The organism is Mesorhizobium sp. M1027 (assembly GCF_040318745.1).
In the GTDB taxonomy this organism is placed as follows: domain Bacteria; phylum Pseudomonadota; class Alphaproteobacteria; order Rhizobiales; family Rhizobiaceae; genus Mesorhizobium.
Genome location: NZ_JAMYMW010000010.1, coordinates 1 through 55,307 on the forward strand (window position 1 = coordinate 1; position 55,307 = coordinate 55,307).

General features: G+C 63.5%; 57 protein-coding genes, 1 tRNA gene and 1 pseudogene (1 of these 59 running past the window's edge). 31 read left to right on the plus strand and 28 right to left on the minus strand.

Features of this window, described 5'->3' with window-relative positions:
- Positions 1–605: pseudogene (locus tag NKH50_RS19590) on the minus strand (helix-turn-helix domain-containing protein); the annotation flags it as partial.
- 180 nt (positions 606–785) lie between these two features.
- Here NKH50_RS19590 and NKH50_RS19595 point away from each other — a divergent pair.
- Positions 786–1,586 (plus strand): SDR family NAD(P)-dependent oxidoreductase, encoded by an 801-nt coding sequence (locus NKH50_RS19595; RefSeq protein ID WP_352691002.1) that lies wholly within the window; start codon positions 786–788, stop codon positions 1,584–1,586.
- 107 nt (positions 1,587–1,693) lie between these two features.
- On the opposite strand, the gene NKH50_RS19600 is transcribed toward NKH50_RS19595, so the two are convergent.
- The 4 genes from NKH50_RS19600 to NKH50_RS19615 are packed head-to-tail and all read right to left on the minus strand — an operon-like array spanning position 1,694 to position 4,118.
- Positions 1,694–2,119 carry a DUF1178 family protein gene (locus NKH50_RS19600; RefSeq protein ID WP_352691004.1) on the minus strand — a complete coding sequence of 142 codons (426 nt, stop codon included), beginning with the start codon at positions 2,117–2,119 and terminating at the stop codon, positions 1,694–1,696.
- A complete protein-coding gene (locus NKH50_RS19605) occupies positions 2,116–3,000 on the minus strand; it encodes a carbon-nitrogen hydrolase family protein (protein ID WP_352649345.1) in 885 nt (294 codons plus the stop codon). Before NKH50_RS19605 ends, NKH50_RS19600 begins: the two co-directional genes overlap by 4 nt.
- A 10-nt stretch (positions 3,001–3,010) precedes the next feature.
- Complete coding sequence (grxC, locus tag NKH50_RS19610) at positions 3,011–3,280, minus strand: glutaredoxin 3 (RefSeq protein ID WP_254816699.1); 270 nt, start codon at positions 3,278–3,280, stop codon at positions 3,011–3,013.
- A gap of 37 nt (positions 3,281–3,317) precedes the next feature.
- On the minus strand, positions 3,318–4,118 hold the full coding sequence (locus NKH50_RS19615; protein ID WP_352880543.1) for a ComF family protein: 801 nt from the start codon (positions 4,116–4,118) through the stop codon (positions 3,318–3,320).
- A gap of 54 nt (positions 4,119–4,172) precedes the next feature.
- On the opposite strand from NKH50_RS19615, the gene NKH50_RS19620 reads away from it, so the two are divergent.
- A complete protein-coding gene (locus NKH50_RS19620; RefSeq protein ID WP_352880545.1) occupies positions 4,173–5,045 on the plus strand; it encodes a methyltransferase domain-containing protein in 873 nt (290 codons plus the stop codon).
- A 50-nt stretch (positions 5,046–5,095) separates the two neighbouring features.
- Here the strand turns inward: NKH50_RS19620 and NKH50_RS19625 are convergent, their stop codons facing one another.
- The 5 genes from NKH50_RS19625 to argJ all read right to left on the minus strand — a co-directional run bounded on the left by NKH50_RS19625 (position 5,096) and on the right by argJ (position 8,273).
- A complete protein-coding gene (locus NKH50_RS19625) occupies positions 5,096–5,275 on the minus strand; it encodes a Flp family type IVb pilin (RefSeq protein ID WP_352453066.1) in 180 nt (59 codons plus the stop codon).
- A 125-nt stretch (positions 5,276–5,400) separates the two neighbouring features.
- Entirely contained in the window at positions 5,401–5,706 is a 306-nt protein-coding gene (locus NKH50_RS19630) for a hypothetical protein (RefSeq protein ID WP_023677980.1), read from the minus strand.
- A 127-nt stretch (positions 5,707–5,833) separates the two neighbouring features.
- On the minus strand, positions 5,834–6,256 hold the full coding sequence (locus NKH50_RS19635; RefSeq protein ID WP_352491816.1) for a (deoxy)nucleoside triphosphate pyrophosphohydrolase: 423 nt from the start codon (positions 6,254–6,256) through the stop codon (positions 5,834–5,836).
- Positions 6,253–7,032, minus strand: a complete 780-nt coding sequence (locus NKH50_RS19640; RefSeq protein ID WP_352704419.1) for a GNAT family N-acetyltransferase — start codon at positions 7,030–7,032, stop codon at positions 6,253–6,255. The genes NKH50_RS19635 and NKH50_RS19640 overlap by 4 nt, the downstream gene beginning before the upstream one ends.
- Entirely contained in the window at positions 7,032–8,273 is a 1,242-nt protein-coding gene (argJ, locus tag NKH50_RS19645) for a bifunctional glutamate N-acetyltransferase/amino-acid acetyltransferase ArgJ (RefSeq protein WP_352880548.1), read from the minus strand. Before argJ ends, NKH50_RS19640 begins: the two co-directional genes overlap by 1 nt.
- A 179-nt stretch (positions 8,274–8,452) precedes the next feature.
- On the opposite strand from argJ, the gene NKH50_RS19650 reads away from it, so the two are divergent.
- Positions 8,453–9,679 (plus strand): caspase family protein, encoded by a 1,227-nt coding sequence (locus tag NKH50_RS19650; RefSeq protein WP_352880550.1) that lies wholly within the window; start codon positions 8,453–8,455, stop codon positions 9,677–9,679.
- A 3-nt stretch (positions 9,680–9,682) separates the two neighbouring features.
- Here the strand turns inward: NKH50_RS19650 and NKH50_RS19655 are convergent, their stop codons facing one another.
- The gene (locus NKH50_RS19655) at positions 9,683–9,919 is read right to left on the minus strand and encodes a putative antibiotic biosynthesis monooxygenase (protein ID WP_352737898.1); all 237 of its coding nucleotides are present in this window, start codon (positions 9,917–9,919) and stop codon (positions 9,683–9,685) included.
- Positions 9,920–10,028: 109 nt separating this feature from the next.
- Between NKH50_RS19655 and NKH50_RS19660 the strand changes: the two genes are divergently transcribed.
- Positions 10,029–10,685, plus strand: coding sequence for a TetR/AcrR family transcriptional regulator (locus tag NKH50_RS19660; RefSeq protein ID WP_352880552.1), 657 nt, complete (start codon positions 10,029–10,031; stop codon positions 10,683–10,685).
- A gap of 43 nt (positions 10,686–10,728) precedes the next feature.
- Here NKH50_RS19660 and NKH50_RS19665 read toward each other — a convergent pair whose 3' ends face one another.
- The gene (locus NKH50_RS19665) at positions 10,729–11,646 is read right to left on the minus strand and encodes a peptidylprolyl isomerase (protein WP_352880554.1); all 918 of its coding nucleotides are present in this window, start codon (positions 11,644–11,646) and stop codon (positions 10,729–10,731) included.
- 252 nt (positions 11,647–11,898) lie between these two features.
- Between NKH50_RS19665 and secA the strand changes: the two genes are divergently transcribed.
- The gene (gene secA, locus NKH50_RS19670) at positions 11,899–14,631 is read left to right on the plus strand and encodes a preprotein translocase subunit SecA (protein WP_352880556.1); all 2,733 of its coding nucleotides are present in this window, start codon (positions 11,899–11,901) and stop codon (positions 14,629–14,631) included.
- Between the two features lie 322 nt (positions 14,632–14,953).
- Here secA and NKH50_RS19675 read toward each other — a convergent pair whose 3' ends face one another.
- A complete protein-coding gene (locus tag NKH50_RS19675) occupies positions 14,954–15,160 on the minus strand; it encodes a hypothetical protein (RefSeq protein ID WP_352880558.1) in 207 nt (68 codons plus the stop codon).
- Positions 15,161–15,432: 272 nt separating this feature from the next.
- Here NKH50_RS19675 and NKH50_RS19680 point away from each other — a divergent pair, with 272 nt between their 5' ends.
- From NKH50_RS19680 to NKH50_RS19700, 5 genes are all read left to right on the plus strand, one after another.
- On the plus strand, positions 15,433–16,833 hold the full coding sequence (locus NKH50_RS19680; RefSeq protein WP_352880560.1) for a lipopolysaccharide biosynthesis protein: 1,401 nt from the start codon (positions 15,433–15,435) through the stop codon (positions 16,831–16,833).
- Complete coding sequence (locus tag NKH50_RS19685) at positions 16,833–18,113, plus strand: GNAT family N-acetyltransferase (protein ID WP_352880562.1); 1,281 nt, start codon at positions 16,833–16,835, stop codon at positions 18,111–18,113. Before NKH50_RS19680 ends, NKH50_RS19685 begins: the two co-directional genes overlap by 1 nt.
- A gap of 213 nt (positions 18,114–18,326) precedes the next feature.
- Positions 18,327–18,932: a hypothetical protein gene (locus NKH50_RS19690; protein WP_502897562.1), complete on the plus strand. Its 606-nt coding sequence runs from the start codon at positions 18,327–18,329 to the stop codon at positions 18,930–18,932.
- 210 nt (positions 18,933–19,142) lie between these two features.
- Positions 19,143–19,619 carry a hypothetical protein gene (locus NKH50_RS19695; protein WP_352880564.1) on the plus strand — a complete coding sequence of 159 codons (477 nt, stop codon included), beginning with the start codon at positions 19,143–19,145 and terminating at the stop codon, positions 19,617–19,619.
- Positions 19,620–19,801: 182 nt separating this feature from the next.
- Positions 19,802–20,008, plus strand: a complete 207-nt coding sequence (locus NKH50_RS19700; RefSeq protein ID WP_352880566.1) for a sugar phosphorylase — start codon at positions 19,802–19,804, stop codon at positions 20,006–20,008.
- A 94-nt stretch (positions 20,009–20,102) separates the two neighbouring features.
- Here the strand turns inward: NKH50_RS19700 and NKH50_RS19705 are convergent, their stop codons facing one another.
- Together NKH50_RS19705 and NKH50_RS19710 are read right to left on the minus strand one after the other, a co-directional pair.
- Positions 20,103–20,840, minus strand: a complete 738-nt coding sequence (locus tag NKH50_RS19705; protein WP_352880568.1) for an SDR family NAD(P)-dependent oxidoreductase — start codon at positions 20,838–20,840, stop codon at positions 20,103–20,105.
- Between the two features lie 150 nt (positions 20,841–20,990).
- Positions 20,991–21,809, minus strand: coding sequence for an antibiotic biosynthesis monooxygenase (locus NKH50_RS19710; protein ID WP_352880570.1), 819 nt, complete (start codon positions 21,807–21,809; stop codon positions 20,991–20,993).
- A gap of 150 nt (positions 21,810–21,959) precedes the next feature.
- Between NKH50_RS19710 and NKH50_RS19715 the strand changes: the two genes are divergently transcribed.
- Complete coding sequence (locus NKH50_RS19715) at positions 21,960–22,391, plus strand: winged helix-turn-helix transcriptional regulator (protein WP_352880572.1); 432 nt, start codon at positions 21,960–21,962, stop codon at positions 22,389–22,391.
- A gap of 526 nt (positions 22,392–22,917) precedes the next feature.
- Here NKH50_RS19715 and NKH50_RS19720 read toward each other — a convergent pair.
- Positions 22,918–23,002, minus strand: a tRNA-Leu gene (locus NKH50_RS19720).
- A gap of 273 nt (positions 23,003–23,275) precedes the next feature.
- Here NKH50_RS19720 and NKH50_RS19725 point away from each other — a divergent pair.
- Positions 23,276–23,863 carry a YqaA family protein gene (locus NKH50_RS19725; protein WP_023677958.1) on the plus strand — a complete coding sequence of 196 codons (588 nt, stop codon included), beginning with the start codon at positions 23,276–23,278 and terminating at the stop codon, positions 23,861–23,863.
- Between the two features lie 29 nt (positions 23,864–23,892).
- Positions 23,893–24,411, plus strand: coding sequence for a disulfide bond formation protein B (locus NKH50_RS19730; protein ID WP_352880574.1), 519 nt, complete (start codon positions 23,893–23,895; stop codon positions 24,409–24,411).
- 220 nt (positions 24,412–24,631) lie between these two features.
- Here the strand turns inward: NKH50_RS19730 and NKH50_RS19735 are convergent, their stop codons facing one another.
- On the minus strand, positions 24,632–25,189 hold the full coding sequence (locus NKH50_RS19735) for an HNH endonuclease (protein ID WP_254816681.1): 558 nt from the start codon (positions 25,187–25,189) through the stop codon (positions 24,632–24,634).
- 129 nt (positions 25,190–25,318) lie between these two features.
- Positions 25,319–25,960, minus strand: a complete 642-nt coding sequence (locus tag NKH50_RS19740) for a DNA-3-methyladenine glycosylase family protein (protein WP_352880576.1) — start codon at positions 25,958–25,960, stop codon at positions 25,319–25,321.
- 123 nt (positions 25,961–26,083) lie between these two features.
- Here NKH50_RS19740 and gluQRS point away from each other — a divergent pair, with 123 nt between their 5' ends.
- Positions 26,084–26,959: a tRNA glutamyl-Q(34) synthetase GluQRS gene (gene gluQRS / locus NKH50_RS19745; protein WP_352476297.1), complete on the plus strand. Its 876-nt coding sequence runs from the start codon at positions 26,084–26,086 to the stop codon at positions 26,957–26,959.
- Between the two features lie 149 nt (positions 26,960–27,108).
- Positions 27,109–27,984: a DMT family transporter gene (locus NKH50_RS19750; RefSeq protein WP_352880578.1), complete on the plus strand. Its 876-nt coding sequence runs from the start codon at positions 27,109–27,111 to the stop codon at positions 27,982–27,984.
- 44 nt (positions 27,985–28,028) lie between these two features.
- On the opposite strand, the gene NKH50_RS19755 is transcribed toward NKH50_RS19750, so the two are convergent.
- Positions 28,029–28,880: a YihY/virulence factor BrkB family protein gene (locus tag NKH50_RS19755; RefSeq protein ID WP_254816677.1), complete on the minus strand. Its 852-nt coding sequence runs from the start codon at positions 28,878–28,880 to the stop codon at positions 28,029–28,031.
- Between the two features lie 57 nt (positions 28,881–28,937).
- Between NKH50_RS19755 and NKH50_RS19760 the strand changes: the two genes are divergently transcribed.
- The 7 genes from NKH50_RS19760 (at position 28,938) to NKH50_RS19790 (ending at position 34,488) form a co-directional block, all read left to right on the plus strand.
- On the plus strand, positions 28,938–29,804 hold the full coding sequence (locus NKH50_RS19760) for an SDR family oxidoreductase (protein WP_352777809.1): 867 nt from the start codon (positions 28,938–28,940) through the stop codon (positions 29,802–29,804).
- Positions 29,805–29,827: 23 nt separating this feature from the next.
- The gene (locus NKH50_RS19765; RefSeq protein ID WP_352505113.1) at positions 29,828–30,019 is read left to right on the plus strand and encodes a twin transmembrane helix small protein; all 192 of its coding nucleotides are present in this window, start codon (positions 29,828–29,830) and stop codon (positions 30,017–30,019) included.
- 25 nt (positions 30,020–30,044) lie between these two features.
- Entirely contained in the window at positions 30,045–30,626 is a 582-nt protein-coding gene (locus NKH50_RS19770; RefSeq protein WP_352777810.1) for a cob(I)yrinic acid a,c-diamide adenosyltransferase, read from the plus strand.
- Between the two features lie 22 nt (positions 30,627–30,648).
- A complete protein-coding gene (locus NKH50_RS19775; protein WP_352880581.1) occupies positions 30,649–31,452 on the plus strand; it encodes a rhomboid family intramembrane serine protease in 804 nt (267 codons plus the stop codon).
- A 208-nt stretch (positions 31,453–31,660) separates the two neighbouring features.
- Entirely contained in the window at positions 31,661–32,410 is a 750-nt protein-coding gene (locus NKH50_RS19780; protein WP_352880583.1) for an electron transfer flavoprotein subunit beta/FixA family protein, read from the plus strand.
- Positions 32,411–32,565: 155 nt separating this feature from the next.
- Positions 32,566–33,495, plus strand: coding sequence for an electron transfer flavoprotein subunit alpha/FixB family protein (locus NKH50_RS19785; RefSeq protein WP_352880585.1), 930 nt, complete (start codon positions 32,566–32,568; stop codon positions 33,493–33,495).
- 114 nt (positions 33,496–33,609) lie between these two features.
- Complete coding sequence (locus tag NKH50_RS19790) at positions 33,610–34,488, plus strand: 3-hydroxybutyryl-CoA dehydrogenase (RefSeq protein WP_352476291.1); 879 nt, start codon at positions 33,610–33,612, stop codon at positions 34,486–34,488.
- Between the two features lie 9 nt (positions 34,489–34,497).
- On the opposite strand, the gene NKH50_RS19795 is transcribed toward NKH50_RS19790, so the two are convergent.
- Positions 34,498–35,136, minus strand: coding sequence for an NrsF family protein (locus NKH50_RS19795; protein WP_352880587.1), 639 nt, complete (start codon positions 35,134–35,136; stop codon positions 34,498–34,500).
- A gap of 2 nt (positions 35,137–35,138) precedes the next feature.
- Entirely contained in the window at positions 35,139–35,681 is a 543-nt protein-coding gene (locus tag NKH50_RS19800) for a sigma-70 family RNA polymerase sigma factor (RefSeq protein WP_254816670.1), read from the minus strand.
- 201 nt (positions 35,682–35,882) lie between these two features.
- On the opposite strand from NKH50_RS19800, the gene NKH50_RS19805 reads away from it, so the two are divergent.
- The 3 genes from NKH50_RS19805 (at position 35,883) to NKH50_RS19815 (ending at position 39,719) form a co-directional block, all read left to right on the plus strand.
- Positions 35,883–36,890: an iron ABC transporter substrate-binding protein gene (locus tag NKH50_RS19805; protein ID WP_352880589.1), complete on the plus strand. Its 1,008-nt coding sequence runs from the start codon at positions 35,883–35,885 to the stop codon at positions 36,888–36,890.
- 166 nt (positions 36,891–37,056) lie between these two features.
- Positions 37,057–38,640: an ABC transporter permease gene (locus NKH50_RS19810; protein WP_352737905.1), complete on the plus strand. Its 1,584-nt coding sequence runs from the start codon at positions 37,057–37,059 to the stop codon at positions 38,638–38,640.
- Positions 38,637–39,719, plus strand: coding sequence for an ABC transporter ATP-binding protein (locus NKH50_RS19815; RefSeq protein ID WP_352801928.1), 1,083 nt, complete (start codon positions 38,637–38,639; stop codon positions 39,717–39,719). Before NKH50_RS19810 ends, NKH50_RS19815 begins: the two co-directional genes overlap by 4 nt.
- 22 nt (positions 39,720–39,741) lie before the next feature.
- Here NKH50_RS19815 and ugpC read toward each other — a convergent pair whose 3' ends face one another.
- From ugpC to ugpB, 4 genes are all read right to left on the minus strand, one after another.
- The gene (gene ugpC, locus NKH50_RS19820) at positions 39,742–40,809 is read right to left on the minus strand and encodes a sn-glycerol-3-phosphate ABC transporter ATP-binding protein UgpC (protein WP_352737908.1); all 1,068 of its coding nucleotides are present in this window, start codon (positions 40,807–40,809) and stop codon (positions 39,742–39,744) included.
- A gap of 7 nt (positions 40,810–40,816) precedes the next feature.
- Positions 40,817–41,665: a sn-glycerol-3-phosphate ABC transporter permease UgpE gene (gene ugpE, locus NKH50_RS19825; RefSeq protein ID WP_352476283.1), complete on the minus strand. Its 849-nt coding sequence runs from the start codon at positions 41,663–41,665 to the stop codon at positions 40,817–40,819.
- 8 nt (positions 41,666–41,673) lie between these two features.
- Positions 41,674–42,558: a sn-glycerol-3-phosphate ABC transporter permease UgpA gene (ugpA, locus tag NKH50_RS19830; RefSeq protein ID WP_352880765.1), complete on the minus strand. Its 885-nt coding sequence runs from the start codon at positions 42,556–42,558 to the stop codon at positions 41,674–41,676.
- Between the two features lie 81 nt (positions 42,559–42,639).
- Positions 42,640–43,950 carry a sn-glycerol-3-phosphate ABC transporter substrate-binding protein UgpB gene (gene ugpB, locus NKH50_RS19835; RefSeq protein ID WP_352880592.1) on the minus strand — a complete coding sequence of 437 codons (1,311 nt, stop codon included), beginning with the start codon at positions 43,948–43,950 and terminating at the stop codon, positions 42,640–42,642.
- Positions 43,951–44,244: 294 nt separating this feature from the next.
- Between ugpB and NKH50_RS19840 the strand changes: the two genes are divergently transcribed.
- Entirely contained in the window at positions 44,245–46,677 is a 2,433-nt protein-coding gene (locus tag NKH50_RS19840) for a bifunctional diguanylate cyclase/phosphodiesterase (protein WP_352880594.1), read from the plus strand.
- Positions 46,678–46,679: 2 nt separating this feature from the next.
- Here the strand turns inward: NKH50_RS19840 and tlpA are convergent, their stop codons facing one another.
- Entirely contained in the window at positions 46,680–47,363 is a 684-nt protein-coding gene (gene tlpA, locus NKH50_RS19845; protein ID WP_352737912.1) for a thiol:disulfide interchange protein TlpA, read from the minus strand.
- Between the two features lie 35 nt (positions 47,364–47,398).
- Between tlpA and argH the strand changes: the two genes are divergently transcribed.
- The 3 genes from argH (at position 47,399) to lysA (ending at position 50,366) form a co-directional block, all read left to right on the plus strand.
- On the plus strand, positions 47,399–48,799 hold the full coding sequence (gene argH, locus NKH50_RS19850; protein WP_352880597.1) for an argininosuccinate lyase: 1,401 nt from the start codon (positions 47,399–47,401) through the stop codon (positions 48,797–48,799).
- Between the two features lie 71 nt (positions 48,800–48,870).
- Positions 48,871–49,077: a hypothetical protein gene (locus tag NKH50_RS19855; RefSeq protein ID WP_023677931.1), complete on the plus strand. Its 207-nt coding sequence runs from the start codon at positions 48,871–48,873 to the stop codon at positions 49,075–49,077.
- A gap of 17 nt (positions 49,078–49,094) precedes the next feature.
- On the plus strand, positions 49,095–50,366 hold the full coding sequence (gene lysA, locus NKH50_RS19860; protein WP_352737914.1) for a diaminopimelate decarboxylase: 1,272 nt from the start codon (positions 49,095–49,097) through the stop codon (positions 50,364–50,366).
- Between the two features lie 10 nt (positions 50,367–50,376).
- Here the strand turns inward: lysA and NKH50_RS19865 are convergent, their stop codons facing one another.
- A complete protein-coding gene (locus NKH50_RS19865) occupies positions 50,377–50,679 on the minus strand; it encodes an ArsR/SmtB family transcription factor (RefSeq protein ID WP_352880599.1) in 303 nt (100 codons plus the stop codon).
- 63 nt (positions 50,680–50,742) lie between these two features.
- On the opposite strand from NKH50_RS19865, the gene NKH50_RS19870 reads away from it, so the two are divergent.
- Both NKH50_RS19870 and NKH50_RS19875 read left to right on the plus strand, forming a co-directional pair.
- Positions 50,743–51,684: a threonine/serine dehydratase gene (locus tag NKH50_RS19870; RefSeq protein WP_352880601.1), complete on the plus strand. Its 942-nt coding sequence runs from the start codon at positions 50,743–50,745 to the stop codon at positions 51,682–51,684.
- 212 nt (positions 51,685–51,896) lie between these two features.
- The gene (locus NKH50_RS19875) at positions 51,897–54,512 is read left to right on the plus strand and encodes a TIGR02302 family protein (protein WP_352801916.1); all 2,616 of its coding nucleotides are present in this window, start codon (positions 51,897–51,899) and stop codon (positions 54,510–54,512) included.
- 71 nt (positions 54,513–54,583) lie between these two features.
- Here the strand turns inward: NKH50_RS19875 and NKH50_RS19880 are convergent, their stop codons facing one another.
- Positions 54,584–55,307: the 3' portion of a LysR family transcriptional regulator gene (locus NKH50_RS19880; protein ID WP_352649318.1), read on the minus strand. Its footprint extends 134 nt past the window's final position; only the last 724 of its 858 coding nucleotides appear in the window; its start codon lies beyond the right edge, outside the window; the stop codon is at positions 54,584–54,586.

The following is a 55,307-nucleotide window of genomic DNA, read 5'->3' on the forward strand; positions in this document are numbered from 1 at the left end:
CCCCCCCGCCCCCCCGCCCCCCCCCCCCCCCGCCCGCCCCCCCCCCGCCCCCCCCGGGGGGGTGCCCCGCCCCCCCCGCCCCCCGGCCCCCCCGGCCGGGGGGGGGCCCGCCCAGGACCGGTCCGCAAGCGGCGGATGGCGATGCCGGCGACAGCCAGCTCGTGGGCGGCCCGCGATGCCGGCGGCAGCGGCGAGGGATCGAAGCCGTCCAGCCTGCGCTCGGCTTCGTCGAGATGGCCGATCAGCAGCAAGCGCCGGACTTCGAGGTTGCGCGCATGTGCGGCATTGACGCGGTCGCCATGCCTTTCAAGCGTCGCCCGCGCGGCGTCGAGTGTCTTGGCCGGCCAGGCGAGGTCCCGCGAGACGAGCGCGATCTCGGCCTCGGCGACTATACACCTCGCGCGGGCCACGGCCTCCCTCGGGCTGAATGCGTGTGCCGCCCTTTTTAGAAGAACCTTCGCCCGAACCAGGTCGCCAAGCTGCGCCATTGCGATACCGCGCAACGCCAGTGCCGGCGCATCGTCGCGCAGCGCAACCCGCTTCAAGGCGCCGAGCGGATCGCCCGCCGCAAGCGCATGCGCCGCGGCCGTGATCAGCGAGTCCATCGGAATCCCGTCACACTTGTCACTCCCATGGCTTCGACATCCGGCGCTAAGTCCATCTCACCAACCAGTCGTATCGACAACGGCGACTGTAGCCAACCTGAGTTGCGGCGCGCCAACCTTGAGTCGCGGCTAGATTGTGCACTGGGCTCGAACGCAACGATAAGCACTAGGAGAGACGCAGTGAAGATCGAAGGTACAGCCATCCTGGTGACTGGCGCCAATCGGGGCATCGGTCGGGCACTGGTCGAGGAAGCCCTGAGCAGAGGCGTAAAGCGCGTCTATGCCGCAACTCGCCAATCCATGGCCCACCCGGACCGGCGTGTGACGTCCCTGACCATGGATGTGACCGACGTTGCGCAGATCCGGGAGGCCGTCGAGAAGATCGATGCTCTCGATATCCTCATCAACAACGCCGGCGTATCGCCCTTCGATGACCTCAGCGACCGTCGTGTGCTCGAACAACAGCTCGCCGTAAACCTCTTCGGCTCGTACGACGTTACCCAGGCTCTGCTGCCGTTGCTGGCCCGGTCGCGGGGAGCCATCGTCAACATTCTGTCGCTGGCCTCGATTGCCGCCGTGCCGTTCAGTCCGGCTTACTCGATCTCCAAGGCGGCCTCGTTCTCGCTGTCGCAGTCGTTGCGCACGCTCCTGGCCGGACGGGGTGTCAGCGTCCACAGGGTCCTTCCCGGCCCGGTGGACACGGACATGACACGGGGCCTGGACATCGCGAAGGCTTCTCCGGAGTCTGTCGCGCGGGCGATCCTGGACGGCGTGGAGAATGGCGAGGAAGAGATCTTCCCCGATCCCATGTCGGAATCCGTGGCGGAGGGCTGGCGCAGCAGTGCGGTCAAGGCGCTTGAGCGCCAGTTTGCAGCCTATGCGGAAGCAAGTCCGTCAAGTGAAGCAAGCCCGTCAGGCAGTGGGCATGAAAGAAGCAGCGAAACGATTGCCCGCGAGCCCCATCCTTGCTGCTCGGCCTGAAACTGCGGACGCTTATGCAGGGGTCGCGGCATCGCCGCCCCTCGGCGCCGCCCCGACCCCTCACGGCGCGCAGAGATGCCTCCTGATGTCCGGAGCAAGTTGACCGATCAGTTGCGGTCGTCGGGGAAACTTGGAATAGGCAAGAATTCGACGCCATCCTCGGCGAGGCTCTTGGCCTCCTCCAGCGTCGCCTCGCCATAAATGCCGCGCGGATCGCTCTCGCCAAAATGGATCTTGCGCGCTTCCTCGGCAAATTTGTCGCCAACATAATCGGCGTTCTCGCGCACCTTCTCGGCAAGCGCCTTGAGCTGCGCCAGCGCCTGCTTTTGTGCCTCGCCCATGGCCAGCGCGATCTTCTCCTGGCCGCGCCCGGTCGAGACGGCAGGCGCCATCAGCGCCTTCTCGACCTTGTGCGAGCCGCAGGCCGGGCAATCGATGAAACCGCGCCTCTTCTGTGTGTCGAAATCGTCGTTGCTGCGGAACCAGGCCTCGAATTCGTGCTCGTGTTCGCAGATCAGGGAAAAGCGGATCAAGAGGCGGCACCCCTGAGCGGCATTGCCTCCGCCGAACCGGCGTTTACGGCAAAATCGCGTGCGTTTTTGAGATTCGGTATCTTCTTGCGCGCGGCGACTGACTGCACCGGGTCGATCTCGGCGACAATCACCGCCGGCTCGTCATGCGCCGCCTCGGCGACGATGCGGCCCCAGGGATCGACGATCAGCGAATGGCCATAGGTTTCGCGGCCGTCCTCGTGCACGCCGCCTTGCGCCGCGGCAACCACATAGGCGCCGTTCTCGATGGCGCGCGCCCTGAGCAGCACATGCCAATGCGCTTCGCCGGTCTGGCGGGTGAAGGCGGCGGGCACCGAAAGCAGATTGGCGCCGGCCAGCGCCTCGGCACGGAACAGCTGCGGAAAGCGTAGATCGTAGCAGACGGCAAAGCCGAGCTTCACGCCATTGATTTCGGCGACGACGGCCTCGGTGCCAGGCTCATAGGCGGCGGATTCGCGCCAGCTCTCGCCATTGTCGAGATCGACATCGAACATGTGGATCTTGTCGTAGGTGGCAATCGTGGCACCGTCCGGCCCGAACAGAAGGGCGCGGTTGGCAAGCTTGCCGTCGGCGCGCAGAATGGCGGTCGAGCCGATATGCAGGAAGATGCCGAGCTCCTTGGCCAGCCTCCGCGACGTCGAGACGACGATGTCCTTGTCTTCGGAGGTGAAGGAAGCGGCCCGCGCTTGGCTGTCGCGGATCAGCGCGCCGGTCATTTCCGGCGTCTGGACATAGGACGCGCCAAGACCTGCCGCCTCGCGGACCAGCCGTTCCAGATCGACCGCATTGCGCTCCGGACTGGTTCCCGAACGCATCTGGATCGCCGCTGCCTTGAAAGCACCCCCGGTCTTGAAAGCACCCATCGTCATGTCCTTACCTGGTCGAGCCGTTGGCGAGCAATCCGTCCAGCCGTCCTTCCGCCTCCAATTCGTGGAGATCGTCAGAGCCGCCGACATGCGTGTCGCCGATGAATATCTGCGGAAAAGTGGAACGGCCATGGGCCCGGGAAATCATTTCCTGGCGCAGTTCCGGCGAGAAGGAGGCGTCGTGCTCGGTATAGGCGACGCCCTTCCTGTCGAGCAGCCGTTTGGCCGCGGTGCAATAGCCGCACATCATCCGCGTGTAGATCGTCACATCGACCATCGGTCAGCAATCCTGCCTCGTTCTGCTGTCATATAGGCTATATAGGCGCCGATTCGTCGGCCCGAAAGTCCCCCGGCAGCACGCGCGCGAAGGTCAGTACGTCGACCGCGCCGGCACCGCCCTTCGTCAATGCCCTGGCAACCGCGCGGACGGTGGCGCCGGTGGTGTAGACATCGTCGATCAGCAGCACCCGGCGGCCGGCGATTTCGATCTCCGCCTCATCAGGCACTTTGAATGCGGCGCGAACATTTTCCTCGCGTTCCCGCCGCTCCAGCCCGACTTGCTGGCGCGTGAGTTTGACGCGCTTGATGGCTGATGGCGCGAAAGGCCGCTCCCCGAGCTGCGCCACCGCCCGCGCCAGTTCCGAGGACTGGTTGAACTGCCGTCGGAAGAAACGCCGCCAGTGCAGCGGCACCGGCACGACCACGTCGGCCTCGGCGATGAGCTCGGCACCGGCGCGAAGCATCCAGCGCGCCATCCACGGCGCCAGATCGGTGCGGTCCTGGTATTTCAGCCCTTGCACCATCTGGCGGGCAACGCCGGAATAGGCAACCGCCGCCCGCGCGCGTTCGAACGGCGGCGGGTCGGCTATCGCCTCCGCCGACAGGAAACCCTCACCCATACTGTGGGTGAACGGCGTGCCCATCACCGGGCACCACGGCCGTTCCAGCAGCCTGAGTTTCGGCCAGCAGGCGCCGCACAACACGCCGGGCTGCGAGACATGGCGGCGGCAGCCGGCGCAGACCGGCGGGAACAAGAGGCGCGCTGGCCAGCCCAATGCCTTGCGGGCAATGCTCTTGATCGCAATACGCTTGATCTCTGGCATGGGATCGGCCACGTGGTTGGTCCTTCGCATCACTATATCAGAGAGCGAAGCACAAGGACCTGCCCATTGCAGCCTGTAATCGACACCTCGCTCTGGCTGGCGCGCAAGCGCCGGGCACTGGCCCGTCCCATCGCCGGCGCGGATTTCCTCATGCGGCGGGCGGCCGAGGATCTTGCCGACCGGCTCGACGCCGTCGAACGCAGGTTCGGCAAGACGGCCTCATTGTTTTGCCAGACGCCGGCAGCAGCAGAGGTGCTCGCTGAAAGCGGCAAGGTGACGGAAAACGTGCGCGTCGAGGCCGACGCCGCTTTCCTGGCCGGCCAGCCAGGAGTGGTAGCGCCGTTGGAAACCGTGCCATTCGAACCGGAAAGCCTCGACCTCGCAGTCTCGCTGCTGTCGCTGCAGGCGATGAACGACATTCCCGGCATGCTGGTGCAGATCCGCCGGGCGCTGAAGCCGGACGGGCTTTTCCTCGGCGCCTTCGCCGGCACAGGCACGCTCTCCGAACTGCGCGAAAGCCTGCTTGCCGCCGAGACCGAACTCTATGGCGGCGCCAGCCCGCGTGTGATCCCGTTCACCGACGTCCGCGACGCCGGCGCGCTGCTGCAGCGCGCCGGCCTGGCACTGCCGGTTGCCGACGTCGAGACGATCACGGTGCGCTACGATTCCCTGTTTGGCCTGGTCGCCGACCTGCGCGCCATGGGCGAGACCAGCGCGCTTGTCGACCGCAGCAGGCGGCCGGGCACTCGAGCGCTGTTCGCGCGCGCCGCCGAAATCTATGCGGAGCGGTTTTCGGATGCCGATGGCCGCGTCAGGGCGAGTTTCTCGGTGGTCTGGATGTCAGGCTGGGCGCCCGATGCCTCTCAGCAAAAGCCGCTGAAGCCGGGCTCCGCAAAAATATCGCTGAAGACAATCCTGGAAAACCCCGGCGGCCCCTGAGCGGATCCTTGCGCAAAAGCTAAGCGTATCCCACGCAAAAGCTAAGCGGGTCACTGTGCAAAAGCGTTGGCAAGCTTGCTGCTATTGTCGCTGAACAACCACTGGATGGCGCCGGCAGCCTGGCCAATACCAGCGACAATGGCAAGCGACAGCACGGCGACGATCAAACCATATTCGATAGCCGTCGCACCCCTCTCGTCTTCTAAAAATCGTTGCAGCAAGATTTTCATGGGCGCCATCCCTCTTGCCCGAACCTAGCGCCGACCCGTTAAGAAAGGTTAATGCGACAGGCTTAACGCGCGGTGAACCGGCTGCATTCTAGGAAACAGCCGAATCCTGGAGATCTGTTGAGGAGTCAGCAGTCGCCGCTGCTTCTGCCATCGGCCCGTATAACGCAGACCGAACTGGGCAGCGGCTGCAGCACGCTCTTGCGTAGCGTATAGCTATCGCGCTGGCCGATCGAGCCGGTGCTCATCGTATCAAGCCCGTCGCGGGCAAATTGCGAGCGGGTCCGGCTGTCGAGGTAGGGCGTCGCGATCAAGGCCAGAGCCACCGCGGCCGAGCCGAACAAGAGGGCGATGCGCAATATTCCCATGCCGGCATTGGCGGCGCCAGGAAGGCGGTCGGGCCAAGGCGAGTCCCAGTCCTTTTCAAGGCTCATGCAAATCGCTCCCCAGCGGTGGAATCGGCGAAACCGCCTAGCGTCAATTTTTCACGGTCAGATAAATCTTTCATTAACGCTGCTGCCGGCGCGTTGCGGCGCTGCCCGATTTACGGCAGGTCGGCCGTTACAGCAGATCGATGAGGAACTGGATCAGCGGGGCATCGGCCGGCGGCATTGGAAAATCGCGCATCTGGCGCGGCCGCACCCATTTCAGCACCTGGCCTTCCTTCGGCTGGGCAATGCCGCGGAATCGACGGCAGACGAACAGCGGCATCAGCAGGTGAAAATCATCGTAGGAATGGCTGGCGAAGGTGAGTGGCGCCAGGCAAGGGATGTCGGTTTCGATGCCGATCTCCTCGTACAATTCGCGGATCAGGCATTGTTCCGGCGTCTCACCGGGCTCGACCTTGCCGCCCGGAAACTCCCACAGGCCGGCGAGTTGCTTGCCTTCGGGCCGCTGCGCCAAAAGCACGCGCCCGTCGGCATCGACCAGCGCGCAGGCCGCGACCAGGAGCAGGCGTTTGCCGACCGTATCCAAGCCGCTCATGCGCCGGGTGGCCGGCGATAGCGATAGCGATAGACTTCGTCGAATCCGAGCGAACGGTAGAGCGCCAGCGCCGGCGCGTTGTCCGCCTCGACCTGCAGCCAGGCTTCCCGCGCCCCGCGCAGCCGCGCCCATTTCAGCGCCGACCGGATGAGATGGCGGCCATGGCCCTGGTTGCGCACCGACCTGTCGGTGGCGATCTCGAACAGGCCGGCAAGGTCGCCGTCATGCACGCAGATCAACGTTGCCAGCGGCTCGCTGCCGGCCTCCAGCGCAAACAGCCCGGCCTCCGGCTGGATGGCGCCGATGATCTCCGACAGGCCGGGCCGCAGCGACACATCCGAACCGCTCACCTTGAGCGCCGCGCCGATGAAACGGCTGATGTCCCTCAACGGAATCTGGTCCATGGCGTCGTCGAGCATAGCGTCCGCCAGCGGCAGCCGCATGACCAGCGACTCCGCGAATATGCTCCAGCCCTCGCCGTCGAGGTACTTTGAGAGATCCGGCCCCGACAGCGGCGAGATGCGAAAGGTCAGCGGCCTGCCATAGGCGTCGAACCGACGGCTGGCGCGACCGATGCGCTCGGCAATGTGCTGGATGTCGCCCGGATCGAGCGGATTGACCGAATTCAGCCGCTTGGCCGGATGGCCGGCCGTCAGCCGCACCACCCAGGTGCCGTCATAATGGACGGCGGCCGCCGGCCAGGCGCGAAAGCCGGCCGCCTCATAGCGGCGCACGATCGCCAACACGCTTGCCGGATGTCTGGAAGCCAACGCCATCAGCTCCGATAATCGCCGTTTATGGCGACATATTCCTTGGTGAGATCGCAGGTCCACACCGTCGCCTTGCCGCGGCCGATGCCGATATCGGCGCGGATGCGGATCTCGTCGCGCTTCATATACGCCGAAGTCGCCTCCTCGGAATAGGCGGCGTCGCGCTCGCCCTGATAGGCCAGGCGGTTGTCGCCGAACCAGATCGACAGAAGGTCGCGGTCGGCCGGTTCGCCGGCCTTGCCGACGGCCATGACGACGCGGCCCCAATTGGCGTCCTCGCCGGCGACTGCCGTCTTGACCAGCGGCGAATTGGCGATCGACAGCGCGATGCGCTTGGCCGAGCGGGCCGATTTGGCCCCGGTGACGGTGACCTCGACCTGCTTGCGGGCGCCCTCGCCGTCGCGCACCACCTGCAGTGCCAGCGATTTCAGCACCTTGCCGAGGGCACGGCGAAAGGCGCCGAGGCGCGCATCCTTGGGGTCGGAAATTGCCGGCGCGCCGCGCCTGGCGGCAGCACCCGTGGCGAACATCAGCAGCGTGTCGCTGGTCGAGGTGTCACTATCGACGGTAACCGCGTTGAAGGTCTTGGCCGTACCGCGCGACAGGAGGTCCTGCAGCACGGGTGCTGCGATCGGCGCATCGGTGGCGATGAAGGAAAGCATCGTCGCCATGTCGGGCGCGATCATCCCGGCGCCCTTGGCGATACCGTTGATGGTGACGTCGGCATCGCCGAGCTTGACCGTCGCGGTCGCCAGTTTGGGATAGGTGTCGGTGGTCATGATCGCCTTGGCGGCTTCGGTCCACAATTCCGGCTTGCCGTCCTTGACCAGACCGGCCAGCAGATGGCTGAACTTGCCGGCGTCGAGCGGCTCGCCGATCACGCCGGTCGAGGCCAGGAACACCTCGCCCGCTGTGCAGTCGGCCGCTTTCGCCGCCACCTCGCCCGTGAGTGCCGTCGAGGCGCGGCCCTTCTGGCCGGTAAAGGCATTGGCATTGCCGGAATTGACCACCAGCACGCGTGCCTTGCCAGCCACGAGGTTCTGCCGGCAGAAATCGACCGGCGCCGAAGGGCATTTCGACCTGGTGAACACGCCGGCGACGGTGGTGCCGGCGTCGAACACCATGGCCAGCAAGTCGGTGCGGTTCTTGTATTTTATGCCGGCCTCGGCGGTGGCGATGCGCGCGCCCTCGATCACCGGCATCTTGGGATATTTCTTCGGCGCGAGCGGCGAAACCTGTGTGGACATGGAAGACCCCGGGCGGGAAAAATCGCGAAAGGAACGCCGGTTTGCCCGATAGCACGCGCTGGCGCAAGGCGTTTCACAGCCGTTACGGGTGCCGGAAGCCTGACACCGCCTCATGCAGCAAGCAGGCTGTTGCAAATTTGTTGGCGTCGCTGCGACCGATAGCGCTATGATCCTGCCCCATGGGCAGGCTTGTGGTCTTGGCACTGGCGTTTCTGGGCTTTCTGCTGCTGCGCGCCGATGCGCAGACGGCGCGGCGCGTCGCGCTTGTGGTCGGCAACGGCAGCTACGCCGAAGCCGGCACGCTGGCCAATCCCGTCAACGATGCGCTCGACATCGCCGACAAGCTGCGCGCCATCGGTTTCGAGGTGATCGAAGGCAACGATCTCGGCAAGCGCGAGCTCGAACGCAAGATCGGCGAATTCTCCGATGCGCTGCAAGGTGCCGGTGCCGGGTTGTTCTACTATGCCGGCCACGGCCTGCAGGTCGACGGGCGCAACTTCATCGTGCCGGTCGACGCCAGGCTGGACATACCGGTCAAGCTGCAACTCGAGGCGGTGCCGATCGACGAGGTTCTCGACATCATGGAGCAGCAGACCAAGGTCAGCCTGGTCTTCCTCGATGCCTGCCGCAAAAACCCGTTTGCCCGAAGTCTCAGCCGCAGCGCCACGACGCGCTCGGCGACGGCTCTCGCCGGCCTTGCCCAGTTCGAGTCGACACGCGGCTCCTTCATCGCCTTCTCGACGGCGCCTGGCGCCGTCGCAATGGACGGGACGGGGCGCAACTCGCCCTTCGCCGCGGCGCTTTTGCGGCACATGGCCGAGCCCGGACAAAGCATCAACGACATGATGATCGCGGTGCGCCGCGACGTCGTTTCCGCAACGCGCGAGGCGCAGCGTCCCTGGGAGCAGGGGTCGCTGCTCGAGCGTTTCGAATTCGTTCCGGGCGGAGACACTGCCCAGCAACCGAAACCGGCCGTCAGCCCGGCTCCCGCGTCGCAGGTGGCTGCGCTCGGACGCTCCGTCGGCGACGAGGGTGCCATCGAAAAATTCTTGCGCGAAAACTATCTGGCGCCTGATGCCAGGAGAATGCGCGAAACCGTCAAGCGGCTTTACGGTTCGTCGGCCACCATCTACGGCACGCGTTACGACAGCGAGGCCATCGTCAAGGTCAAGACCGACTGGTTCGCGCAATGGGCGTCGTGGTCGTTCGGTCTCGAGCCCGGCAGCCTCGAGGTGACGCCGCACGGCAAGGATCGTGCCGACGTGGTTTTCGCCATGAACTACGACTATGTGCCGAAAAACAAATCGGCGCAGCGCCTGACCGGCAAGGCGCGGGTGACGCTGGAACTCGTTCTGGCCGACGGCGAATGGCGCGTTGCGTCGGAAACGTCGCAAGCGCTGGAATGACCGTCACCGGACGGTCGGGTTGAGGAAGCCACGAAACATCCGCTGCACGCCCGGAATCAGTCCCCAGATCATGATCGAGACCATCAGCGGCGCGATGACCAGCGTACGCTGCCAGATCTGCCATTCCTGTGTCAGCAGAAAAACCACGTACAAAATGGCAGTGATCAGCGGATAGACGCCGAGCAGCACCAGCAGGGCGAAGCGCAGGCGCGAAAAACGTGTGGCGACGGCCGAAGTCATTGCTGTTCTCTTATCGTTACGGAACGTTTCGTTTCGTATAAAACGGATCGTTCCGTTTCGTCAAGAGTTGTATATGATGGCTGCTGAAATCGGGGGTAAGGACAAAGAAATGGGCGAAATCACCGATCCCGGACGCAGGTCAGCCGGCGCACGGCGCAGCCCCGAAAGCGCCGATGCCATTCTCGATGCCGCCGAGGCGGTGCTGGTCGAAGCCGGCTATTCCGGCTTCTCGATCGAGGCGGTGGCGCGCCGCGCACGCGCCGGAAAACCGACGATCTATCGCTGGTGGCCAAGCAAGGCCGCCTTGCTGCTCGACGTTTACCAGCGGCAAAAGCGCGTCGACAATCCCGATACGGGGAGCCTTGCGGAGGATCTCGTCGGCTTCCTGAAGAGCTTGTTCGCGCACTGGCGCGACACATCGTCGGGCAGCGTGTTCAGATCGCTGATCGCCGAGGCGCAGTCGGACGAAAAAGCCGCCGCCGCCCTTGCCGAATACGCGAGAGGGCGTCGCATCCACACAGGCCAGATGGTCGAACGCGCCAAGGCAAGGGGAGAGGTGGCAGCCGATGTCGATGCCACTGTCGTCGCCGACCTGGTCGCGTCGTTTGCCTGGGCGCACCTTCTGACAGACCGCCTGGACGAGGACGAGGCGATCTTACGCAGGGCGGTCGGCTATATCTTGAAGGGCATCGTCGCTGAGGATGCCGGCGACGCCACGGCGGTCCGGCGGCGGCGTCGACGCATCCTCGCTCGCCCTACCAAATAGAAGCGACAGGGCGGCAGCGCGCCCTGTCGTAGCCCAATCTGGCTTATTTGGCGCTTTCCAACGCGTCGACCGTCTTCTTCAGGTTCGCATCGGGGATGTCGATCTTGGCGTTGGCACGCAGCGACTTGACCAGCGCGAAATACTTGTCGCGGATGACCGCCTGGCGCGCCTGGTCCTTGACCTGGTCGAACGCCGGCGGCTGCTTGGTGCGCTTGTCCTCAACCTTGATGACATGCCAGCCGAACTGCGACTGCACCGGCTGCTCGGTGTATTTGCCGACCGCCAGCGCAAACGCCGCCTTGTCGAACTCCGGCACCATCTGGCCAGGTCCGAACCAGCCGAGATCGCCGCCGCTGGTCTTGCCGCTCGGATCGCTGGTGTGCTCGTTGGCGAGTTTCTGGAAGTCGGCGCCGCCGTCGAGCTGCTTGATGATGGCGTCGGCCTCTTCCTTCGTCTTCACGAGGATGTGACGGGCGTGCACCTCGTTGGTGGGCGGCGTGTTGGCGATTTCCTGGTCGTAGCGGGCGCGGACCTCGGCATCGGTAACCTTGTCGATGACGCCCTTCTCGACCATTTCGCCATGCAGCGCGCGCTGCTGCAGGAAGGCCATGCGGCGCTGGAAGTCGGGATCCTTGTCGAGGCCGGTGGTCACCGCCTGAGCCGCCATGACGCGGATTTCAATCGCCGCCGACAGTGCCGCGGCGCGGCGCTGCTCGGGCGGAAGCTGCGCGAACTGCTGCGACAGTTCGCCCTCGGCAAGCCCAAGGTCTGCCTCGGTCAGCGTCTGGCCGTTGATGGTGGCGACCACGGCGTTCGGATCGACCGGCTTGGCCGCCGGGGCGGGTGCTGCCGGCTGGGCAGGGGCGGCTTCCTGTGCCATCAGCGGCGACAGCGAGAGGGCCGACAGGCCGAATGCCAGACCAAGGCTGGCGAGCGACGCACGGCGGAACAACAAGGACATTACGATTATCTCCAAAGCGGGGTAGCTAGAGCGGAATGGCTTCCAGACCAGCAGGATTGTGGCGGAATTTGGCGCGGTCGACAGGGCGAGCGCGGCGTTGACATCGAATGAGCCCCCTCTTATCTGTCCAACGACTTTGCGTCCAGAACCGTTTTCCGGGCGCTTTTTGCGTTTGTCCGCGTTCACGTGGATTTGATGGGGCCAGCCGGCGCCCGTCGCAACGACTTGGAATGCTATCGAAAGGGCCATTGGATGGTCAGTCTCGGCGGTCTCGCCCGTAAGGTTTTCGGCTCCTCCAACGATCGTCGGGTCAAATCGACCCGGCCCCGCGTCGAGGCGATCAATGCCATGGAAAACGAGATGCGGGCGCTCTCCGACGCCGAGCTTCAGGCCCGCACCGACAAATTCCGCCAGGACATCGCCAACGGCGCCAGCCTCGACGACCTTCTGGTGCCGGCCTTCGCTACCGTGCGCGAGGCCGCCCGCCGCGTGCTCGGCATGCGCCCGTTCGACGTGCAGCTGATCGGCGGCATGGTGCTGCACAATGGCGGTATTGCCGAGATGCGGACCGGTGAAGGCAAGACGCTGGTGGCGACGCTGCCGGTCTATCTCAACGCGCTCGCCGGCAATGGCGTCCATGTCGTTACCGTCAACGATTATCTGGCCACGCGCGACTCCGAATGGATGGGCCGCGTCTACAAATTCCTCGGCCTCAAGGTCGGCGTCATCGTCCATGGCCTGTCCGACGAGGAGCGTCGCGTCGCCTACGCCGCCGACGTCACCTACGCCACAAACAACGAGCTCGGCTTCGACTATCTGCGCGACAACATGAAATACGAGCGCGCCCAGATGGTGCAGCGCGGCCATAGCTACGCCATTGTCGACGAGGTCGATTCGATCCTGGTCGACGAAGCCCGCACGCCGCTGATCATTTCCGGTCCGCTCGAGGACCGTTCGGAGATGTACAACACCATCGATACCTTCATCGTCCGGCTGCAGCCGCAGGACTACGAGATCGACGAGAAACAGAAGACCTCGATCTTCACCGAGGAAGGCACCGAGAAGCTGGAGAACATGCTGCGCGATGCAGGCCTGCTCAAGGGCGAGTCGCTCTATGACGTCGAGAACGTGGCCATCGTCCACCACGTCAACAACGCGCTGAAGGCGCACCGGCTGTTCCAGAAGGACAAGGACTATATTGTCCGCAACGGCGAGATCGTCATCATCGACGAGTTCACCGGCCGCATGATGCCCGGCCGCCGCTATTCGGAGGGCCTCCACCAGGCGCTCGAGGCCAAAGAGCATGTGGCGATCCAGCCGGAGAACCAGACGCTCGCCTCGGTCACCTTCCAGAACTATTTCCGCCTCTACAAGAAGCTCGCCGGCATGACTGGCACGGCGCTGACCGAGGCCGAGGAATTCGCCAACATCTACAATCTCGACGTCACCGAGATCCCGACCAACCTGCCGGTCATCCGCATTGACGAAGACGACGAGGTCTACCGGACGGTCGAGGAGAAATACAAGGCGATCGTCAAGGAGATCAAGGAAGCCCGCGCCAAGGGCCAGCCGACCCTGGTCGGCACCACCTCGATCGAGAAATCCGAGCAACTGGCCGAGCGCCTGCGCAAGGAAGGTTTCAAGGATTTCGAGGTGCTGAACGCCCGCCATCACGAGCGCGAGGCGGCGATCGTCGCCCAGGCCGGCAAACCCGGCGCCATCACCATCGCGACCAACATGGCCGGCCGCGGCACCGACATCCAGCTCGGCGGCAATGCCGACATGCGCATCGCCGAGGAGCTTGGCGACATGCCGGCCGGCCCCGAGCGCGAGGCTAGGGAAAAGGAAATCCGCGACGACATCGCCCGGCTGAAGGAAAAGGCGCTTGCCGCCGGCGGCCTCTATGTGCTGGCCACCGAACGCCATGAATCGCGCCGCATCGACAACCAGTTGCGCGGCCGCTCAGGCCGTCAGGGCGATCCCGGGCGGTCGAAGTTCTTCCTGTCGCTGCAGGACGATCTGATGCGCATCTTCGGTTCCGAGCGCATGGACGGCATGCTGCAGAAGCTCGGCCTCAAGGAAGACGAGGCGATCATCCATCCCTGGATCAACAAGGCGCTGGAAAAGGCGCAGAAGAAGGTCGAGGCGCGCAACTTCGACATCCGCAAGAACCTGTTGAAATATGACGACGTCTCCAACGACCAGCGCAAGGTGGTGTTCGAGCAGCGCCTCGAATTGATGGACGGCGAAGGCCTGTCCGAGACGATCACCGAGATGCGCGAAGGCGTCATCGAGGAGATCGTTGCCAAGAACATTCCCGAAAACGCCTATGCCGAGCAGTGGAACGTCGCCGGGCTCAAGGCCGAGATCGCCGAATTCCTCAACCTCGACCTGCCGGTAGAAGACTGGGTCAAGGAAGAAGGCATTGCCGAGGACGACATCCGCGAGCGCATCAGCCAGGCCGCCGATGCTGCCGCCAAGGAGCGCGCCGAGCGCTTCGGCCCCGACGTGATGACCTATGTCGAGCGCTCCGTGGTGCTGCAGACGCTCGACCATCTGTGGCGCGAGCACATCGTCAATCTCGACCATCTGCGCTCGGTCGTCGGCTTCCGCGGCTACGCCCAGCGCGATCCGCTGCAGGAGTACAAGAGCGAGGCGTTCGAGCTGTTCCAGGCGATGCTGGGCAATCTGCGCCAGGCGGTAACGGCGCAGCTGATGCGCGTCGAGCTGGTCCGCCAGGCGGCGGAAGCGCCGCCGCCAGAGGCGCCCGACATGTTCGGCAGCCATATCGACGGCTCGACCGGCGAAGACGACTTCGAAGGCGGCGAGACGGCCGTGCTGGTCCGCCAGGAGACCAATGCAATCGTCGCCCCCGAAGACCGCGACCCGAAGAACCCGGCGACCTGGGGCAAGATCGGCCGCAACGAAGCCTGCCCCTGTGGGTCAGGGAAAAAGTACAAGCATTGCCACGGGGCGTTTGCGTAAGGCATTGCTTTGCTTCGCCCCGTTCACGGGGAGAAGGTGTCCGAAGGGCGAATGAGGGGCGGCGGAGGCGTTGGCAATTAGCCAATCTCCCCACCTGAGGGGGAGATGGCCGGCAGGCCAGAGGGGGCCGCTCAGCCTTTTTGGCGATCTTAGGGCGACGCTCTGGCGTCATATTCTCGGCCCGCTTCGTGCCGCCCTTCGCGCCCAGCGCTTTCGCGGCAGGTCTTTACCGTCGTCAACCACGTCATCGGATTCCTCGCCTGTAGCAATACGCATGACGCGGGCGGCATTGCCGATCACGTCGGCAGGACGCTTCTGGCCTTTAGGTCCGGTTGGCATTCCTATAGTTCTCGGCATGGCTAAAGACGACAGCGCCGTTGTCCTTACGAACTTCAACGGACACGATTCCATCGTCACCCTTTCGGGTTTGAAACATGGAGGTTGCATGATCTTTCGCGGTCTTCTCGTCGTCGAAGATCACCTTGTCGACGATGCCCTGCCTTCCATACCAGATGACAGTGTAGACCATTGTTGCTGCCGTGCGTTCCGCTAAGCATATAGGCGTTTTCGCATATGGGGCAAACGGGATAGGCGTTTCCGCGGATTTCAAACTGAGACACTCCCGAGCAGGTTGAAGGGTTGCGCGAATGATGAATATGAAGCAGCCCGCGCCGCCCTCATCCGCCTGCCGGCACCTTCTCCCCGTATAGCGACAGGGCGAAGGAAGCCCACCCAACCGTTTCTTAATGTGTCTCCGCTACACCAAGCCCCTGTAAATTGGCGGAAAACGGAGAGTATTGGGTGCGCTTTTCCGCGGCGACGACAGCCGGGCGGTTCCTGCCGCAGCGCCTTGCGCTGCGCATAAGGCCGCTGCTCGGCCTGATCGATGCCGTGCTGTTCACCACCGGCGAGCGCGGCGAGGCCGGCCGCATGTCGCTGATCGCCTTTTCGGTCCGCATCGTCAGCGCCGTCATCGCCTTCGTCAGCCAGGTCCTGATGGCGCGCTGGATGGGCTCGTTCGAATATGGCATTTTCGTCCTCGTCTGGGTGACGATGGTTATCGTCGGCAATCTCGCCTGCCTCGGCTTCCACACCTCGGTCATCCGCTTCATCCCCGAATATCGCGCGCGCGGCATGATGGCCGAATTGCGCGGCATTGTGCGGGCCAGCCGGCTGTTCGTGCTGGTTGCCTCCACCGCGATCGCCGGCCTCGGCGCGCTCGCCGTCTGGCTGCTGTCGGCCTTTATCGAAGACTATTATGTCGTGCCGTTCATCCTCGGCATCATCTGCCTGCCGATGATCGCCATGTCCGACCTTCTGCAAGGGCTGGCGCGGGCCAATTCCTGGGCGCTGTTTGCGCTGTCGCCGACCTTTCTGGTGCGGCCGCTGCTGATCCTGGCCTTCATGGCGCTGATGCTGCTGGTGGGCTACGCGCCCGACGCCACGACTGCGATCTTCGCCGCGATCGCGGCCACCTACGCCACCACGCTCGGTCAGCTCATCGGCGTGACGTCACGCATGGACAGAAGGTTCCCGGCCGGGCCGATGAAATTGCATTTCGGCCAATGGTTCATCGTCTCGCTGCCGATCTTCCTGGTCGAGAGCTTTTTCTTCCTGCTCACCAATGCCGACGTGCTGATGGTCGGCGCCTACCTCGATCCCAACGACGTCGCCGTCTATTTCGCCACGGTCAAGACGCTGGCGCTGGTGCATTTCGTCTATTTCGCCGTCAAGGCCGGCGTCGCCCAGCGCTATGCCCAGTTCACCCATGGCGAGCCGCAAAAGCTCGCCGCCTTTGCCCGCGAGACGGTGTCGTGGACCTTCTGGCCGTCGCTGGCGATGGCGCTGCTGGTGCTGGCGCTGGGCGAGCCGATGCTGACCTTGTTCGGCCCCGAATTTTCCGCCGGCTATCCGCTGCTGTTCCTGCTGGTGTTCGGCGTCGTCGCGCGGGCCGCCGTCGGCCCTTGTGAAAGCCTGCTCACCATGAGCGGCAACCAGAACATCTGTGCCGCGGTCTACGCCCTGACGCTGGCCTTCAACATCGCGCTGAGCGTCGTGCTGATCCCGCTCTTCGGCCTGTGGGGCGCGGCGATGGCCACCGTCTTCGCCATGATCTTCGAGGCCGGCGCGCTGTCCTTCACGGTCTGGCGCAAGCTCGGCATCGTCATGGTCGTTTTCGTATCAGCCAAAGGAGCCGCCTGATGGCTGCCGTCCCCCTGCTCGAGGAAACCAGCGGCGGCCCGGCCGGCGCCATGGTGTCCGGTCTTGCCGGGCTCGCCCGCGAGGCCGATCCCGCCCATATCGAGATCCTCGCCAACCACCGGCCCGAGCGCAAGCTCGCCATCTATCCAGCCTCCGCTTGCTTCGACCTGGTCGAGGAGCTCGACTATCTCTGCACCCGCACAATCGAGCCCAACGTCTTCTTCAACCCGCGCTTCCTGGCGCCGGCCATGCCGAGGCTGGAGGACCGTGAGGTGCGGCTGGCCGTCATCCGCGACGGCGACCAGTTTCGCAACCGGCTGCGCCTGCTGGTGCCGTTCTCGGTCGAGCGGCCGGCGGTGCCGCTCGGGATTCCAGTCATGCGCACCTGGTCGAGCCCGTTCGGCCCGATCGGCACGCCGCTGGTCGACCGCGACGATCCGATCGGTGTCATCGAGGATTTCTTCTCGATGCTGTCGCGGCCGCATCTCAAGCTGCCGAAAGTCTTCGTGCTGCCCGACATAAGGCTGGACGGCCCGGTGGCCAGCCTGCTCGCCAGCGTCGCCGAAACGCGCGGCCTGACGCTGGTCACCACCGGCAAGGCCGACCGCCCGGTGCTCGAAAGCGCACTCGACGGCGAGGAATATCTGAAAGCTTCGCTGCGCGCCCACCATTATCGCGAGTTCCGCCGCCTGAAGCGCCGCCTCGCCGACCTCGGCCGGCTGGAGCATGTGGTGGCGCGCGGGCCGGACGAGATCCGCCATGCCATCGAGAATTTCCTGACATTGGAGGCCGCTGGCTGGAAAGGCCGCGAGCGCACCGCCATGGCCATCGACCGCTACCGCGCCGCCTTCGCCCGCGAGGCGGTGCACCGGCTGGCCGAGCAGGATCTTTGCCGCATCCATTCGCTGACGCTCGACGGCCGCACCATCGCCTGCCTGGTCGTCTTCGTCGAGGCCGGCGTCGGCTACACCTGGAAGACCGCCTACGACGAGACGCTCGCTGCCTATTCGCCGGGTACGCTGCTGATGATCGAGGTGACCAGGCAGCATCTCGACGACCCCAACATCATGATGACCGATTCCTGCGCCGTGCCCGACCATCCGGTGATGAGCCGGCTGTGGACGGAGCGCAGGCCGATGGGCACGCTGGTCATCGGGCTGACGCCGGATGCCGATCGCCCTGCCCGCCAGGCGGCATCGCAGCTTCACCTCTACCGCGAGACCCGCAACATGGCCCGCCTGCTGCGCAACCGGATGAGGAGCCTGCTGCGCCGGCGCTAGTGCATGGCGTCCAAAGTGGACCCGACCGTCCGTCTCTGCGCCGTCGGCTCTCTCGGGCCTAGGTCGTCAGGGTTAATTCTCCCGATCAGCGGAAAGGATTAGCATCGACGCAGTCCCAACCGGGATGAGGCGATCAATTACGGCCGCGCGTCCAGCATCACTGCCGCCTCGGTCCTGCACGGCCAGAAGAAAAAAATCTGGGAGGAATGCATGATGAAAACAACTCACCTCAGGCGTGTCGGTATCCTCACCTTGGCAGGTCTCATTGGCGCGTGTCTGAACGCCGCCACTCCTCGGGCGGCCGAACCCGACAAAGCCGAGATCGATGCCCTGCGTAAATCGCTGTCCAGGTATGAAGACTACAAGGTTGCCATTCGCGAGCTTTATCTATCGACGGTAGGATGCGTCTTCTACAGCGGCGAAAAGGTAGAGGGGGCGATGGACTACCCGAAGGGCGCGATGGGCATCCATTTCGTCAACGTCACGACTGTCGGCCCGACGGCGGATCCGACGCGCCCCAATGTGCTGATCTATGAGCCGGTCGGCGGCGAATTGCGCCTGGTCGGCGCGGAATGGCTCGTGCCCTTGACGCCGGACACAAAGGAGCCGCCGAAGCTCTTCGGCCAGACATTCCAGGGGCCGATGGAGGGGCATTATCCGCTCATCCCGAAGGAGTTCCACCACTACGACCTTCACGCCTGGCTGTTCAAGGACAACCCGCTCGGAATGTTCAGCCCGACGAACCCGGACGTGAAATGCGACAACTATCCGTTTCCGATGCCGGAGCAGCCAACCAAGATGGTGCCGGGGCCGATGTAACAGCGGCTCAGGCTACGATCCGAGCCTACCAGGAAAGGCAGCCGGACCTCAAAGGCGTTATCCCAGAGGACGCTCCTGGGATAACGTCCAACCAAAAGCCCGTTCCCGGAACCTTCGGACTCGTTTCGCCGTTTGGCAATCACGACTCGACCCTGCCGCGGGTTGACAAAAGGCGTTCCAAGGAGCCGACCGCGAACGACGGAGGACCAAGTGAAAAGCCTGATCCAGACAGGATTGTCCGCAGCCGTTTCGGGTACGATCGTCAGCTTCGCCACGACAGCTGCGCTGGCCCTGCTTGCAAGGCGGGAAGGCAAAGGCGCCCTGCAGCCCACGAATGCGACCAGCCACTGGCTCTACGGCGAACAGGCGGCGTCCGTGCGGCGCGGTGACGTGGCGCACACGCTCGTCGGCTATGGCACGCATCACGCTTCCTCCATCTTCTGGGCATTCCTTTTCGAACCATGGCTCGCCTCGAGGCCGCCGCGCCCGTCGCTTCTGATATGTGGCGATGCGTTGGCGGCAGCGGCCATTGCCGCGGCAACAGATTATGGCTTCGTGCCGAAGCGGTTGACGCCAGGTTGGGAGACGGTGCTGCCGAAGCGATCTATCGCGGCGACTTTTGCGGTGATGGCGGTCGGTCTAGCGATGGGCGGCATGATCAACAAGGAATTGCGCCGGCAGCATTAGGGACAGGGATTTGAGACAGATGCTTCGCACGGCGCGCTCACATCATCGCGACGGGCGGATCGCCGCGCTCGTCCCATTCTCCGGCATCTCCACCTCATCGGGAACCTTTCTCAAGGGACATGGTTCCGAATGTGCGGCGAAAGCGTGCTGCTCATTCCTGCTATCGCCAAGGAGATTCGACCATGAAGCTTCGCGAATTGTTGGATCAAGTAAAGGACCTGCCGCCGGACACCTTGGTCTGTGCCGCCGAAATCGATGAAGCCTTTGCAGTCAACGTTGTTGGCGTTGAAGCTGTCGAGAGCGCCAGAATCCAAAGCCGCAAACCGGATGGCACCGAAGCTGTCGAACTCGCCAACGGGACCGGGAAAGTCATCGTGATCCGCTGGTGAAAACCGGGGAAGTTGCGTTCAACAGCATGATGTTCCGCTCCACTGTGGGGCGCTGAATTGCGAATGCTGGCAGCGTATCGATGGCGGCGGTCGCCTATGGCTTGGTGGGCATGGCTTGGACGAAAGCCGCCATCTGGCGTTCGAGCGCTTTGAACGCGCTGCCGCGCCAGCTCTCGGCCATGGATGCCGATTTTGGATCAGGGAAGATTTCCTCTTCCCCTCGCGCCATGCCGTCCAGGATGCCTTTCGCGACGCTCTCCGCGGAGCTCTTCGGTATATCGGCGTCTCTGCTCATGTCGGTGTCAATGGGACCGGACAGGACTGCATGAACGCTCACGCCACGAGCGCCGGCGAGAGCACGCAGCGATTGCGTCATGGAGAACGCGGCGGCCTTCGATAGTGAGTAAGACGGAATAATCGGGAAGGGAACGAGAGCCGCTTCCGACAGGATATTGACCACGGCGCCGCGCGAACGTGTGAGCAGCGGCAGGAATGCGTGGGTAACGCCATGCACGCCGAGCAGGTTGACGGCGAGGTGTCGCTCGAGCGCAGTACGATCGCCAAGATCGTCGTAGAGCCCGATGCCGGCGTTGTTGATGAGGATGTCGAGAGCCTCGATCCGCTCGACAGCCGCACCAATCTGCACCGCATCGGTCACGTCCAGGATCAGCGGCGTGACGCGCCGATCCGCGTGGGCGAGCGGTTTGCGCGCGCCGGCATAGACGCGCTTGGCACCCCGCCTCAATATTTCCTCGACCAGCGCCTTGCCGAGGCCGCGATTGGCCCCGGTCACGAGAACGGCCTTGTTTGTGACTTCCATCAATTTCGGCACGGCGATCTCTCCTCCTCTTGCATAAATGCAAGCCATTCGTTCTTGCATCATGCAAGTAGGCTATGGTTTTCTGTTCCCGCGCTTGGACGCCGTCTCCCCCGTTGCATTGCTCCAGGGCAGCCGGCGCCGTCGCCGGGCGAACGCTTGCAACTAGGATCCGACCTCCAACGTCGTGTAGGAGATCGGCGAAGGCCGCTCCAGGAAGGCGCCGGTTATGGCCGAAACGAAATTCTTAGCGTCCGCCGAGCGTAGAAAAGCGTCGCGCTCCTGCTTCGATGCCCAGCGCTCGACGCAGATGGTAACATGGGGCTCTGCCTCCGAGCGAAAGACGCTATAGTCGATGCACCCGCTTTGCTTGCGGGCCGCCCCCGCCACGTCCCGCAGGGCATTCCGCACCTTGCTTTCGATGCCGGGCTTCGCCGCTGCCGTCGTCATGACGATCATCCCGGCGCCATCGCCTGCCGCCTTGCGCTCGGCGGCGCCGAGGTCCTCGTTTTGCGGCACAACCGTTGGGTTGGCGTTCTCTTCGCCCTTGTTGGGTTGCCCCTTGCCCGTCGAAATCAGGTCGCGAAGACTCCCGACATAGAAGCGCCAGGAGTCATGGCAGACATCGTAGCATTCTTCACTCGGCTTCAGCCCGACATGGGTGAAACGCAGCTCGGTCCCCTTTTCGGTCGGCGCGATCTCGAAGACCACGTCCGTGCCGGTCCACTCGGTCGCATCCTTGACGAAGTTGAAGTAGTTCTGGACGACGTGCCAGACGACCTTCTTGCCGGGCACAAGCTCCGTGACCTTGAATGTGCCGCGGTGGATATCCTTGAAATGATAGTAGAATATCGTACCGAGCTTATTGGTATCGCCATCTATATCTTCCGACCACCAGGCTCGCGGATTGACAACCGCGGCAAAAACCTCTGCGGGGCTTTGCTTAACGACGAATGACGTCGTGTAATCTTCTTCCTTTTTCATAACATATCTCCTGTCTGGATCTGATTGGTTGATGGACACCCGAAATCTCGGGCGATGAAGTGGAGCGACACTCTCTCGACCTCTGTCGCTTGCATCATGCAAGCACAATGCATACTTGCATGATGCAAGTCAATAGGGTATGTTCACACCATGCTTGGTCGTCTCTATGAAAAACAAAACTGCTCGGCCTCACGCGCCCTGGAGCTGGTCGGCGAGCGCTGGAGCCTGTTGATCCTGCGCGACGCGATATTCGGCGGCTGCACGCGCTTTTCGCAATTCCAGAAGAGCCTGGGGATCGCCACCAACATCCTGGCCAAGCGCCTCGAGGATTTCGTCGAGGCCGGCCTGATGGACCGTCGCCCGGGTGCCGCCGGCGAGCAGGCCGACTACGTCCTGACCCGGAAGGGGCTGGAATTCAAAACGGTCATTATCGCGCTGACCGAGTGGGGCGACAAATGGGTGCGGCCCGGACCCATCGTCTACTGCGACCAATCCGACGGCAAGCCCGTCGAGGTGCAATTGCGCCGCGCCGGCAATGGCAAACAGGCCGACGTCGGCGACGTCGTGGCGGTCCTCCGCTAGAGCAATTCCAGGAAAGTTGTAGAACGGTTTTCCGTCCGGAATTGTGCAGAAACAAAGGGATAGAGCGGTTCGGCCTTTCCGTGAAACGATGAACCGCTCTAGGCGTGGCGGCGGGGCGAGGCCGCAGCACGATCCAGACGAAGCCGTTTCGCGTTGTGCCACAACGTTACCGTATAGCTCACTTCTCCAGGTTGCATCCGGGGCTCGGGTCTGGTGGATAGTTCGCGGGAGGAAACACGTCCGTCGGACAGCGATCGAGTATGCGGCGGCGTCTTTTCGCGTTTCTCGTCGCCGGCCTTGGTGGACTGTCCGGTTCGGCTATACCGGTGCTGACCGCGGACGTTGGCGGCGCATCCCTCGCAATGACCGAGACCGCGGCACGTCAGATTGCGTGTGGTGAGGAACGCCCGGTTGAGCAGCTTGCGGCAGCAGCAAGATGCGATCATCGGCCGCCGTCGAGCGCATCGGAGGACAATCCCAGCCACGCCATTGGGTTTAATACGAAATAGCGTGGGGATTTAGGAAATGGTGCCCCTAGCCGGGATCGAACCAGCACTCCTTGCGGAACTCGATTTTGAGTCGAGCGCGTCTACCAATTCCGCCATAGGGGCTCAGGCCGGACGGCCTGGATGGCGCGGACTATACGGTTGGAGGCCTGTTCGTCAACTGGCCAAATCCCGACATCTGGGCTCGCTCAAGCCTCAGCCTTTCGATTTCGTGAAGCAGCTGCCATTGTGCAGCGCGGAAAATCTTTCTAGACAGGCGGCGCATGTCATTGAAGCGCACCTTGTCCGACGAGGGTGATGCGGGGCGCTTCCAAGTCTTGTTTGTACATGTCGTGATCCCAAGACCGGTTCTGGTTTGGGCGTGCATTAGGAGTGCCGATGCTTCGCGGACTTTACGACTGGACCTTGTCTCTGGCGGCGAGCAAATCCGCCGAATGGTGGCTGGCCTTCATCGCCTTCGTCGAGAGTTCGGTGTTCCTGGTGCCGGCCGACGTCCTCTATCTGCCGATGGCGCTGTCGCGGCCGGATCGCGCCTATCGTTACGCGCTGGTCGCCACCGTCGCCTCGGTGCTCGGCGGCATCGCCGGCTGGTTCATCGGCCATTATGCCTATGATGCGGTGGCGCGGCCGATCCTCGAATTTTATGGCAAATATGACGAGTTCGAAGCGATGCGCGTCTCATCGGGTGTCGGCTTCATCATCCTGATGCTGGTCACCTCCGGCCTCGCCCATCTGCCGCCGATCAAGGTAGTGACGATCCTGTCGGGCGTCATCGGTGTTCCTTTGCTGCTGTTCATCGTGCTGGCAATCGTGGCGCGCGGTGCTCGCTTCCTGTTTCTCGCGTGGCTGTTGCGCCGCTATGGCGAGCCGATCCGCCACTTCATCGAAAAGCGCCTTGGCCAGATTGCGGGCGCCGCCGCCGCTGCCCTGATTTTGCTCTATATCGTCGTCAAATACGCCGTCTGAACGGCATCGAACCGAACGGACTGAGCCCGATGACAGCGACCGTGAATGCCGATACCGGACGCCAGCGGCTGCGCACCGCCCTGTTTCTCGCCGTCGCCATGGCCGCCACGGTCGGCTCGGCGCTGGCCTTCCAGTATGTTGGCGGCTACATCCCCTGCAAGCTCTGCCTCGAGCAGCGCACGCCTTATTACGTCGGCGTGCCCTTGATGCTGCTGGCGGTGCTTGCGTCGGCGCTTCGGGCACCAGCCTGGGTAAGCCGTGGCCTGCTGGCCATTGGCGGCCTGCTGATGCTCTACGGCGTCTATCTCGGCGTTTATCACTCCGGCGTCGAATGGGCGTGGTGGCCAGGCCCGACCGATTGCACCGCAGCCGCAGGGCCGGTGGACACCGGCGGCAAGGGCGTGCTCGACGCGCTCGACAAATTTGTCCCGCCTTCCTGCGACAAGGCGGCGCTCCGCATCCTCGGCCTGTCGCTGGCGGGCTGGAATGCCATCGCCAGCTTTGTCTTCGCCGCCGTCGCGTTCCGCGGCGCCTTCGCCCGCGACTGAGTGGCACAACGCAGAATTCGTTCAGAAATTCGTCAGGCCGGAGTGCATGACGTGGCTTTCGAGAACCGGAGCGGAGCGTGCTAAACTACGTGAGCACTGGCCTACGCCGGCCGTAGCCTTAACTACCACGCCACGACCGCTCATGAATGCTTCGGCCGGCGAAGGCCGGAAGCGCAGAAAGCTGCGTCAGGCGACCGGCATGGCGGATCTCTGCCGAACTCTATGGTTCGAGTTCGACATCCCAGTACAGATAATCCATCCAGCTTTGGTGCAGATGGTTGGGCGGGAACAGCCGGCCGTTATTATGCAAATCATGCACCGTCGGCTGGTAGGGCTTCTGCAGCGGCCACATCTTGGCGTGGGCCGGCATCATGCCGCCCTTCCTCAGATTGCAGGGGGAACAGGCAGCGACGACATTCTCCCAGGTCGTGGCGCCGCCGCGATGGCGCGGAATGACATGGTCGAACGTCAGATCGTCCGGCGTGCCGCAATATTGGCACTGGAAACGGTCGCGCAGGAAGACGTTGAAACGGGTAAACGCCGGATGCCTCGACGGCTTCACGTAAGCCTTCAGGCTGACGACGCTCGGCAGCTTCATCGAAAAGGTCGGCGAAGAGACGGCGTGTTCGTATTCGGCGACGATGTTCACCCTCTCGAGGAACACCGCCTTGATGGCATCCTGCCAGGACCAGAGCGACAGGGGGTAATAGCTGAGCGGACGGTAATCCGCATTCAGCACCAGCGCTGGAAGCCCATCCGGAGATACGGCAACCGTCACGTCGTTGACCTCCTTCACCCTAGAACCGGTCGACGCGGATACTGTAAGCCCGACATGACAGGGATGTGAAGCGGATTGTCGATCATGCCGGGTCTCAAAAACGCATGATTTCAATGCTTTTTTGCGGATTCAGGCCGGAGGCGCGGCATCCCTGCCCTTCAATTCGCGATAATAAGCCCAGAAAAGCCGCGATGCGACACCGCGCCACGGGCTCCATGATTCGGCAAGCCGGATCAGCATTTTCTCCGGCGGACGCGGGTCGATGCCGAGCGCATGGCCGACCGCGCTCTGCAAAGCGACGTCGCGCGCCGGAAAGATATCCGGGTGTCCGGCGGCAAACAAAAGGTAGACTTCAGCCGTCCACGGGCCGATGCCCGGCACTCTGGTCATGGCCGCGATAGCCTCGCTTGCATCGAGCTGGCAGAGGTGATCGAGGTCGAGCCCGTCGGCCACCGCCTGTGCGACGGCAATCAGGCCGCGCTGCTTGGGCCGCGACAGTCCCGCCTTGCGAAAGATCGCCTCATCGGCGGCAAGGATCGCCTGCGGCGTCAGCGGATCGAGCAGTTCCGTCAGGCGGCCGAAGATGGCATCGGCGCTCGCGCGGGACACTTGTTGCGAAACGATGATGGAAGCAAGGCTCCTGAACCCCGGCTCCGATAGCCTGAGCGGCACCTCGCCGGCCTTGCCGCGCACTTTTTCCAGGCGTGGGTCGAGCAAGCATAGCCTATCCAGCCCTTGCGCAATGTCGTCGAGGCTGGCGATGCGTTGCATGTCTGCTTGTTCCAGAATCAAAAGTGCCGCACGTTTCGTCACGTGTCCCTCTGGACGCACGACGCCGCCGGCGCAAAGTAGCAATTGGCGAAAGCGCCGCACAACCCGATTGCCCGCCGGACAATGACACTGCTGACATTCCGCTTCGCGCCGAGCCCGAACGGCGAACTGCATCTCGGCCATGCCTATTCGGCGCTGCTCAATCAGAAATTGGCAAAGGCGGCGGGCGGACGCCTGCTGCTGCGCATCGAGGACATCGACACGACGCGCTGCACGCCGGAATTCGAAGCAGGCATTTTTCGCGACCTGAAATGGCTGGGGCTTGGCTGGGAGGAACCGGTGCGCCGCCAGTCCGAGCATTTTGCCGAATATCGGGCGATGCTCGAGCGGCTGATCGAGGCGGAGCTTGTCTATCCGGCCTTCATGAGCAGAAGTGAGATCCGCGCCTTCATCGCCGACAGCCAAAAGCGCGGCCGCGACTGGCCGCGCGACCCGGACGGCGTGCCGCTCTATCCCGCCGCCGACAAGGCGCTGCCGGCGAGCGAACGCAAACGGCGCATCGCCGAAAATGTGCCATTTGCCTGGCGGTTGAACGTCGATGCGGCAATAGGGCGCGCCGGCAAGGACCTGTCATGGGCCGAATACACGGACGAGACGCTCTCCGCGACGCGTCGTGTCGAAGCCCATCCGCAGGATTGGGGCGACGTGGTCGTGGCGCGCCGCGAAATCCCGACCAGCTATCATCTCGCCGTCACCGTGGATGACGCACTGCAGGGCGTCAGCCATGTCGTGCGCGGCCAGGACCTTTATTCCGCGACCAGTGTGCAGCGGCTGCTTCAGCAGTTGCTTGGCCTGCCGCAGCCGGCCTATTTTCACCATCGCCTGATCCTCGGCCCGGACGGACGAAAACTGTCGAAGAGTCTTGGCGATACCAGCCTTGCCGCCCAGCGTGCGGCGGGCGCCTCGCCCGACGATGTAAGGCGGCTGGTCGGTCTCTAGCTAGACCGGCGAGCTGACGGCCATCAACGGCGCTCCTTCAATTCAAATGACTCTATGGATCAACCGTTTGGTTTTGCTTGCCGGCCCGAACGGCATTAAGCAGTCGCCGCAGTCGATCCCTCACCCGAATTCACCGCGGCCTCCTAAAAATGCACAGCCTCAAGCGGTTCATCCCCGCCTCTTTCGTCGTCCTGTGGGCGACCGGCTTCATCGGCGCGCGCTATGCCATGCCGTGGGCGGAGCCCTTTACTTTCCTGGCCGCGCGCTTTGTCCTGGCCGCAATCCTGCTTGTCGCTTTGATGGCCGCACTTGGTTCGAGCCGCGCCACCCGCGACGAGGCGCTGCACGCGACCGGCGCCGGCATCCTGATGCATGGGGTCTATCTCGGCGGCGTGTTCTGGGCCATCCACCGGGGCATGCCCGCTGGGCTTTCAGCCCTGATCGTCGGCCTGCAGCCGCTGATCACGGCAGTGCTCGCCGGCCGGCTTCTGGGCGAGGCCATCCTGCCGCGCCACTGGGCCGGTCTCGGTCTCGGGTTGATCGGCGTGGTAATCGTGCTCTGGCCGAAGCTCGGCGCGCTCGGCGGCGGGGTGACGGCCGAAACACTGGGCGCCTCGCTGGTCTCCGTACTCGGCATGAGTGCGGGCACGATCTGGCAGAAGCGTTTCGCCTCCGGCGGCGATCTGGTGGCTGCCACGTTCTGGCAATATGTCGGCGGCGCATCGGTGATGGCTCTGGCCTCGCTCGCCTTCGAGACTCGAACGGTCATCGTCAACGGCGAACTGATCTTCGCCATGGCCTGGCTCGTGCTGGTGCTATCGATCGGCGCCATCTTCCTGTTGATGGTGATGATCCGCGACGGCGAGATGTCGAAGGTCGCCTCGCTGTTTTACCTCGTGCCGGCCGTCACCGCGGTCATCGCCTGGGCGTTGTTCGGTGAGCAATTGAGCCCGCTCCAGATCGCCGGCATGGCGATCGCGACGCTCGGCGTCGGGCTGGCGACCGCTCAGCCGCCAAAAGCATGATCCCAAAAAGTGGGAACCGGTTTTCGGAAAAGATCATGCTTAACTCAGCCGACTCTCGCACGCGCCTCTAAATAGCGGCTGATCGCAGCGTTGAGCTCGCCACCGAGGATGAAAATCGCCGAGACGATATAGAGGAATACGACGGCGATCATAATCGAGGCGAGGCCGGCATAGGTCGTCACATAGGACGAGAAATGATCGAGATAGGCGGCGAAGATGGTCGACCCGATAAGCCAGCCGATCAGCGTGAAGATGATGCCAGGCACGATCGAAACGAAGCGGCGCTTGCCGGCCGGCAACCAGAAATGCACGGCGAACAGACCGCCGATGATGACGACCGAGGCGATGACGTAACGCCACAGCGTGATCGTGCCCATGTAGGGCTTTATCCATTCGAAATGCGACTCGGCCAGCCGTGCCAGCAACGGCGCGAAGACCAGCAGCACGCTGATCGCCAAAAACCCGGCCGTCGCGATCAGCACGAAGATGATGCTCTGCACCCGCCGGTAGATGATGCCCCGCGTTTCCGAGACACGATAGGCGCGGTTGAGCGAAGTGCGCAGCGCCTCGATGCCGTTCGAGGCGAAGTATCCGGCAAGCACGATACCGTACGTCAACAGGTCGCTGCGCCTAACGGTAAGCACGTTGAGCACTTCGCGTGCGATCGGTTTGGCGATCTGCTCGGGCCATGTGTCGAACACAAGGTGCACGGCGGTGTCGGCGAAGGCCTGCGCGCCGAAAAAACTCGCCAGCGTCGTAGCGAAGATCAGGAAAGGAAAAAGCGCCATCAGCGCGGTGATCGCCAGATGGCTGGCCATTGCCCAGCCGTCGTCGGTGTTGAAATGGCCGAGCGCGTCGTAGAGGACGCGTTTAAGGGCTACGATCTTCCGCAACAAGAACCGCGTTCCCTTCGATTGTCCGGACGCCGCGAATATGGGAAGGGTTTGCAGTAAATGACAACCCTAGGTCAAACCACCATTCCTCCCGGAAAAGAGTTGCGCACCATCATTGTCACAGGTGCCTCTTCCGGTATAGGCGCCTATTGCGCCCATGCTCTTAAGAAGGAAGGCTGGCGGGTGTTCGCAACGGCCCGAAAGCCCGAGGATATCGCCGCGCTCGAGGCCGACGGCATTGAGGCCTTCTATCTGGACTACACCGAGCCCGGATCGATCGAGGCGCTGGTGACGTCGGTGCTGGAACGGACCGGCGGCCGACTCGATGCGCTCTTCAACAATGGCGCATACGGACAGCCCGGCGCCGTCGAGGACCTGCCGGTCCAGGCTTTGCGGCAGCAGTTCGAGGCCAATGTCTTTGGCTGGCATGATCTCACTCGCCGCGTCGTACCGGTGATGCGCCGCCAGGGCCATGGTCGTCTCGTTCATTGCTCATCGATCCTCGGCCTCGCGCCGGTGCCTTTTCGCGGCGCCTACTCGGCATCGAAGCACGCTATCGAAGGGCTGATGCTGTCCCTCTATCAAGAACTCCGGGGTAGCGGCATTCATGTTTCGCTGATCGAGCCGGGGCCGGTAAGATCGAAGATCGCCAGCAACAGCCTCGCATGGTTCCTGGCGAATATCGATCACGAGAATTCCGTTCATCGCCTCGCCTATGCGGCGCAACTCAAACGGCTGCGGGCCGGCGGCAGCACATCGCGGCTGAAGCCCGGGCCGGAGGTGGTTTATGCCGCCTTGCACCATGCGCTTCTGTCGCGGCGCCCGCGCCCGCATTATGTGGTAACAGTGCCGGCCAGGATCGGCGCGATCTTTAAACGCATCCTGCCGGCATCTGCACTCTACCGTCTGCTCGCCAAACGCGCCTGAACGCAATTCAACTGGAACACACCATGGCAACCGTCTTCAACATCCTCGCCGTTCTTGTCATGGTCGCAGTGGTGATCGTGCTGATGCGCGGCCTCATCAACATGATGCGCGGCGGCTCCAGCATGACCTCCAACAAGCTGATGCAGACGCGCGTGCTCTTGCAGTTCGTGGCCTTGGTGCTGATCATGCTGGCGGTGTATTTCACCCGTAAGTGACGCAGCACCAGTCGGGAGGTACCCCGTGGTCAAGCTCAACAAGATCTACACCCGCACTGGCGACGACGGCACCACCGGTCTCGGCTCCGGCGAGCGGCGGCTGAAATCCGACCTTCGCATCGACGCCTACGGCACCGTCGACGAGGCCAATGCCTGCATCGGCATGGCCCGCATCCATACAGCGGCAGTAAATCCGGCGATCGATGCGATGCTCGGCCGCATCCAGAACGATCTTTTCGATCTCGGCGCCGATCTGGCAGTCCCCGATAATGGCAAGCCGCTGGACTACGAGCCGCTGCGCATCGTCGCCTCGCAGACCGACCGCGTCGAACAGGACATCGACCTCCTCAATAAAAATCTGCGGCCGCTCAAATCCTTCGTGCTCAATGGCGGCACGCCGGCCGCCGCCGCCCTTCACCTCGCCCGTACGGTCGCGCGCCGCGCCGAGCGCATCATGGTGGCGCTGTCGCAAGACCCAAACGAGCCCGTCAACCGCGAGACAATAAGGTACATCAACCGCGTCTCGGACTTCTTGTTCGTTGCCGCGCGCGCGGTCAATGACAACGGAAACGCCGACGTGCTATGGGTTCCTGGCAAGAACCGCTGAAATCCGCCGAGCTGGGGACCCGATGTTCATCCCGCTTTACGACACCAACAGGCTGCGGCACATCAAGCTGCAATATGTGACCATCGGCCTGATCGCGCTCAATGTGTTGATCTACCTTGTCACCACGCTTGGCGGTGAGGACTTCTCCAACGCCGCGGTGCTGGGCCTCGGCTTCATCCCGTCGGTCGTGCATGACAGCGTCGAGCTCGCTCCGCAATTCGTCGTCATTCCCGAGAGCCTGAGCTACCTGACCTATTCCTTCCTGCACGCGGATATCTTCCACCTCGGCGGCAACATGCTGTTCCTGTGGGTATTCGGCGACAATGTCGAGGATGCACTCGGCCACATCCGCTACCTCATCTTCTACCTGCTTTGCGCCATTGCCGGCGCTTTCTTCCAGGGTCTGGTGGCCTGGGATTCGCAAGTGCCGCTGATCGGCGCGTCGGGCGCCATCGCCGGTGTGGTCGCCGCCTATTTGATCCTCTATCCGCGCGTGAAGGTGTGGGTGCTGGCCTTCGCCCGCATCCCGTTGCGTATCCCGGCCTTCATCCCGCTCATCCTGTGGATCCTGTTCCAGATCTTCATGTTTGCCCAGGGAGGCGAGGATCAGGTTTCCTGGGCCTGCCATATCGGCGGCATCATCGCCGGAGCCGTGCTGGTGCTTGTCTTGCGCAGCCGCGGCGTGCCGCTGCTCGCCGCGGCGGATGAAGAGACTGTGGTGGTCGCCGGCCAGGTGCCCGTAGCCGTGGAGCCGGCGCCAAGCGAACCGCAACCTGCGCAGCCGGCGCCGCGCTGGGGCCGGGGAAGCGTTTCCGGTCCGGACTGAACTGATTTGAGTGCTTCGCCGAGGATCCGAGTGCGCCCCGGATATTGACGCGCGGGGTCGCCGCAACTACGGAAGCGCCACCCTACTGGTGTGGCGAAGACCAGAATTCCGTCCGGAATGTCGGCTTTCGACAACTCTGAAGAGGTGCACGCTGCTATAGCGCACCCGACGAGCGTGAAGAGACTATCGTGAAAGAGGTGACAGGCAAATGAAGATCCTTGTGCCCGTGAAGCGGGTTGTGGATGCGAACGTCAAGGTCCGGGTGAAGGCGGACGGTTCGGCGGTGGAACTCGCCAACGTCAAGATGGCGATGAACCCGTTCGACGAGATCGCGGTGGAAGAGGCGATCCGGCTGAAGGAAGCTGGCAAGGCCGAAGAGATCATCGTGGTGTCGATCGGGCCGCAGCAGGCACAGGAGACCTTGCGCACGGCGCTCGCCATGGGCGCCGACCGCGCCATCCTGGTCAAGACCGACGAGCAGACTGAGCCGCTGGGCGTCGCCAAGGTGCTGAAGGGCGTCGTCGAGGCAGAACAGCCCGGCCTTGTGATTCTCGGCAAGCAGGCGATCGACGACGATTCCAACCAGACCGGCCAGATGCTGGCCGCACTTCTCGGCTGGGCGCAGGGCACCTTCGCCTCCAAGATCGTGCTCGACAGTGAAAAGGCCACGGTGACGCGCGAGGTCGATGGCGGCCTGCAGACGCTGGAACTGAAGATGCCGGCAATCGTCACCGCCGATTTGCGCCTGAACCAGCCACGCTACGCGTCGCTGCCCAATATCATGAAGGCCAAGAAGAAGCCGCTCGACGAGAAGAGCCCTGCCGACTACGGCGCCGACGTCAAGCCGCGGCTGAAGGTGATCAAAACCGAGGAGCCGGGCGGCCGCAAGGCGGGCGTCAAGGTCAAGAGCGTCGCCGAACTGGTAGACAAGCTGAAGAACGAAGCCGGCGTGCTCTAAGGAAATCCGATGAGGCCGGCCTGCAAACGGCCGGTTTCTCCGCTTCCGGTGCTCACGTACTGAAGTACGCTCCGCTCCGGTTCTCGAAACCAACCGTTTTCGACTCGGCCTGACCGGATTTCAGGAGCCTCGAAGACGAAAGTCAGGAAAACATCATGGCTATTCTTCTGATTGCCGAACACGACAACGCTGCGCTTTCCGACCAGACCGCCAAGGCACTTTCGGCGGCGCTGCAGATCGGTTCGGACGTGCATGTGCTGGTTGCCGGCAAAGGTGCCAAGCCGGCAGCGGACGCAGCCGCCAAGCTCAAGGACGTCACCAAGGTGCTGCTCGCCGACGCTGACGAACTGACCGAGCGTCTCGCCGAACCGCTGGCGGCACTCGTCGTTTCGCTTGCTGAGCCATACGAGACGATCATCGCGCCGGCGACCTCGTCGGGCAAGAACGTCGCGCCCCGCGTGGCGGCGCTGCTCGATGTCGCCCAGATATCGGAAATCATCGAAGTCGTGTCGCCCGACACCTTCAAGCGGCCGATCTATGCCGGCAACGCCATCCAGACGGTGCAGTCGAGTGACGCCAAGAAGGTTATCACGGTGCGCACCGCTTCCTTCCAGGCAGCACCCGAGGGTGGTTCCGCGCCGGTCGAGACGGTTCAGGCGGCGGCCAATCCCGGCCTGTCGAGTTTTGTCGAGAACAAGCTCTCCGAGACCGACCGTCCAGAGCTGACCTCGGCCAAGATCATCATCTCGGGTGGCCGTGCGCTGGGCTCCTCCGAGAAGTTCCAGGAGGTCATCCTGCCGGTCGCCGACAAGCTCGGTGCGGCGGTTGGCGCATCTCGCGCCGCCGTCGATGCCGGCTATGCGCCGAACGACTGGCAGGTCGGCCAGACCGGCAAGGTGGTAGCGCCCGACCTTTATATTGCCGTCGGCATCTCCGGTGCCATCCAGCACCTTGCTGGCATGAAGGATTCGAAGGTGATCGTTGCCATCAACAAGGACGAGGAGGCGCCGATCTTCCAGGTCGCCGACTACGGTCTCGTCGGCGATCTTTTCGTCATTCTGCCGGAACTGCAAAAGGCGCTTTGACGCCTTCTGCCAAAGCGTATTAAATTCCGAGGGGTGGGGTAGACGAAGTCGCCCCGCCCTTTTAGTTTGCACTGCACAAAAAACGGGCCGCAAAGGCCTCGACGGGATCGGGTAATGAGCAAGATCGAGACGATCGGCATCATCGGCGCGGGCCAGATGGGCGGCGGCATCGCCCATGTGTCGGCGCTGGCGGGCTATAAGGTGCTGGTTTACGATATTTCGCCCGACCGCATCGAAAAGGGCATCGCTACGATCAGCGGCAACATGGCCCGTCAGGTCGGCTCCGGCAAGCTCGAGGAAACGCTGCGCAATGAAGCGATGGCGCGCATTTCGGCGGCGCCGGCCATGGCCGACCTTGCGGGCGCCGATCTGGTGATCGAAGCGGCGACCGAGGACGAGACGGTCAAGCGCAAGATTTATGCCCAGCTCTGCCCGCAGCTCAACCCCGAGGCCATCCTGGCGACGAACACATCATCGATCTCGATCACACGGCTGGCTTCGCAGACCGACCGGCCGGAACGCTTCATCGGCATACATTTCATGAATCCGGTTCCGGTGATGAAGCTGGTCGAACTGGTGCGCGGCATCGCCACCGAGGACCAGACCTTCGAGGCGGCAAAAACCTATGTGAAGCAGCTCGACAAGACGATCACCGTCTCGGAGGATTTCCCGGCCTTTATCGTCAACCGCATCCTGCTGCCGATGATCAACGAGGCGATCTACACGCTCTATGAAGGTGTCGGCTCGGTCGATGCCATCGATACCGCCATGAAGCTCGGCGCCAACCATCCGATGGGGCCGCTGCAGCTTGCCGATTTCATCGGGCTCGATACCTGCCTGTCGATCATGCAGGTGCTGCATGACGGACTGTCGGATTCGAAATACCGCCCCTGCCCGCTGCTGGTCAAATATGTCGAGGCCGGCTGGCTCGGCCGCAAGACCGGGCGCGGCTTCTACGACTATCGCGGCGAGCATCCCGTTCCGACACGCTGATCCTTATCGCTACCAGCGCACAAAAAGTCGTCCGCCGAGCGCCCCGAGCACGGCAAGGATGGCGACCGCGATTGTGTACCAGGTGCCGACGAAAAGCGGCGAATCGTCGAAGCAATGCGCCGCATAGAAGGTCGCCGCCAGCCCGCCGGCAAGCAGGCCCGCGGCCGCACCGGCAAGCACCGGCCTTGTCGGCGCGCCATGGCGCAGGACCGCGAGAAAGACGGCAAGCGGGCCGATCCCGATCAACGGAATGAAGGTCAGGCAGATGACCATGTTGGTGCCGACCAGGCGTGTGCCCCAGTCGGACGCAGGCACGGCGAAGAGTTCGAGAATCACGGCCACAATCACCAGCAGCGGCGCAGCGACCATCCAGCTCGCCGCTCGGCCCGTCGATGCACCGGGCATCGACAGCGCACGCACCAGGACAAAGGCGCTGGCGGCAAGAGCGATCGTGAAGACGAATTTGGACAGGAACCGCATCGTCTGCATGGCGATCGCAATGTCGGGGCGCGGGCCGATCGTCAGCCAGAAAACCGCGGCCGCGATCACCATGGCCGCACCGGCGGCAAGCCACCAGGCGGCGCCTAGCGGCAGCGCCTTGCTGCGGGCATCGGCGTCGAGCGCCTTGATGAGATCTTCCGTCCTCATTTTTATTCCCGCCTCGCCCCGAACCGTTTGGCAATGGCGGCAAGCCCGCGGTGCAGTGACACCCGCACAGCCGTCTCGCTGATGCCGAATTTGGCCGCCGTCTCGCCGATCGAACGGCCTTCGACCGATACGGCCGAGACGACGGAACGCTGTGCCGGCGACAGGCTGTCGAGCGCCCGGTTGACGTCGCGCTCGCTCACCGTCTCCGATTCCGGCTCGGCAAAGGTCTCGGCGATTTCGTCGATCTCGACCTCGATCCGCCGGCCGCGCCGCCGGAACGCGTCGATCAGCTTGAAGCGGGCTATTGCATAGACCCAAGGCAGCACCGGCGCATTATCGCGCCAGGTGTGTCGTTTCACATGAATGGCCAGCAAGGTTTCCTGCACGACATCCTCGGGATCCACCCCACCCTGCACGATCTTGCGCCGGGCAAAGCCACGAACGAGCGCGGCGATCCGGTGCAGAAAGTCGGCATAGGCCCTTTCGTCTCCGGCGATCGCGGCCCGCAGCAGCCGTGAAAGCTCGGCTTCGTCCTTGCCGCTCACAAGAGTTCACTCCCCGATATTCGCGTCTCGGCGCTGATTTGTTACGGGGCCGGCGAAATAATGTCCAAGGCAAATTAGCTGAGCATCACGAAAGTTTGGCCTTTTGAGCAATTGAGTGGGCCAGCAATGTTGACTGCGCTAGTCATGTATTGGTAGGTGCAGCGTGCCAAGCCAACGACCATCGAAATCGAGGACGACGCCATGAAATATGCTCTTTCCGCCCTTGCCGGTGCGACAGCACTTGCAATCAGCCTGATCGCCGGCCCGGCAATAGCAGAGGACGAGGGTATCGTCGTCTACAACGCCCAGCACGAAAACCTGACCAAGGCCTGGGCGGAGGGATTCACCAAGGAAACCGGCATCAAGGTTACCGTCCGCAATGGCGGCGACAGCGATTTCTCCAATCAGATCGTTGCGGAAGGCACCGCTTCGCCCGCCGATGTATTCCTGACGGAGAATTCGCCGGCCATGGCATTAGTCGAGGCGGCCGGCCTGTTCGCACCGGTCGACACCGAGACGCTGGCCCAGGTTCCGCAGGAGTACCAGCCGGCGAGCGGCAAATGGGTCGGCATCGCCGCGCGCAGCACGGTCTTTGCCTACAACAAGACCAAGCTGGCCGCCGACCAGCTGCCCAAATCGCTTCTCGATCTCGCCGATCCGAGCTGGAAGGGCCGTTGGGCCGCATCGCCCTCCGGCGCCGATTTCCAGGCGATCGTCAGCGCGCTTTTGCAGCTCAAGGGTGAGGCAGCGACGGCCGAATGGCTAAAGGCGATGAAGGAGAATTTTACCGCCTATAAGGGCAACAGCACGGTGATGAAGGCGGTCAATGCCGGCGAGGTCGAAGGCGGCGTGATCTATCACTATTACTATTACGGCGATCAGGCCAAGACCGGCGAGAACAGCAAGAACGTCGAGCTGCACTATTTCAAGCACCAGGATCCCGGCGCTTTCGTCTCAGTGTCCGGCGGTGGCGTGCTGGCCTCGAGCAAGCACCCGAAGGAAGCGCAGGCTTTCCTGAAATGGGTCACCGGCAAGGGCGGCCAGGACGTACTGAAGACAGGCGATTCGTTCGAATACGCAGTCGGCAAGGGCGCTGAGTCCAATCCGAAGCTGGTGCCGCTGGCCGATCTGCAGGCGCCGAAAGTCGACCCGACGACAATGAACTCGAAGAAGGTCACCGACCTGATGACGGCGGCCGGCTTGCTTTAGCCGGCGTTCGTCCTAAAAGGGCAACCGACTGCGCTCCTGTGGGAATTCGCTTTCCGCGGGAGCGCTCTGTTTTCAAGATGGCATTTGTCCATGACCACAAGCTGCTCGCCGCATTCGCCGACGATTGTTTCCGCCTTCGGGCGGAAACGGCACAACGTCTGATCTGATGCAGTCGGCGATCGATCTTGCACCTTCAGGCTTGCCAGCCGATACGACGGCCGTGCGGGCACGTCGTTGGTCGGTCTCATGGATTGCACTGGCTGCCGTCTTTGTTTCGCTTTTCGCGCTGCTGCCACTTGCCTTCATCGTCTGGGTGGCGGTGCAGACTGGCTGGGAAACCGTGGCGGCGCTGGTGTTCAGGCCGCGCGTCGGGGAACTTCTGGTCAACACCAGTCTGCTGGTGGTGCTGACCGTGCCGATTTCGATCGTGCTGTCGGTGGCGCTGGCCTGGCTGACCGAGCGCAGCGATCTGCCGGGGGCCCGCCTATGGGCCTGGTTGTCGGTGGCGCCGCTCGCCATTCCCGCCTTCGTCCACAGTTACGCCTGGATCACCATGGCGCCCAGACTGCACGGCCTGTGGGCCGGCGTGCTTGTGTCCGTCATCGCTTATTTCCCGTTCCTCTATCTGCCGATAGCGGCGGCTTTGCGCCGGCTCGATCCCGCTCTCGAAGATGCAGCAGCGGCCCTCGGGCTTGGCCCATGGCGCGTGTTTCGGCGTGTCGTGCTGCCGCAGCTCCGACTCGCCATTTGCGGCGGCTCGCTGCTGGTCGGCCTGCACCTCCTGGCCGAATACGGCCTTTACGTTTTCATCCGCTTCGACACCTTCACCACCGCGATCGTCGACCAGTTTCAGTCGACCTTCAACGGTCCCGCCGCCAACATGCTGGCCGGCGTGCTGGTGACCTGCTGCCTTGTGCTGCTCGGGCTGGAGGTGCTGGTACGCGGCGAAGAGCGCTATGCCCGCGTCGGTTCGGGTGCTGCGCGCCAGCAGCAGCGCACGGGCCTTGGGCGCGCCACCATTCCTTGCCTGCTGCTGCCTGCCATTACCACGCTACTGGCGCTCGGCGTGCCGTTCGCCACCATCGGCCGCTGGCTCGTGGCCGGCGGCGCCAATGTCTGGCGGCTCGACGAGATCGGTCTGGCGCTTGGCCAGACGCTGTTCCTGGCGATTGCCGGCGCGCTGCTCGCCACCGTCGCGGCAATGCCGATGGCGTGGATCTCGATCCGCGCGCCGGGAAGGCTGCAACGCGTCCTGGAGGGCTGCAACTATATCGTCGGCGCGTTGCCTGGCGTCGTCATCGCGCTGGCGCTGGTCACCATCGCCGTGCGTATCGCCATGCCGCTCTACCAGACCCTGTTCACCATCCTGGTCGCCTATGCGCTGATGTTCCTGCCGCGCGCCCTGATTAGCCTCAGGGCGTCGATCGCACAGGCGCCAGTCGAGCTCGAACGCGCCGCCTCGAGCCTAGGCCGGTCGCCGCTCAAGGCGCTGTGGTCGACGACCATCCGCCTGTCGGCGCCGGGCGCCGCAGCCGGCATGGCGTTGGTCGCGCTGGGTATCATGAACGAATTGACCGCAACCCAGATGCTGGCACCCAACGGCACCCGCACGCTGGCCATGGCGTTCTGGTCCTATAGCGGCGAGATCGACTATGCGTCGGCGGCGCCTTATGCCCTGATCATGGTAGCGATGTCGCTGCCTTTGACCTGGCTGCTCTACGTCCAGTCGAAGCGGATGGCCGGGCGATGAGCTTTCTCGAGCTGAGCGGCATCCACAAGCACTACGGGCCTGTCGCAGCACTTGCCGGCGTCGACCTCAGCGTGGTCAGCGGCAGCCGTACGGCAATCGTCGGGCCATCCGGTTGCGGCAAGACCACCTTGCTGCGGCTGATCGCCGGCTTCGAGGCGCCGGACCAGGGCCGCATCGTGCTCGATGGCGAGGTGCTGGCCGATGGCGACACGGCCGTGCCGGCACATCGCCGCGGCATCGGGCTGGTGGCGCAGGACGGCGCTCTGTTCCCGCATCTGAGCATCGCCGCCAATATCGGCTTCGGCATGGGGCGTCACGAGGAAAAGCGCAGTGAGCGCATCGCCGAGCTCGCCTATGTCGTCGGACTGGACAAAGGAATCCTGAGGCGCCGCCCGCATGAGCTCTCCGGCGGCCAGCAGCAGCGCGTCGCGCTCGCCCGCGCCATGGCCATGAAGCCGCGGCTGATGCTGCTCGACGAGCCGTTCTCGGCGCTCGACACCGGCCTGCGCGCCTCGATGCGCAAGGCCGTGGCCGAGCTCCTTGAAACCGCCGGCATCACCACCATCCTGGTCACCCATGATCAGGCCGAGGCGCTGTCATTCGCCAGCCAGGTCGCGGTGATGCGCGACGGCAAATTCTCGCAGGTCGGCACGCCGCGCGAGCTCTATTTCAGGCCGAAGGACAGGATGATCGCCGAGTTCCTCGGCGACGCCATCGTCTTGCCGGCCCGGATCGCTGATGGCTTCGCCACCTCGCCGCTCGGCCGCATCGCCGTCGACAGCACCGAGCGGCGCGACATCGCCCGCATCATGCTGCGGCCCGAGCAGGTGCTGCTGAAACGAACCTCGCGTGAAGGCATGTCCGGCACGCCGGACATGCTGTTCGGCGAGGTCACGGAATCCGAATTCGCGGGCTCGATGTGCACGATCGCCGTACGTCTCTTGAACAGCCCAGATCCGCCCGACGCCGCCGCCATCGGCAACACGCCATTGATCCTGCGCAAGCCGGGCATGGACGCGCCTGCGGTCGGCGAGATCGTGCGGCTGACCGTGTCGGGCAAGGCGCATGTGTTTGCCTGAACGGTTTTGCGCAAGGCCGATTTCAATCGACCCGTTTGCCCGCTTGATCGAACCAATGCAGCTTTTCGGACCTGGCCACGACGCGCAATCGGTCGCCTGGCTTGGCGCTGGCGCGGCCTGAGACGCGCACCACGATGCGGCTGCCGGCTGCCACGCAATGGAGAAAGCTTTCGGCACCGACCGGTTCGACCGCTTCCACTGTCGCCGGCAGCGCGAGCGCGCCGGCCGGCGCCTCTGCCGCGAAGGTGATATCGGCGTCCTCCGGACGAAAGCCCAGTGTCACCGCCTTGCCCTGTCGAGGCGCCAAGCCAATCACCGTACCGTCGGCCAATACCAAGCTTGGGGAGGCCCCTGTGAGCGCCAGCAGATTCATCGGCGGTGCGCCTATGAACGAAGCGACGAAGGTCGAGGCCGGTTTCTCGTACACATCAAGCGGCGCGCCGGTCTGCTCGACCAGTCCGGCGTTCATGACGACGAGGATGTCGGCCAGCGTCATCGCCTCAAGCTGGTCGTGCGTGACATAAACCGAGGTGACGCCAAGCGAGCGCTGCAGATTCTTGATCTCGATGCGCATCTGCCCGCGCAATTTCGCATCGAGGTTGGACAGTGGTTCGTCGAACAGGAAGACCTTCGGGTTGCGCACGATGGCGCGACCCATGGCGACGCGCTGGCGCTGACCGCCTGAAAGCTCGCGCGGGCGCCGGTCGAGCAGCGCCGAAAGCTCCAGCACCTTGGCCGTCGAGCGTACCCTGCTATCGATCTCGTCCTTCGGCGTGCCGCGGTTGCGCAGGCCATAGGCCATGTTGTCATAGACCTTCATATGTGGGTAGAGCGCGTAATTCTGGAACACCATGGCGATGTCGCGCTCGGTCGGGCCGATGGCGTTGACCACCTTGCCGTCGATGGCGACTGTACCGGCCGAAATGGTCTCCAACCCGGCGATCATCCTCAGCAGCGTGGACTTGCCGCAACCTGACGGGCCGACCAGCACGCAAAGCTCCTTGTCGGGAATGGCGATGGAGACGCCCTTCACGGCTTCGACGCCGCTGGGATAGACCTTCTTCACGTCCTTCAGATCGACGGTCGCCATCAGAGTCTCACTTTTCGGATTCGACCAGGCCGCGCACGAACCAGCGTTGCATCATCACCACGACGAGAATCGGCGGCACGATGGCCAGCATTGCCGTGACCATCACGAGGTGCCATTGGGTGTCGGCATCGGCGAAGGAGACCATCTTTCTTAGCGCGATGACGATGGTGTTCATGTCGTTGCTGTTGGTGACGAGCAGCGGCCAAAGATACTGCGTCCAGCCGTAGATGAAGAGGATCACGAACAGCGCGGCGATGTTTGTCCGCGACAGCGGCAGGAGGATATCAAAGAAGAAGCGCCATGGCCCGGCACCGTCGACACGCGCCGCCTCGACCAATTCGCCCGGTATGGTCATGAAGAATTGGCGAAACAGCAGCGTTGCGGTGGCTGAGGCGATCAGCGGGACGATCAGGCCGGCATAGGTGTCGATCATGCCGAGATCGACCATCACCTTGTAGGTCGGCAGGATGCGCACCTCGACTGGAAGCATCAAGGTGATGAAGATCAGCCAGAAGAAAGTCATGCGCAGCGGAAAGCGAAAGAACACGATCGCGTAGGCCGACAGGATCGAGATGAAGATCTTTCCGACCGCAACGCCGAGCGCCATGATCGTGGTGTTGAGGAGCAGCCTGCCGACGCTGACCCCGCCGATACGGCCGATGCCGCCGAACAGCGCCTCACTGTAGTTGTTCCATAGCTGGCTGCCCGGCAAGAGCGGCAGCGGCGGCCTGAGGATCGTTTGCAGCGTGTGCGTCGAGGCCACGAAGGTGTAGTAGATCGGAAAAGCCACGATCAATATGCCGAGGATGAGCACGGCATGGGCGATGAAGGTGCGGAGCGGGGACTGGCCGATCATCGCTGCCCTCAGCCGTAGTGGACTTTGCGTTCCACATAGCGGAACTGGATCGCTGTGAGCGCGATGACGATGGCCATCAGGATGACCGACTGCGCCGCCGAGTCGCCCAGGATCAGATTGACGAAGCCGTCATTATAGACCTTGTAGACCAGCGTCTCGGTCGTCTTGCCCGGCCCGCCGCCGGTGACGGCATGAACGATGCCGAACGTATCGAACAGGGCATAGACGGTGTTGACGACCAGCAGGAAAAAGGTTGTCGGCGCAAGCAGCGGGAAGACGATGGTCCAGAAGCGCTTGGTCTCGCCGGCGCCGTCCATGGCCGCCGCTTCGATCAGCGTTTTCGGCACCGCCTGCAGGCCGGCGACGAAGAACAGGAAGTTGTAGCTGATCTGCTTCCAGGCAGCCGCCGACACCAGCAGGATCATGGCGTGGGTGCCGTTGAGCAGTGGGTCCCAGGGGATGCCGAGGCTTCTCAGCAAATAGGCTAACGAGCCGATCGAAGGGTTGAACAGGAAAAGCCAAAGCATGCCGGCAATCGCCGGCGCCACGGCATAAGGCCATATCAACAGTGTGCGGTAGAGGCCTTTGCCGCGCACGGCCTTCTCGGCCATGACCGCGAGCAGCAGGGCCACAACCATGGCAACGATCGCGGTCGCAAGCGAGAACACCACCGTGACCGTGATCGAGTTGAGGTAGGCCGGATCGGCCAGCACCTTCCGGAAATTGGCAAACCAGACGAACCTGCTCTTCAGCCCGAACGGGTCTTGCCTGAGCATCGACTGGTAAAGCGCCTGACCGGCCGGCCAGTAGAAGAAAACCAGGGTTATGGCAAGCTGTGGCGCCACCAGCAGGTAGGGCAGGATCTTGTTGGGAAAGACGACGCGTGGAGACAGGCTGATTTCCCTCGCTATCCAGGCATCGCCCACGCGCGCTCGCGTGGGCGATATTCCAACCGATTGACCGAGACGATCTCGTTAGTTGTCCAGGGCTTCCTTGATTGCGGCGTTGCCGCGCGCGACCGCATTGTCGAGGGCCTGCTGGGCGGTTTGCTGGCCGGCCAGCATCTTCTCCAGCTCCTCGTTCTGGATATCGCGCACCTGCGGCAGATTCGGCAGGCGCACGCCCTTCGAATTGTCGGTCGGCGACTTGCCGATCATCTGCAGGATGGGTGTCTCGCGGCCGGGGTTCTTGTCATAGAAGCCTGATTTCTTGGTCGCCTCATATGCGGCGAGCGTCACAGGCAGGTATCCCGACTTCTGGTGCAGGTATTCCTGCACATCGGTCTTGGACAGATAGGCAAAGAAGGCGGCAACGCCCTTGTATTCCTCGTCCGACTTGTTGCCGAACACCCACAGGCTGGCACCGCCCGGCGTCGTGTTCTGCGGGGCACCCTTGGCGTCACTATCGTAGGGAAGCTGGCCGATGCCATAGTTCATGCCGGACTTGACGATATCGCCGAGGCCGCCCGACGATTCGGTGAAGATGCCGCATTCGCCGGCGAGAAATATCTGCTTGGCTTCGGAGGTGCGCCCGCCATATTTGAACGTGCCGTCCTTGGACAGGTCGGCGAGCGCCTGGAAGTGGTTGACGAAAATCGGCGCATTGATCTTGAGTTCGACGTCGCCGCCGGCCAGGCCGTTCTGCTGGGTGGCCCAAGGCACGTCATTCCACGCCGCGAAATTCTCCAGATGGATCCAGGTCAGCCAGGTCGAGGTATAGCCGCAAGAGGCGGCGCCGCTCGTTTTGATCTTCTTGGCGGCTTTCCAAACCTCGTTCCAGGTCTTGGGCGGATTGTTCACGTCGAGGCCTGCCTTCTGGAAGATGTCCTTGTTGTAGTAGAGGATCGGCGAGGAGGAGTTGTAGGGGAAGGACAGCATGGTGCCGTCCGGCTTGGAATAATAGCTGACGATGCCGGGCAGATACTGGCTCTTGTCGAAAGTCATCCCGGCGCCGGTCATCACATCGGCCACCGGCTTTATCGCACCCTCGGCCGCCATCATCACGCCGGTGCCGACGTCGAACACCTGGAGGATATCGGGCGCTTGCCCGGCACGAAAGGCAGCGATGCCGGCATTCAGCGTCTCCGGATAGGTGCCCTTGAACACCGGAACGAGCTCATAGTCGCTCTGGCTGGCGTTGAAATCCTTGGAGATCTTGGCGACGACCTCGGCGTTGGCGCCGGTCATGGCGTGCCACCAGCTGATCTGCGTGACGGCGAAGGCAGAGGTGGTGGAAAGCAGGGTCACGGTGGCGGCGATACCGGCCGCAAAGCCGAAGAACTTCATGTTTCATCTCCCGTTTGTCATTGGCGAAAGGGGGCACCTCCGCAAAGCCAATATGTGGCGCTGATGACAATCGGACAACGGTTTTGTTGCCGATCAATGAACATCATTCCTTCCTAAAGTGCACTCGCTACCGAAACCGGGCGCCAGAAATCACATCACCGTCTTTTCGGCGCAGCGGGCGTCGGTTTTCCCCCGAAAAGACCCGTCTCATGGCCCGCGGGTTAACCATTCGTTAAAATCTCCAAGAGCTAATCCGTCACACCTCCCCTGTTAGTTTTGACCGAGTGAACCAGGATGCTGACGGTCTATAATTGTATCGTAAATCAGCACGACCTGAGACTGGTTGCGCTCGCCGCACTCGTCTGTGGAATTTCTTGTTTCTCTGCGGTTAATCTCCTTAAGCATGTCGGCCGATCGACCGAGCGAAACCGGCTTGTCTGGCTGATGATCGCCGCAGCTTCGACCGGGTTCGGCATATGGGCGACGCATTTCATCGCCATGACCGCGTTTACGCCGGGAATACCGAACGCATACAATCCGGGATTATCCGCCTTTTCGCTTGCCGCCGCCGTCATCCTGACCGCGCTTGGGATGTGGGTCGCCACCTTGCGCCGCGGCATCGACCATTTCCTCGTCGGTGGCGCCATTCTCGGTGGCGCCATCGCGACGATGCACTACATCGGCATGGCAGCTTTCGAGGTCGAAGGCCGGGTCGTATGGAACCTGCTCCTTGTCGCGATATCGCTTCTGGCCGGCGTGACCCTTGCGGCACTGGCGCTCCTGGTCGTCTTGCGCCGCCCGTCAGCACTCGCGACTCTCGGCGGCGCCGCGCTTTTGACGCTGGCCATTTGCAGCTTGCATTTCATCGCGATGGCCGCGGTGTCGATCATTCCGGATTCCTCGATTGAAATATCCGAACATTCCATCGAGCCCATTTCCCAGGCCTTTGCCGCAGCGGTCGCCAGCCTTGTAATCCTTGTGCTGTCAGGTGCCGCGCTGTGGATCGATCTGCGCTTTCGCCACCAGAAGCTCGAGGCCGAGCGCATGCACGATCTCGCCAATGCGGCGGTGGAAGGTCTGATCGTTTGCGATGGCACCCGCATCGTCAGCGCCAATGACAGTATGGCGAAGCTGACCGGAACAGCGACAGCCACCCTGAATACGATGCAACTCGGCGAGCTTTTCGACGGACAGAGCGCAGCCGCTATGTCCGGCTTCGGCGAACAGGCGCAGGAAGCGACATTAAGGGGCAGCGACGGCGCGAGAATTCCTGTCGAGCTGATCGCCAGGAAGATCACCTACTGCGGCAGGCCTCATACGGTGCTTGCCGTTCGCGACATCCGTGAGCGCAAGAAAGCAGAAGAAGAGATCCTCCGCCTCGCGCATTTCGATCCGCTTACCGGGCTTGCCAATCGGCGGAGCTTTTCTTCCCGGCTGGAAGCAGAATTCGCCTCGATGGATCGTGGCGGCAGGGATGGATATCTGGCGCTCCTGCTGCTTGACCTCGACCGGTTCAAGCAAGTCAACGACCTCTACGGCCACAGCGCCGGTGACGCGATGCTGCAGAAACTCGCGCACTGCATTTCCGGCATTCCGCGCCACGGACAAATGCTCGCGCGTCTCGGCGGCGACGAATTTGCCATCATAGCTCCGAACCTCCCCGACCCCCTGGCCGCAGGCCGGATAGCCGAGGACTTGCTGGCGGCGATCCGCGAGGAAAACAGGGTTTCGGTCGGCTCCGGCCTCGTCTCGGCCAGCATCGGCATCGCCTTCTTTCCGCTGGATGCCGAAGACCAGGCCGGCCTGATCAGCCACGCCGACACGGCACTCCATCGCGCCAAAACCGAAGGCAGGGACACTTACCGGTTTTTCGAGATAGCCATGGGCACCGCGGCCCGCGACAAGCGCGTGATGGAGCATGAATTGCGCCAGGCCATCGCCCGCAAGGAGTTCCACCTCGTCTACCAGCCTCAGAAGGAAATCCGCGGCGGCAGGATGATCGGCTTCGAAGCCCTGGTCCGGTGGCAGCACCCTGAGCGGGGTGATATTTCTCCGGCTGTTTTCATCCCCGTGGCCGAGGACAGTGGCGCGATCGCCCAGATCGGCGACTGGGTGCTGACGACGGCTTGTAACGATGCTGCTCGCTGGACAAATCCGCTGATGGTCGCAGTCAACGTCTCCGCCGTGCAGCTTCACAATCCGAACTTCAGCCGCAAGGTGCATGACGCACTGGCGAGGTCCGGCCTGGCACCCGGCAGGCTGGAACTGGAGATCACCGAAACAGCCCTGGTGAAGGATATGCCACGCGCGCTGGCGGCCTTGAGGCAGGTCAAGGCGCTTGGCGTGCATGTAGCGATGGACGATTTTGGCACCGGCTACTCTTCGCTGTCCAACCTTAGCGCCTTTCCCTTCGACAAGATCAAGATCGACGGGTCGTTCATCAAATCGGTCGACAAGAACGCCCAGTTCGCGGCGATCGTCCGCGCCGTGCTGGGGCTTGGACGCGGTCTCGGCCTACCGGTCCTTGCGGAGGGCATCGAGACGCCGGGTGAATTGCAGTTCCTGGACGCCGAGGCTTGCGAGATCGGGCAAGGCTATTACCTCGGCAAACCGGCTCCGATCGAGACGTTCGGCGAACTGACGGGCGTGGCTGCTCCGGCAATCCGCACAGCCAGCCGACGCGGCGCAAGCATTGCCGTGCTCAAGCCGCGCCTGCGCACGGTCTGAGCCTATCCCGGCTGAAGCGCCGCCTCGACCAGACGCTTGGCATCCGGCCCCGACCATTCGGCCGGGCCGTTCATATGGGCGATGAGGCAGCCTTGCCCATCGATCAGCATGGTGACGGGCAGACCTAGCGCCAGGCCGCGCGTCTTGACGTCGTTGAACAGCGCCATCGTGGCATCGCGATAGTAGCCGAGCGACTTGACGCCGGTGTCCTCCAGGAATTTCTTCGGTTTGGCATCGTCGCCGGCATCGACGTTGACGGCAACAACCTGAAACGCATCGCTGCCCATCTCCTTCTGCAGCGCATCGAGCGCCGGCATTTCGGCGCGGCAAGGCGCACACCATGTCGCCCACAGATTGAGCAGCACCGTCTTGCCGGCATGATCGGCGATCATCGTCGGCTCCCCGTCGGGGCCGTTGAAGGCAAGGCTTTTCAGCGATTGCGGCGGATCCGCCGGCAAAAGCGCGGCAACCTGGCCGGTAGCAGCGGCGGCGATCTTCTTGGCACGGTCGGTCTTGGCGACGCAGGCGGCGTCGTCCTTGCCGCCGCCGGCGGCCACTGGCGCGGGCGCCTTGTTGCCAGAACTGCTTTCCCTGACATATACCGCGACCGCGCCGGCCAGCACGCCCGCAACCAAAGCGGCGAGGATGAGACGCAAAGCCGGGAAAAATCTATTGCCGTCTGCCATTTTTGAAAAACTGCTCCGGAGCACGGGTTATAGCGATGAACGACAAGAAGGCCAGCAACCAGATGTGGGGCGGACGTTTTGCCTCGGGTCCGGCCGCAATCATGGAAGCGATCAACGCGTCGATCTCGTTCGACCGCAAACTCTATGCGCAGGATATTCGCGGCTCGATCGCCCATTGCCAGATGCTGGCGCAAACGGGCATTATTTCGGCGGCCGATCAAGAAAAAATCACTCACGGGCTGAACACGATCCTGGCAGAGATCGAGGCCGGCACATTCGAGTTCTCCACCAGGCTGGAAGACATCCACATGAATATCGAGGCCCGTCTGGCCGATTTGATCGGGCCCGCAGCTGGCCGCCTGCATACCGCCCGCTCGCGCAATGACCAGGTGGCGGTCGACCTCAGGCTGTGGGTCAAGGACGAGTGCTTTCGCGTCGCCGAGGCGCTGAAGGGGCTGATCACGGCGTTCCTAGATCGCGCCGAGGAGCATGCGGCAACGGTGATGCCGGGCTTCACCCACATGCAGGCGGCGCAGCCGGTGACCTTCGGCCACCACTGCATGGCCTATGTCGAGATGTTTGCGCGCGACCTGTCTCGCGTCCGCGATGCGATTGAGCGTATGGATGAAAGCCCGCTCGGCGCTGCCGCCCTTGCCGGCACCAGCTTTCCGATTGACAGGCACGAGACAGCGAAGGCGCTTGGCTTCCGCGAGCCGATGCGCAATTCGCTCGACAGCGTTTCGGATCGCGATTTCGCGCTCGAGTTCCTGGGCGTAGCAGCGATCTGCGCGACGCATCTGTCGCGACTGGCTGAAGAGATCATCATCTGGTCGACGCCGCAATTCGGCTTCGTCAGGCTGTCGGATAGTTTCTCGACGGGTTCGTCGATCATGCCGCAGAAGAAGAATCCCGACGCTGCCGAACTGGTGCGCGGCAAGACCGGCCGCGTCACCGGGCACCTCGTCGGCTTGCTGACAGTAATGAAGGGCATGCCGCTGACCTATGGCAAGGACATGCAGGAAGACAAGGAATCCGTCTTCGACGCGGCCGAGACGCTCGACCTGATGCTGGCGGCAATGACCGGCATGGTGCGCGACATGACGGTGAACACCGCGGCGATGAAAAAGGCCGCCGGCGCCGGCTATTCGACTGCGACCGACCTCGCCGACTGGCTGGTGCGCACGCTCGGCCTGCCGTTCCGCGAGGCGCACCATATCACTGGCCGGGCGGTGGCGCTGGCCGAGGACAGGAAGATCGGGCTCGACAGGCTTTCGCTGGAGGATCTGCAGTCCATTCACCCCGGTATCAGCGCCGACGTGTTTTCGGTCCTTGCCGTGCAGAATTCTGTAAAGAGCCGCACGAGCTTCGGCGGCACCGCGCCGTCCGAGGTGCGCAAGCAGATCCGCTACTGGAAAAAGCGGCTCGCCAAGGCGTAAGACGCGGGGTGCAATGGCCGCAAAACTCGGCTAGAAGCGGCTGCGGGCAAAAGTTTCGGACGGATGGCACGATGACCGGAAGCAGGATTTTGGTGACGCTGACGCTGTTGGCAGCAATGGCCACCGTTGCGGCCTGCGGCAGGAAGGCTGCGCTTGATACGCCCTACGCGGCCGCCGTGCAGGCCCGCAAGGACGCCGAGAAGGCCAAGCAACCTTTGCCGCCGGAGCCGGAAAAACCTGTTGAGGACAAGAAATTCATCCTCGACCCGCTGCTCTGATTTTTCGGACCAATCTCGTGAACCATTTCGACTACCGCGACGGCGCGCTGCATGCCGAGGACGTGGCGATATCAGACATCGCCGCCAGCGTCGGCACGCCGTTCTATTGTTATTCGACGGCGACGCTGACCAGGCATTTTCGCGTCTTCACAGAGGCCTTTGCCGGGCTCGACGCCCTCGTCTGCTATGCCATGAAGGCGAATTCGAACCAGGCCGTGCTGAAGGTGTTGGCAAGACTCGGCGCCGGCGCCGACGTGGTCTCGGAGGGCGAATTGCGCCGCGCTTTGGCGGCCGGCATTCCGGCAAGCAAGATCCTGTTTTCGGGCGTCGGCAAGACCGCGCGCGAAATGGATTTTGCGCTCTCGGCCGGCATTCTCTGTTTCAACGTCGAATCCGAACCGGAGCTGGAGCTGCTGTCGGCCCGCGCGACCGCGCTGGGCAAGATCGCGCCGATCTCGCTGCGCATCAATCCGGATGTCGACGCCAGGACGCACAACAAGATTTCGACTGGGAAGGCCGAGAACAAGTTCGGCATTCCCTGGCAGCAGGCACGAAAGGTTTATGCGCGCGCGGCTGAGCTGCCGGGCATCAAGGTCACCGGCATAGACACCCATATCGGCAGCCAGATCACCGAATTGCAGCCCTTCGACGAGGCCTTTGCGCTGCTGGTGGAGCTGGTCGGCGCCTTGCGCTCCGACGGTCATGCCATCGAGCACATCGATGTCGGTGGCGGCCTTGGCATTCCCTACCGCGTCGACAACAACCCGCCGCCTTTGCCCGATGCCTATGCCCGGATCGTCAGAAAGCATGTCGTCGCCGAACTCGGGCTGAAAGTGATGTTCGAGCCAGGCCGGCTGATCGTCGGCAATGCCGGCATCCTGGTCTCGGAGGTAATCTTCGTGAAGGAGGGCGACGCCAAGAACTTCCTCGTCGTCGACGCCGCGATGAACGACCTGATCCGGCCGACGCTTTACGACGCTTTCCACGACATCAAGCCGGTGGCGCAGCAGCCGGCCGCAGCACCGCGCATGAAGGTCGACGTCGTCGGCCCGGTTTGCGAGACCGGTGACTATCTCGGGCTCGACCGTGACCTGCCCCGGCTGAAATCCGGCGACCTGATCGCTGTCGCCACCGCCGGCGCCTATGGCGCCGTCCAGGCCGGCACCTACAATACCAGGCTGCTGGTACCGGAAGTGCTGGTCGACGGCGACCGCTTCCACGTTGTGCGCCCGCGCCAGACCTATGACGAGCTGATCGGACTGGATTCGGTGCCGGACTGGTTGGAGTAGAACTCTGCAGCTACAGGCGGTGCTGAATGAGCGCCCTGGTTTCGGCGATCCTGTTCTCGTTCCGGCGATAGAATGTCCACTGCTTGATGCGCTTGCTGCGCAAAAGCCCTGCCTGGGTGAGCACGCGCATATGTTCGCTGAGCGTCGCCTGGGTGATCCCCAGCTTTTCAGCGATCAGCAGCGCGCAGACTCCGTCGTCGACCAGATCGCCGTCCGCCTGCGGCGGAAAGTGCGCGAGCGGGTCCTTGAGCCAATCGAGGATCTGCAGCCTGCGCTCGTTGGCAATCGCTTTGAAGACGTCGACCTCTTGCATTTAGCTACTTTGCCAAGTTACTAAGTAATGTCAACTCTGAATGTCAGCCCTGGGAGTGAAAGCATGCTGCACGGCCACACGATCACACGCGAGCGCATTGCGGCGATGGAACCACGCATCCGACCCTTCGTGCGCCACACGCCGGTGCTGCGCGTCGACATGGCCGATTTCGGCCGCCCGGCTCTGCCGGTCGACCTGAAGCTTGAGTGCTTGCAGCATTCCGGCTCGTTCAAGGCGCGTGGTGCGTTCACCAATCTCCTCGAACGGCCGGTTCCTGCGGCCGGCGTCGTCGCCGCATCGGGCGGCAATCACGGCGCCGCCGTCGCCTATGCCGCCATGCGACTCGGCCACAAGGCGACCATCTTTGTTCCCGAAGTGAGCCCGCAGGCCAAGCTGGACCGCATCCGCGGCTACGGCGCCGAGCTGATCGTCGGCGGCGCCCGTTATGCCGAGGCGCTGGCCGCCAGCGAGAGCTTCGCCGAAAAATCCGGCGCCCTGCAGATCCACGCCTTCAACCAGGAGGAGACGCTGGTCGGGCAGGGCACGCTCGGCCTCGAAATCGAGGCCGACCTTCCGAAGCTCGACACCCTGCTGGTTGCTGTCGGCGGCGGCGGCCTGATCGGCGGCATCGCCGCCTGGTTTTCCGGCCGCATCAGGATCATCGCGGTCGAGCCGGAGGGTGCGCCGACGCTTCATCGCGCGTTCGCCGCGGGCCGACCCGTCGACGCGCCGGCTGAGGGCGTCGCCGCCGATTCGCTCGCGCCAAAGCGTGTCGGCGAAATGATGTTTCCTATCGCCGAGGCATTCGTCGAGCGCTCGATCCTGGTCGGCGACGACGACATTATCGCCGCCCAGGCGGCGCTGTGGGACCGCGTGCGAATCATCTCCGAGCCGGGCGGTGCGGCCGCCTTCGCGGCGCTCCTGTCCGGCCGCTACGCACCGGCTAGAGGCGAGCACGTTGCCGTACTGGTCTGCGGCGCAAACGCCAATCCGGCGAAATTCTGACAATATCCGGGGCATTATTGTTCACGTTTTGGGGAACCGCCTCGCCTTCGCCGTGTTTGTTGGTATCCTTAGGGCGATGTGCATCCGCTTGGACGCACGAAGTACGCGCTAAGATTTTAGGTCTTCGCATCGTGCTTCCCGGAAATCGACTTTTCGGGCCCATGCGATAGACTCGTGAGGCCTGGGCTATCCCGCCCGGCCAGGAAGGGCCGATGACGCAACGACCCATTTTCACCAGCGATCGCAGTCTGGCCAGGCGCCTTGCCTTGAGCCGGCTGGGGACGCAGGTCTCGATAATCGTCGAACGCGGCTGGCCATTGCTGCTGCCGCTGATCATCGTCGCCAGCCTGTTCCTCAGCATTTCGTGGCTCGGCCTATTCCCATTTTTGCCCGATCTGGCGCGGATCGGTCTTATCACGGCATTCGGCGTCGCAGCGCTTGCCGCACTCTACCCGCTGCGTTTCTTCCGCACGCCATCCAGTGCCGAGGTCGACCGCCGCATCGAGGCGGCCAACCGGCTGCTGCACAGCCCGGTGCAGGTCCAGACCGATCGCCCGAGCGGCAAGGAAAGCATTTTTTCGCAAGCCCTGTGGCGCGAGCATCAGCGGCGCATGGCTGACCGGCTGGGCGAGCTTGGCGGCGACGTGCCGCGCACACGCGTGCCGGAACGCGACCCGTGGGCGTTGCGCGCCGTTGCCGCGCTTTTGTTGGTCACTGCCTTTGCCTTCTCCTTCGGGCCGTCGGGCGGCAGGCTGGGCGACGGCTTTGTTGCCCGTGCCGCCCGCGACGTCGTGCCGCCGCGCATTGATGCCTGGGTGACGCCGCCGGCCTATACCGGCAGGCCGCCGATATTCCTGAACGCCCCAGTCCTTGCCAACAACGCCACTCAAACGGCGCCGACCTTCACCGTTCCGGAGGGCAGCGATGTGTCGCTGCGCGTCACCGGCGGTTCGGGCGAGGAAACGCTGAGTTACGCCGACACCGGCGGCAACACCCGCGCCATCGATCCGACCGGGCCGCAAGCCGCCAAGACTGAGGCAGCTCCGGCAACGCCTTCCACCGTGCGCCAGTTCAGCGGCAAGTTGACGGCCGACGGCACGCTGACGCTGCAGTCCGGCGACGGCGAGCTCGGCCGCTGGGCCTTCGCCATAATTCCCGACAAGCCGCCGCAGATCCGCTTTGTCGGCGAGCCGAAGCGCGCCGTCAACGGCGCCTTCGAACTCAACTACCAGATTGACGACGACTATGGCGCGGCCTCCGCCAAGGCCGTTTTCGCATTGGCCGATCCGCAGGCACCCAACGCGCATCCGCTCTATGGCCCGCCGGAAATGCCGCTGACGTTGCCGCGCCGCGGCGGGAAGGCGAATGCCGCTAAGACGACGAAGGACCTGACCGACCATGTCTGGGCCGGTGGTAACGTCAAGCTGTCGCTTGTCGCCACCGACGGTGCCGGACACACGGCGACCAGCGAAACCAAGACGCTGGTGATGCCGGAGCGGCCATTCTCCAACCCGTTGGCGCGGGCTGTTGTCGAGCAGCGCCGCATGCTGGCGCTCGACGCCTATGCCAAGGACCGGGTGCTCGACCTAATGGATGCGATCACGCTCAGGCCCGAAGACACGTTCGACAACATGACGCACTACCTCGCCATCATGAGCGCCCGCACCCGGCTGAAGATGGCTGACAGCGACGACCAATTGCGCGACGAGGTCGCTTACCTCTGGGAGATCGCGCTCGGCATCGAGGAAGGCAATCTGTCGGCGGCCGAGAAGCGGCTGCGCCAGGCGCAGCAGGCGCTGCAGGATGCGATCAAGAACGGCGCCAGCGACCAGGAGATCGAGAAGGCGATGAAGGAACTGCGCGAGGCGATGAACCAGTTCCTGCAGGAATTCGCGGCGCGGGCGCAGCAGAATCCGAATGCGCCACAGATGCAGCAGAACGGCCGGGAACTGCGCCAGAGCGACATCGACCGCATGATGGACCAGATCGAGAACCTGGCGAAATCCGGCAATCGCGACCAGGCGCAGCAATTGCTGTCTGAGCTGCAGGACATGATGAACAATCTGCAGGCAGGCCGCCAGCAACAAGGCGGTCAGCAGGACAGCGAGATGCGTCAGCAGATGGATAAGCTGGGCGAGATCATGCGGCGCCAGCAGGAGATGATGAACGACACCTTCCGCATGGACCAGATGCAGCGTGGCCAGCAACAGCGCGGGCAGAACCGCGACGAGCAGCTCGGCGAGAACGGTGAGCCGGGCCCGATGGACGAACAGGGCAAGCCCGGCCTGGGCGACGACCGCGATCCGCTCGGCCGGCCGGGGCAGATGACGCCGCAGGAATTCGCCGATGCGATGAAGCAGTTGCAGGAAGGCCAGGGCAAGCTGCAGAGCGAGCTCGATCAATTGAGGAAGAGCCTCGAAGGCATGGGCCTCGACCCCAATGAGGGGTTTGGCGAGGCCGGCAAATCCATGGGCAATGCCGAACAGGCGCTCGGCGAGGGCGAAGGCGACCAGGCCGTCGGTCACCAGGGCCGCGCATTGGAAGCCTTGCGCAGGGGCGCCAAGGACATGATGAAGCAATTGCAGGCGATGCAAGGCGACCAGGGCGGCAACGGCCAGGGCGGACGACAGCAGAATGCCGACCGTGACCCGCTCGGGCGGCCCCGCACCAGCGAGGGTCCCGATGACGGGAGTTCGGTGAGAGTGCCTGACGAGATCGACGTGCAGCGTGCCCGCCAAATCCTCGAAGCGATCCGCAAGCGGCTCGGCAATGCACTCAGCCCCGATATCGAGCGCAGCTATCTGGAGCGGCTGCTGGAGCTGAAGTAAGGCTGCCTGTATTCGGAAGATCGCCGCGCGCGGTCCGTGGTGGCCGCCACCGCCGGACTGAGCGGCATTCTTTAACGGTTGGTGAACGCCTCGCGGATCGCCTCTTCCATGCCGTCGATGGCCTCGCCGGAAGCGTTCGGGTTGCGCCGCAGCACCACGTTCGAGGAATCGATGTCGCCGAACCCGTCGGCGGTCGTAAGCTCGCGGCAGCCGGCCGGAATGTTGCTGCGCGAGATCGGCGCAATCGCCAGCCCGGAGGTGACGGCGAGCCGCAGGCCGCCATTGGTATCGCTGGTGTAGGCGACACGATAGGCGAGATCGCGCTGTTCCAGCGACTTTATCGCGAAATCCTTGCACCAACCGGCACGGTTGTAGAGCGCGATCGGCACCGGCCGCTCCTCATGCATGTGATGCAGCTCTGACGTCACCCATACGGTCGGGTCATGCATCAGCACCTCACCGCCCGACAGATCCTGCCATTCGAACACCACCGCCAGATCGAGCTCGCCAGCGGCGAGCGCCGCGATCTGCGCACCGGAATGCGCGTAGCGGACGGTGATGTCGACCTGAGGATGGCGCTTGGCAAAGGCGCCGAGCGCGCGCGACAGGATCGCGTGGCCATATTCCTCCGGGATACCGATGCGCACCGGCCCGCCAAGCGGCGCCGCGACCATCGATGCCGCCGTCTCGTCGAGCAGTGAAACGATGCGCCTGGCGTTGGCGATGAGCTCGCCGCCGCGCCGTGTCAGCGCCACACCGCGCGAGCCGCGCTCGAACAGGCTGTCGCCGATCATG

Coding starts and splice junctions, on each gene's coding strand:
- NKH50_RS19605 (WP_352649345.1), bottom strand. CDS start 3,000: ATGGGTGCTTTCAAGACCGGGGGTGCTTTCAAGGCAGCGGCGATCCAG.
- grxC (WP_254816699.1), bottom strand. CDS start 3,280: ATGGTCGATGTGACGATCTACACGCGGATGATGTGCGGCTATTGCACC.
- NKH50_RS19625 (WP_352453066.1), bottom strand. CDS start 5,275: ATGAAAATCTTGCTGCAACGATTTTTAGAAGACGAGAGGGGTGCGACG.
- NKH50_RS19630 (WP_023677980.1), bottom strand. CDS start 5,706: ATGAGCCTTGAAAAGGACTGGGACTCGCCTTGGCCCGACCGCCTTCCT.
- NKH50_RS19635 (WP_352491816.1), bottom strand. CDS start 6,256: ATGAGCGGCTTGGATACGGTCGGCAAACGCCTGCTCCTGGTCGCGGCC.
- NKH50_RS19640 (WP_352704419.1), bottom strand. CDS start 7,032: ATGGCGTTGGCTTCCAGACATCCGGCAAGCGTGTTGGCGATCGTGCGC.
- argJ (WP_352880548.1), bottom strand. CDS start 8,273: ATGTCCACACAGGTTTCGCCGCTCGCGCCGAAGAAATATCCCAAGATG.
- NKH50_RS19650 (WP_352880550.1), top strand. CDS start 8,453: ATGGGCAGGCTTGTGGTCTTGGCACTGGCGTTTCTGGGCTTTCTGCTG.
- NKH50_RS19655 (WP_352737898.1), bottom strand. CDS start 9,919: ATGACTTCGGCCGTCGCCACACGTTTTTCGCGCCTGCGCTTCGCCCTG.
- NKH50_RS19660 (WP_352880552.1), top strand. CDS start 10,029: ATGGGCGAAATCACCGATCCCGGACGCAGGTCAGCCGGCGCACGGCGC.
- NKH50_RS19665 (WP_352880554.1), bottom strand. CDS start 11,646: ATGTCCTTGTTGTTCCGCCGTGCGTCGCTCGCCAGCCTTGGTCTGGCA.
- secA (WP_352880556.1), top strand. CDS start 11,899: ATGGTCAGTCTCGGCGGTCTCGCCCGTAAGGTTTTCGGCTCCTCCAAC.
- NKH50_RS19675 (WP_352880558.1), bottom strand. CDS start 15,160: ATGGTCTACACTGTCATCTGGTATGGAAGGCAGGGCATCGTCGACAAG.
- NKH50_RS19685 (WP_352880562.1), top strand. CDS start 16,833: ATGGCTGCCGTCCCCCTGCTCGAGGAAACCAGCGGCGGCCCGGCCGGC.
- NKH50_RS19690 (WP_502897562.1), top strand. CDS start 18,327: ATGAAAACAACTCACCTCAGGCGTGTCGGTATCCTCACCTTGGCAGGT.
- NKH50_RS19700 (WP_352880566.1), top strand. CDS start 19,802: ATGAAGCTTCGCGAATTGTTGGATCAAGTAAAGGACCTGCCGCCGGAC.
- NKH50_RS19710 (WP_352880570.1), bottom strand. CDS start 21,809: ATGAAAAAGGAAGAAGATTACACGACGTCATTCGTCGTTAAGCAAAGC.
- NKH50_RS19715 (WP_352880572.1), top strand. CDS start 21,960: ATGCTTGGTCGTCTCTATGAAAAACAAAACTGCTCGGCCTCACGCGCC.
- NKH50_RS19725 (WP_023677958.1), top strand. CDS start 23,276: ATGCTTCGCGGACTTTACGACTGGACCTTGTCTCTGGCGGCGAGCAAA.
- NKH50_RS19730 (WP_352880574.1), top strand. CDS start 23,893: ATGACAGCGACCGTGAATGCCGATACCGGACGCCAGCGGCTGCGCACC.
- NKH50_RS19740 (WP_352880576.1), bottom strand. CDS start 25,960: ATGCAACGCATCGCCAGCCTCGACGACATTGCGCAAGGGCTGGATAGG.
- gluQRS (WP_352476297.1), top strand. CDS start 26,084: ATGACACTGCTGACATTCCGCTTCGCGCCGAGCCCGAACGGCGAACTG.
- NKH50_RS19750 (WP_352880578.1), top strand. CDS start 27,109: ATGCACAGCCTCAAGCGGTTCATCCCCGCCTCTTTCGTCGTCCTGTGG.
- NKH50_RS19760 (WP_352777809.1), top strand. CDS start 28,938: ATGACAACCCTAGGTCAAACCACCATTCCTCCCGGAAAAGAGTTGCGC.
- NKH50_RS19765 (WP_352505113.1), top strand. CDS start 29,828: ATGGCAACCGTCTTCAACATCCTCGCCGTTCTTGTCATGGTCGCAGTG.
- NKH50_RS19775 (WP_352880581.1), top strand. CDS start 30,649: ATGTTCATCCCGCTTTACGACACCAACAGGCTGCGGCACATCAAGCTG.
- NKH50_RS19780 (WP_352880583.1), top strand. CDS start 31,661: ATGAAGATCCTTGTGCCCGTGAAGCGGGTTGTGGATGCGAACGTCAAG.
- NKH50_RS19785 (WP_352880585.1), top strand. CDS start 32,566: ATGGCTATTCTTCTGATTGCCGAACACGACAACGCTGCGCTTTCCGAC.
- NKH50_RS19790 (WP_352476291.1), top strand. CDS start 33,610: ATGAGCAAGATCGAGACGATCGGCATCATCGGCGCGGGCCAGATGGGC.
- NKH50_RS19795 (WP_352880587.1), bottom strand. CDS start 35,136: ATGAGGACGGAAGATCTCATCAAGGCGCTCGACGCCGATGCCCGCAGC.
- NKH50_RS19805 (WP_352880589.1), top strand. CDS start 35,883: ATGAAATATGCTCTTTCCGCCCTTGCCGGTGCGACAGCACTTGCAATC.
- NKH50_RS19810 (WP_352737905.1), top strand. CDS start 37,057: ATGCAGTCGGCGATCGATCTTGCACCTTCAGGCTTGCCAGCCGATACG.
- NKH50_RS19815 (WP_352801928.1), top strand. CDS start 38,637: ATGAGCTTTCTCGAGCTGAGCGGCATCCACAAGCACTACGGGCCTGTC.
- ugpC (WP_352737908.1), bottom strand. CDS start 40,809: ATGGCGACCGTCGATCTGAAGGACGTGAAGAAGGTCTATCCCAGCGGC.
- ugpE (WP_352476283.1), bottom strand. CDS start 41,665: ATGATCGGCCAGTCCCCGCTCCGCACCTTCATCGCCCATGCCGTGCTC.
- ugpB (WP_352880592.1), bottom strand. CDS start 43,950: ATGAAGTTCTTCGGCTTTGCGGCCGGTATCGCCGCCACCGTGACCCTG.
- NKH50_RS19840 (WP_352880594.1), top strand. CDS start 44,245: ATGCTGACGGTCTATAATTGTATCGTAAATCAGCACGACCTGAGACTG.
- tlpA (WP_352737912.1), bottom strand. CDS start 47,363: ATGGCAGACGGCAATAGATTTTTCCCGGCTTTGCGTCTCATCCTCGCC.
- argH (WP_352880597.1), top strand. CDS start 47,399: ATGAACGACAAGAAGGCCAGCAACCAGATGTGGGGCGGACGTTTTGCC.
- NKH50_RS19855 (WP_023677931.1), top strand. CDS start 48,871: ATGACCGGAAGCAGGATTTTGGTGACGCTGACGCTGTTGGCAGCAATG.
- NKH50_RS19865 (WP_352880599.1), bottom strand. CDS start 50,679: ATGCAAGAGGTCGACGTCTTCAAAGCGATTGCCAACGAGCGCAGGCTG.
- NKH50_RS19870 (WP_352880601.1), top strand. CDS start 50,743: ATGCTGCACGGCCACACGATCACACGCGAGCGCATTGCGGCGATGGAA.
- NKH50_RS19875 (WP_352801916.1), top strand. CDS start 51,897: ATGACGCAACGACCCATTTTCACCAGCGATCGCAGTCTGGCCAGGCGC.